Source organism: Capnocytophaga endodontalis (assembly GCF_002209445.1).
Classification (GTDB): Bacteria; Bacteroidota; Bacteroidia; order Flavobacteriales; family Flavobacteriaceae; genus Capnocytophaga; species Capnocytophaga periodontitidis.
In genome coordinates, this window is the sequence record NZ_CP022022.1 from 1,209,802 (window position 1) to 1,267,472 (window position 57,671).

At 39.2% G+C, this 57,671-nt stretch carries 51 protein-coding genes (2 of these 51 only partly in view); 33 read left to right on the forward strand and 18 right to left on the reverse strand.

Translation table 11 applies throughout. The features are described from left to right. Nucleotides 1-309, reverse strand: partial view of an RHS repeat-associated core domain-containing protein gene (locus CBG49_RS05700; RefSeq protein WP_088593732.1) — the 5' end (the start) only. It extends 4,710 nt beyond the left edge of the window; the window shows 309 of its 5,019 coding nt (coding positions 1-309); the start codon lies at nt 307-309; its stop codon lies off the left edge, out of view. A gap of 58 nt (nt 310-367) precedes the next feature. Here CBG49_RS05700 and CBG49_RS16275 point away from each other — a divergent pair, with 58 nt between their 5' ends. After that, nucleotides 368-490: a hypothetical protein gene (locus CBG49_RS16275; protein WP_257789602.1), complete on the forward strand. Its 123-nt coding sequence runs from the start codon at nt 368-370 to the stop codon at nt 488-490. A 78-nt stretch (nt 491-568) separates the two neighbouring features. Here CBG49_RS16275 and CBG49_RS05705 read toward each other — a convergent pair whose 3' ends face one another. From CBG49_RS05705 to CBG49_RS05730, 8 genes are all read right to left on the reverse strand, one after another. Then, nucleotides 569-1,666 (reverse strand): SpvB/TcaC N-terminal domain-containing protein, encoded by a 1,098-nt coding sequence (locus CBG49_RS05705; protein WP_088593733.1) that lies wholly within the window; start codon nt 1,664-1,666, stop codon nt 569-571. A gap of 16 nt (nt 1,667-1,682) precedes the next feature. Further along, nucleotides 1,683-2,129, reverse strand: a complete 447-nt coding sequence (locus CBG49_RS05710) for a T9SS type A sorting domain-containing protein (RefSeq protein WP_088593734.1) — start codon at nt 2,127-2,129, stop codon at nt 1,683-1,685. Between the two features lie 500 nt (nt 2,130-2,629). Beyond that, entirely contained in the window at nt 2,630-3,388 is a 759-nt protein-coding gene (locus CBG49_RS05715; protein ID WP_088593735.1) for an nSTAND3 domain-containing NTPase, read from the reverse strand. Beyond that, a complete protein-coding gene (locus CBG49_RS05720; RefSeq protein WP_088593736.1) occupies nt 3,381-3,743 on the reverse strand; it encodes a hypothetical protein in 363 nt (120 codons plus the stop codon). The genes CBG49_RS05715 and CBG49_RS05720 overlap by 8 nt, the downstream gene beginning before the upstream one ends. Nucleotides 3,744-3,827: 84 nt before the next feature. Continuing rightward, entirely contained in the window at nt 3,828-3,950 is a 123-nt protein-coding gene (locus CBG49_RS16280) for a hypothetical protein (RefSeq protein ID WP_256387537.1), read from the reverse strand. Nucleotides 3,951-4,018: 68 nt separating this feature from the next. Beyond that, a complete protein-coding gene (locus CBG49_RS16285; RefSeq protein WP_256387538.1) occupies nt 4,019-4,144 on the reverse strand; it encodes a hypothetical protein in 126 nt (41 codons plus the stop codon). Between the two features lie 96 nt (nt 4,145-4,240). After that, nucleotides 4,241-4,882, reverse strand: a complete 642-nt coding sequence (gene pdxH, locus CBG49_RS05725; protein WP_088593737.1) for a pyridoxamine 5'-phosphate oxidase — start codon at nt 4,880-4,882, stop codon at nt 4,241-4,243. Between the two features lie 653 nt (nt 4,883-5,535). Further along, complete coding sequence (locus CBG49_RS05730; protein ID WP_088593738.1) at nt 5,536-7,674, reverse strand: peptidylprolyl isomerase; 2,139 nt, start codon at nt 7,672-7,674, stop codon at nt 5,536-5,538. Between the two features lie 307 nt (nt 7,675-7,981). Between CBG49_RS05730 and CBG49_RS05735 the strand changes: the two genes are divergently transcribed. From CBG49_RS05735 to rpoB, 9 genes are all read left to right on the forward strand, one after another. Continuing rightward, the gene (locus CBG49_RS05735) at nt 7,982-9,370 is read left to right on the forward strand and encodes a leucine-rich repeat domain-containing protein (protein ID WP_088593739.1); all 1,389 of its coding nucleotides are present in this window, start codon (nt 7,982-7,984) and stop codon (nt 9,368-9,370) included. A 106-nt stretch (nt 9,371-9,476) separates the two neighbouring features. Further along, complete coding sequence (secE, locus tag CBG49_RS05740; RefSeq protein ID WP_088593740.1) at nt 9,477-9,662, forward strand: preprotein translocase subunit SecE; 186 nt, start codon at nt 9,477-9,479, stop codon at nt 9,660-9,662. Nucleotides 9,663-9,673: 11 nt separating this feature from the next. Next, a complete protein-coding gene (nusG, locus tag CBG49_RS05745; protein WP_002679816.1) occupies nt 9,674-10,225 on the forward strand; it encodes a transcription termination/antitermination protein NusG in 552 nt (183 codons plus the stop codon). 48 nt (nt 10,226-10,273) lie between these two features. Continuing rightward, nucleotides 10,274-10,711: a 50S ribosomal protein L11 gene (rplK, locus tag CBG49_RS05750; protein WP_002679988.1), complete on the forward strand. Its 438-nt coding sequence runs from the start codon at nt 10,274-10,276 to the stop codon at nt 10,709-10,711. A gap of 12 nt (nt 10,712-10,723) precedes the next feature. Next, nucleotides 10,724-11,413 carry a 50S ribosomal protein L1 gene (rplA, locus tag CBG49_RS05755; RefSeq protein ID WP_088593741.1) on the forward strand — a complete coding sequence of 230 codons (690 nt, stop codon included), beginning with the start codon at nt 10,724-10,726 and terminating at the stop codon, nt 11,411-11,413. Nucleotides 11,414-11,435: 22 nt separating this feature from the next. After that, nucleotides 11,436-11,951 (forward strand): 50S ribosomal protein L10, encoded by a 516-nt coding sequence (gene rplJ, locus CBG49_RS05760; protein ID WP_009411589.1) that lies wholly within the window; start codon nt 11,436-11,438, stop codon nt 11,949-11,951. Between the two features lie 53 nt (nt 11,952-12,004). Further along, the gene (rplL, locus tag CBG49_RS05765) at nt 12,005-12,385 is read left to right on the forward strand and encodes a 50S ribosomal protein L7/L12 (protein WP_002680017.1); all 381 of its coding nucleotides are present in this window, start codon (nt 12,005-12,007) and stop codon (nt 12,383-12,385) included. A gap of 141 nt (nt 12,386-12,526) precedes the next feature. Next, nucleotides 12,527-12,988, forward strand: coding sequence for a hypothetical protein (locus CBG49_RS05770; RefSeq protein ID WP_088593742.1), 462 nt, complete (start codon nt 12,527-12,529; stop codon nt 12,986-12,988). 58 nt (nt 12,989-13,046) lie between these two features. Then, a complete protein-coding gene (gene rpoB, locus CBG49_RS05775) occupies nt 13,047-16,856 on the forward strand; it encodes a DNA-directed RNA polymerase subunit beta (RefSeq protein WP_088593743.1) in 3,810 nt (1,269 codons plus the stop codon). A 236-nt stretch (nt 16,857-17,092) separates the two neighbouring features. Here the strand turns inward: rpoB and CBG49_RS05780 are convergent, their stop codons facing one another. From CBG49_RS05780 to CBG49_RS05795, 4 genes are read right to left on the reverse strand one after another with little or no spacing between them, the layout of a single operon-like run. After that, a complete protein-coding gene (locus tag CBG49_RS05780; RefSeq protein WP_088593744.1) occupies nt 17,093-17,725 on the reverse strand; it encodes a hypothetical protein in 633 nt (210 codons plus the stop codon). A gap of 6 nt (nt 17,726-17,731) precedes the next feature. Beyond that, nucleotides 17,732-18,703, reverse strand: coding sequence for an RHS repeat domain-containing protein (locus CBG49_RS05785; protein ID WP_162613457.1), 972 nt, complete (start codon nt 18,701-18,703; stop codon nt 17,732-17,734). A gap of 19 nt (nt 18,704-18,722) precedes the next feature. Continuing rightward, nucleotides 18,723-19,727, reverse strand: a complete 1,005-nt coding sequence (locus CBG49_RS05790; RefSeq protein WP_088593746.1) for a hypothetical protein — start codon at nt 19,725-19,727, stop codon at nt 18,723-18,725. A 46-nt stretch (nt 19,728-19,773) separates the two neighbouring features. Further along, entirely contained in the window at nt 19,774-20,082 is a 309-nt protein-coding gene (locus CBG49_RS05795; RefSeq protein WP_009411593.1) for a hypothetical protein, read from the reverse strand. Nucleotides 20,083-20,665: 583 nt separating this feature from the next. Here CBG49_RS05795 and CBG49_RS05800 point away from each other — a divergent pair. After that, the gene (locus CBG49_RS05800) at nt 20,666-21,118 is read left to right on the forward strand and encodes a DUF2004 domain-containing protein (RefSeq protein ID WP_088593747.1); all 453 of its coding nucleotides are present in this window, start codon (nt 20,666-20,668) and stop codon (nt 21,116-21,118) included. A gap of 79 nt (nt 21,119-21,197) precedes the next feature. On the opposite strand, the gene CBG49_RS05805 is transcribed toward CBG49_RS05800, so the two are convergent. Further along, a complete protein-coding gene (locus tag CBG49_RS05805) occupies nt 21,198-22,619 on the reverse strand; it encodes an MFS transporter (protein ID WP_088593748.1) in 1,422 nt (473 codons plus the stop codon). 285 nt (nt 22,620-22,904) lie between these two features. On the opposite strand from CBG49_RS05805, the gene CBG49_RS05810 reads away from it, so the two are divergent. The 6 genes from CBG49_RS05810 (at nt 22,905) to CBG49_RS05835 (ending at nt 32,348) form a co-directional block, all read left to right on the forward strand. Beyond that, nucleotides 22,905-25,457 (forward strand): TonB-dependent receptor plug domain-containing protein, encoded by a 2,553-nt coding sequence (locus tag CBG49_RS05810; protein ID WP_418219533.1) that lies wholly within the window; start codon nt 22,905-22,907, stop codon nt 25,455-25,457. Nucleotides 25,458-25,510: 53 nt separating this feature from the next. Continuing rightward, nucleotides 25,511-26,713 carry a DUF4876 domain-containing protein gene (locus CBG49_RS05815; RefSeq protein WP_088593750.1) on the forward strand — a complete coding sequence of 401 codons (1,203 nt, stop codon included), beginning with the start codon at nt 25,511-25,513 and terminating at the stop codon, nt 26,711-26,713. Nucleotides 26,714-27,013: 300 nt separating this feature from the next. After that, nucleotides 27,014-27,916: a transposase gene (locus tag CBG49_RS05820; protein ID WP_088592837.1), complete on the forward strand. Its 903-nt coding sequence runs from the start codon at nt 27,014-27,016 to the stop codon at nt 27,914-27,916. A gap of 93 nt (nt 27,917-28,009) precedes the next feature. Continuing rightward, nucleotides 28,010-29,209, forward strand: a complete 1,200-nt coding sequence (locus CBG49_RS05825) for a DUF4876 domain-containing protein (protein ID WP_088593751.1) — start codon at nt 28,010-28,012, stop codon at nt 29,207-29,209. A gap of 229 nt (nt 29,210-29,438) precedes the next feature. Then, complete coding sequence (locus tag CBG49_RS05830; protein ID WP_088593752.1) at nt 29,439-30,644, forward strand: DUF4876 domain-containing protein; 1,206 nt, start codon at nt 29,439-29,441, stop codon at nt 30,642-30,644. A gap of 201 nt (nt 30,645-30,845) precedes the next feature. Further along, nucleotides 30,846-32,348 carry a DUF6850 family outer membrane beta-barrel protein gene (locus tag CBG49_RS05835; RefSeq protein WP_227002977.1) on the forward strand — a complete coding sequence of 501 codons (1,503 nt, stop codon included), beginning with the start codon at nt 30,846-30,848 and terminating at the stop codon, nt 32,346-32,348. A gap of 11 nt (nt 32,349-32,359) precedes the next feature. Here the strand turns inward: CBG49_RS05835 and dinB are convergent, their stop codons facing one another. Continuing rightward, nucleotides 32,360-33,430: a DNA polymerase IV gene (gene dinB, locus CBG49_RS05840; RefSeq protein WP_236854638.1), complete on the reverse strand. Its 1,071-nt coding sequence runs from the start codon at nt 33,428-33,430 to the stop codon at nt 32,360-32,362. Between the two features lie 43 nt (nt 33,431-33,473). Further along, entirely contained in the window at nt 33,474-34,568 is a 1,095-nt protein-coding gene (gene dprA, locus CBG49_RS05845; protein ID WP_088593754.1) for a DNA-processing protein DprA, read from the reverse strand. 214 nt (nt 34,569-34,782) lie between these two features. On the opposite strand from dprA, the gene CBG49_RS05850 reads away from it, so the two are divergent. The 15 genes from CBG49_RS05850 (at nt 34,783) to CBG49_RS05925 (ending at nt 53,316) form a co-directional block, all read left to right on the forward strand. Further along, nucleotides 34,783-35,445 carry a DUF2461 domain-containing protein gene (locus CBG49_RS05850; protein ID WP_088595272.1) on the forward strand — a complete coding sequence of 221 codons (663 nt, stop codon included), beginning with the start codon at nt 34,783-34,785 and terminating at the stop codon, nt 35,443-35,445. Between the two features lie 43 nt (nt 35,446-35,488). Continuing rightward, entirely contained in the window at nt 35,489-35,857 is a 369-nt protein-coding gene (locus CBG49_RS05855) for a ribosomal maturation YjgA family protein (protein WP_088593755.1), read from the forward strand. 63 nt (nt 35,858-35,920) lie between these two features. After that, on the forward strand, nt 35,921-36,688 hold the full coding sequence (locus CBG49_RS05860) for a hypothetical protein (RefSeq protein ID WP_088593756.1): 768 nt from the start codon (nt 35,921-35,923) through the stop codon (nt 36,686-36,688). Nucleotides 36,689-36,755: 67 nt separating this feature from the next. Beyond that, a complete protein-coding gene (locus CBG49_RS05865; RefSeq protein ID WP_088593757.1) occupies nt 36,756-37,520 on the forward strand; it encodes a hypothetical protein in 765 nt (254 codons plus the stop codon). Nucleotides 37,521-37,543: 23 nt separating this feature from the next. Beyond that, on the forward strand, nt 37,544-38,332 hold the full coding sequence (locus tag CBG49_RS05870; RefSeq protein ID WP_088593758.1) for a TatD family hydrolase: 789 nt from the start codon (nt 37,544-37,546) through the stop codon (nt 38,330-38,332). A gap of 13 nt (nt 38,333-38,345) precedes the next feature. Next, nucleotides 38,346-39,227, forward strand: coding sequence for a hypothetical protein (locus CBG49_RS05875; protein WP_088593759.1), 882 nt, complete (start codon nt 38,346-38,348; stop codon nt 39,225-39,227). Further along, complete coding sequence (locus CBG49_RS05880) at nt 39,200-40,306, forward strand: beta-ketoacyl synthase N-terminal-like domain-containing protein (protein WP_088593760.1); 1,107 nt, start codon at nt 39,200-39,202, stop codon at nt 40,304-40,306. Before CBG49_RS05875 ends, CBG49_RS05880 begins: the two co-directional genes overlap by 28 nt. 373 nt (nt 40,307-40,679) lie before the next feature. Continuing rightward, nucleotides 40,680-40,916: an acyl carrier protein gene (locus CBG49_RS05890; protein ID WP_002680600.1), complete on the forward strand. Its 237-nt coding sequence runs from the start codon at nt 40,680-40,682 to the stop codon at nt 40,914-40,916. A gap of 96 nt (nt 40,917-41,012) precedes the next feature. Beyond that, nucleotides 41,013-42,260, forward strand: coding sequence for a beta-ketoacyl-ACP synthase II (gene fabF / locus CBG49_RS05895; protein WP_088593762.1), 1,248 nt, complete (start codon nt 41,013-41,015; stop codon nt 42,258-42,260). Between the two features lie 7 nt (nt 42,261-42,267). Next, the gene (gene rnc / locus CBG49_RS05900) at nt 42,268-43,026 is read left to right on the forward strand and encodes a ribonuclease III (protein ID WP_009412423.1); all 759 of its coding nucleotides are present in this window, start codon (nt 42,268-42,270) and stop codon (nt 43,024-43,026) included. Further along, nucleotides 43,023-43,514 carry a metallophosphoesterase family protein gene (locus CBG49_RS05905; RefSeq protein ID WP_088593763.1) on the forward strand — a complete coding sequence of 164 codons (492 nt, stop codon included), beginning with the start codon at nt 43,023-43,025 and terminating at the stop codon, nt 43,512-43,514. Before rnc ends, CBG49_RS05905 begins: the two co-directional genes overlap by 4 nt. 50 nt (nt 43,515-43,564) lie before the next feature. Further along, on the forward strand, nt 43,565-45,289 hold the full coding sequence (locus CBG49_RS05910; RefSeq protein WP_088593764.1) for a hypothetical protein: 1,725 nt from the start codon (nt 43,565-43,567) through the stop codon (nt 45,287-45,289). 75 nt (nt 45,290-45,364) lie between these two features. Beyond that, nucleotides 45,365-47,830, forward strand: coding sequence for a DUF6493 family protein (locus CBG49_RS05915; RefSeq protein ID WP_088593765.1), 2,466 nt, complete (start codon nt 45,365-45,367; stop codon nt 47,828-47,830). A gap of 13 nt (nt 47,831-47,843) precedes the next feature. Further along, nucleotides 47,844-50,537 (forward strand): DUF6493 family protein, encoded by a 2,694-nt coding sequence (locus CBG49_RS05920; RefSeq protein WP_088593766.1) that lies wholly within the window; start codon nt 47,844-47,846, stop codon nt 50,535-50,537. Between the two features lie 106 nt (nt 50,538-50,643). Further along, entirely contained in the window at nt 50,644-53,316 is a 2,673-nt protein-coding gene (locus CBG49_RS05925) for a DUF6493 family protein (protein ID WP_088593767.1), read from the forward strand. A gap of 293 nt (nt 53,317-53,609) precedes the next feature. Here CBG49_RS05925 and CBG49_RS05930 read toward each other — a convergent pair whose 3' ends face one another. Further along, nucleotides 53,610-55,793, reverse strand: a complete 2,184-nt coding sequence (locus CBG49_RS05930; RefSeq protein WP_227002978.1) for a hypothetical protein — start codon at nt 55,791-55,793, stop codon at nt 53,610-53,612. Between the two features lie 180 nt (nt 55,794-55,973). Between CBG49_RS05930 and CBG49_RS05935 the strand changes: the two genes are divergently transcribed. Next, entirely contained in the window at nt 55,974-57,323 is a 1,350-nt protein-coding gene (locus CBG49_RS05935) for an SWIM zinc finger family protein (protein ID WP_088593768.1), read from the forward strand. Between the two features lie 8 nt (nt 57,324-57,331). On the opposite strand, the gene CBG49_RS05940 is transcribed toward CBG49_RS05935, so the two are convergent. Next, a protein-coding gene (locus CBG49_RS05940; RefSeq protein WP_088593769.1) for a hypothetical protein crosses the window boundary here: on the reverse strand, nt 57,332-57,671 show its 3' portion. The gene runs 116 nt beyond the window's last position; 340 of the gene's 456 nt are visible here — the last part of the coding sequence; its start codon lies off the right edge, out of view; it ends in the stop codon at nt 57,332-57,334.

Sequence of the window (57,671 nt, forward strand, 5' to 3'; positions counted from 1 at the left end):
GTCAATCCAATTTACAGTACTATTATTTATTATAGTATGTTTACAATCACAATATCTTTTTTCACGTCTACGCCCAATGGGGATACAATTTTCAACATTGTAAGGGAGTTCTATAGATATAACATCAGTGAGCCCATTACCATCAAAATCCCCAGAAAGTATTTTTATATTAGTGTTTGCTTTCTGAGGAGGTGGTAAGATGGGTCTTTCTCCTGAGTACATCAATTGATTCATACAATAGTTATAATCAGCCTCTATGTAAGCAGGTAATTTCCACTCCTTGCTATAATGTACTGCTGGATATCCCATATACTCATCTGTATATACGTCAAAACGAATTTTATCTGTAGTAAAATGAGTTGTTACTATGCCACTATTTACTAATAATTCTCCTGATCGCGATAGAACTTTAGCTGGAAAAATTTCTTTGAAAGGCTCATTGGTAATAAATGAAACACCTAATGAGTTCTGTTCTCCTCTGAAGTTATAAACAACAGATATGTCTTTATAAGCCTTTGAACCAGTGGTAGGATAAATAATAAAATCTAACCTTCCATCTCCATTATAATCAAGAGGTACTATGTACTATTGCAGAGTTGGTAAGGCTTACATTTATAAAACCCGTACTTGCTTTTGCTGTTGACTTACTCAGCTTATCAGAAAAATTAAGGTACTGCAACCCTATCGGAGCACGTTTTTCCCCCTCTACACTCTCTTGAACACTTACCAACCTATCATACCCTAAACTATTGGCATTATAACTCAAGTCGTATTTTCGGTATTCTTTTCCATTAGTGCTAACACTTATCGCTGATAGCTTGTATAGACTATTAAACTCTATTCCACCAATATAAAAGGTTTCAGAGCGCGAACGGTTGTTGTACTCAAAATGCACTGTACAATTGCCCATTGCCTCGCCTTTTGCCCCATAAGTGATGTTTTCAACCAATGGGATATGGTGCCCGTCTGAAGTCTTATACGTATATTGTATGCTTACCCCTTGAGCATTTTCCCACGAAGATATGCTGTACTCATAAGCTCGCCTACCGTTATTTTTGCCGTAATACGCCTTACTCCCATCAGGATATAGCACTTCAAAATAACTCGGTCCAAAGATATTGTTTCCAAAAGCACCTCTTGCAATGACCTTTACATTCGAAAAATTCTCTGTCTCATACACTGCCCCATCGGCTCCGTGAGTGCCTTCCTTTAGCAGGAGACGCTGTCCATCGAGGGCAAACTGATCCGTTTCAGTGAGATTTACCCCTGTGAGTTGTCCGTTGTGATAAAGTGTTGAGCCTATACGGGTAATTTTTGAAATTCCTGTGATATTCCAGCCATAGCCAGCAATGCCATTACCTGCCTGACTGTTATAGGTAAGCGCAAGATTAGGCTGCACGCCATTGATGCCCGCAGGCACTGCAATAGGGATAGTGTACACGGCTGCCCCTGTGGCACTCACGTCTAAATTGCTTGGGGTAATACCTAAATCACTTTCCGATGCTCCACGAGCGGTTGCTACACCAATAGTAGGCAACTCAGTAAGGGTAGAAGGTGTAGGCTCATCGCGATGAAAAGAAGTCTTTTTGATGAGCTTATAAGGCAGCTCCTGTGCTGTAACAGTTAGGCTGCTTAAGCTGAGTAATATGTAGAGTATGTGTTTCATAGTAATAGTTTTTGTATTATCTTTTTACCACTTTAAATACCTTCCGGCTGCCATCAGCAAATTCCAATACTAAGAGATAAAATCCCGTGGGGTAGTCGGCTATATTCACTTTGTGCTGAGTTGCTTGCAATGTGCTCCGCTTGTAGAGGATCTTCCCATCAACGGAAGTGATAAAAAGCTCAGTCATTGGTTTTTGCTCCTTATGCTGCCAATAGACGGTCAGCTCATCAATAACAGGGTTAGGAGCTACATCTAAGGTTATCTTCTCGACATTGTGCTCTTCACGCCGTTTTTCATCTAAAGTATCCTTGAAGATTTCCTCATCACTGAGTTGTTCTTCTCCACTACCACAGGTAGTAATAAGTCGTTGATTTCCTGCCTTGTCGTAGTGGAAACAAAGCTCTTGCTGACTATATCCCCAAGAAGGAATTACCAAAAGTAAGATTATATTTAACGTTTTCATAGCAATAGGACGTGTTATTTCATCGCAAAGTAACGAAAAATAACGAAATCAACCAAATTATTTTGAAGAAAAATGAGAAATATTTTTGAAAGCGCAAGTAAGATAAGGAGTTTTGGAAGGAATATAAAAGAGTATATAGTAGGCTTACTATACTTAATTCATCTGTATGCACTCAAGATTTTTAGAAACTTCTATATATTATGCTAGCAACGGAAAAATAAAAGTTTTGGTCAATAGAGAAAATATTTATACCTTTGCATCGTGAGTTAAAAACACAATAAAAACAAAGCAAAGAAGTGAATTAAGTTCCGTAACTAAATCGTTACCTATCAGAGTTTTATAAAATAAAATTGATTGTGAGTGAGGAAGTTAGAAAAATATTCGTATCTTTGCACCTAGAAGTTACTGAGAAAATAGGTATAATCAAATGAAATAAGAGCTATTACTAAATCATTACCTAATCTTCTTGTAATTCCTGTATCTTCTTTATTTAAAATAGATTATATAAGTAGTTTCAATTTTAATTCAAAGCCAACATTTCCATTGTCGTTATTAGTAGGGCGAAGTCCTTCTACAAAATCGGTATAATCGTAAGAAGGATGAAATTGTACAAAGCCAAACTGAGGGCTTTTTGCTAAGGCTTCATCGTCTTCCCCTATCATTTGTTTAGCTATTTCTTTAGCTAAAAAAGTTTTACCAGTACCAGGGGCGCCTGTAAGAATGATGTTTTTAGAGCTTTTTAGTTTTTGAACATACTGAAAGACTTTTCCTTTTCCTTTTTCTTCCATAATTAACTCATTAAATTTATCAAAAAAATGTTTCAACTTGTCATTGGGTTCTTGATCATCGAAGAGTCCTAACTTTTGTACACTAAGAGTCAAAACTTCTTCTGCATTTGTAATAGGATATGAGTTTTTTACAATTCTTAGATATTCAATACTATTAGCATCCTTTTGCCAAACAGCAATTACATTTATTGAAGTGTGTATCCAATTTAGGTAACTACCTCTATTGGTATAAGAAGATGCTAATATATTTATAGTAATTCTACCATTTTGATAGTTTTCCCAATTCTTGACTTGGTTTTGTATTCTTTCTTCTTTACGACCAAAACCACTCCATTTAAAGCTACCTCTATCTTCAAATAGTTTGATGTATTTGTCATAACCTCTATTCTCCTTGTTTTTGGTAACGCAATACTCTAAGTGCGCTACAAAATACTCTAATAATTGCTTGAAATTTTTGTAATCGTTATTCATATTTGAGTTGTTTAATTTTTTCTAAGTTGTTTTTTCTTCTAAATGAAAAGTCTTTGCTGACGGCATCTACATATTTAATGATGTGGGCGGTTTTCTGTAGGGTTGCGGGCTCGTTGTTAGACTGCAGGAGCAACTCCGAAATAATTTCTAATGTATTCACATCGTTTTCATATTCCAAAAATATAGCCTCCACAGGCGTATTCATAAAATAAGTAAGGGTATGCCGAGTGTATTTCTCAGCATACCCTTCTAAATGTTTTAACTTTTCTTCTTTAAAAGGCTTCTTAGCTAGCAAAGCAGTAAGTTCCTCAAAAAAAAGATCTATTTGTTTCTTCAAATAGTCTTTCTCTATCATATTTTAATGTGTAATATAATAAATAGTTCTTCCTACAGTCCCCTATAATTTATAAATAAACCTGCAAGTATACTACAACACCTTTTAGTTGCCATACAGCCCTTCCAAAAAGCCTTCTTTCAATGATGACCAGTTGTTATACAAATACACCACTGCCATCATAATAAAAAAAGTACCTGTAATCCATTTTCCTGTTTTTGTCTTCATATCTTTTTAATTATTTATTATCAAAAATAGAACTTTCACTATCCTTGGTATAAAATTTTAGTTACATTTTAGCGTTGTTTTCCCAGCTGATAACCTTCCCAAAACGAACTTACAAGGCTATCCCAATCTTGTCGTAACAAAGCCACCATAAGGGCAGAAACCACCACAATCAAAATCTTAGTACGTGTTTTCATATTTTAACAAATTATATTAATACCACAAAGGTACATATAATTAGCAAATAAACAAATAAATCGTAAAAACTTTGCAAAATATATTACATCTCTTCATCACGGTGCTAAGCGTTCTAGTTTCCAGTCGTAGTCTTTGGTGAGGGTGTAGCGCAGGCGGTCGTGGAGACGGTTGGGGCGTCCTTGCCAAAACTCGATGCTCTGAGGACGGACTAAAAAACCTCCCCAATAGGCTGGTCGGGGTACTTCTTTGCCTTCATACTCTTTTTCTAATTGATGTAAACGCTCTTCGAGGTATTCTCTTGAGGGGATGACTTCACTCTGCGGCGAAACTATGGCTCCTAACCTACTGCCAAGAGGACGGGATTCGAAATAGCCATCGGAGGTGTTTTCGGCGACTTTTTCGGCTATTCCCTTGATGATGATTTGTCGTTCGAGAGAGGGCCAGAAAAAGGATAAACACAAATGTGGATTGGCGAGAATGGCTTTGCCTTTTTCGCTTTCGTAATTAGTGTAGAAAATAAAACCTTCGTAAGTGTATTGTTTGAGGAGTACAACGCGGGTTTTTGGGAATCCGTCGAATCCTATGGTGCTGACTGACATTGCGTTGGATTCGTCTACGCTGTCGCTCTCATCGGCTTCGTAAAACCAAGTTTGGAAGAGTTGCATAGGGTTTTCCGGAGCATCGCTTTCTAAAAGCACGCGTTTGTCGTAAGTTTTTCGGTAGTTGCTTAAATCCATTTGTTTAGGTAACAGGTAATAGGTAAAGCCAGCGAGGGCTGACAGCTGAGTATGTGAGTAACGAGTTAGTGGTGCAAAGATAGAAAATAATTAGCAAACTTAAAAATTAGAATGGACACAATTTACAAGCTTGCTCTATCTAAAAGAAAAAGAATTCTTTCAATTGACAATTGTGATGATTTTTAAAGTTTTTGGAGGGTCTCAGAGGATCTAGGAGAAACTCAAAGAAGGGGGACTTTAAAAGTTTTTCTTGAGGGGGGCGTTTGCAAAACGCCCCTACACAACATACTCTAAAAGTGATTGAATTTCAGGTTTGTATACTTTTTTATAGTTAAACAGAAATAAATTGCGAATAAATGAGTTTATTTTTTTGGAGGTTGTCCGAAAAGTTTATTTTTAGGAGGGCGTTTACAAAACGCCCCTACACAAAATACCGCAAAAGCGATTGATTATCAGAATAATCAACTTTGCCAAAGGTGCGAGCCGCACAAGCAGGGAACTTTAGCAGAGTGTAGCGACGCATAGTTAAAAGTGAATATTTATTTGGGGCAAAGGTAGGGATAAAATGTTAATTGGCAAAATAAAAGGAGTTAAAGAATGTTGGGATTCTTTAACTCCTATTTTTATATTTTCTGATTTTTGTTTCCTATTTATTAATAGAATGAACTTAGGTTTTCTTTGATGGTGGCGCTGTTTTCCAATGATTTGAGGATGCTTTGTGCGGCACGCTCGGTACGGAGATTTTCAACGGTTTCTGCTTGGGTTCTGTAATCGGTGATTGCAGGGGCTATAGTCGCTGAAGTGAGTTGGATTACATATACCGCATTTTCACCATCAATAGGCTTAGAAATTTGACCTTGTTTGAGTCCGAAGGCAGCACCTACTACTTTAGGTTCGCGACCTTCTATAGTACCATTAAAACCATCACTTATAATAGTTGGGTTTTTCATCACGAGACCTGTAGCGCTTTTTACTTCAGTTTTGTTAGCTGAAGCGATGGCTTGGAGGCTGTTGCCTTTGGCTTTTTCTTTTAAAATAGCGGCTTTCTTTTCGCGGATGAGGATAGGTTTTATGATAGGAGCGGCATCTTGTACAGAGCTGAGTCCTTCTTCACCTTGTTTTACTAATTGAGCGACGATGTTGTTGCTTCCGGCATTGAATCGCTTGATGTCACCTACTTTGGTGTCCTTATTGAACAACCATTGTACGATGGCGCGGTTGCTACCTAATCCGATGATTTGGTCGTCGTTTTTATGGAGGTTATCGGCGCGGAGTACTGAAAGGTTGGATTTTTTGGCGATGCTTGCAAATTCTTTTGGATTTTGAGAAGCCTTCATTTCGAAGTTAGAAACTTTAGAGAAAATCTCGCTTACAGTGGCTTCAGATGGTTCTACCGCACGGCTGATAGTGGCGATGTTTACGGCTTCGGCTTTGCCTGTAACTTTTACAACGTGGAACCCAAAGTCGGTTTCAACAAGACCTATGTTGCCAACGGGGTTAGCGAAAGCGAATTCTTCGAAAGGTTTTACCATTGCGCCTTTTCCAAAGAATCCGAGGTCTCCACCGCTGTAGGCAGCGCCAGGTTCTTCAGAGTTTTCGCGAGCGAGTTCGGCAAAATCAGTTCCTGCTGTTTTGGCTTTTGCCAAGAGTTCTTCGGCTTTTGCCTTAGCTTCTTCCTTAGTACGAGTGGTATTAGGAGTAGCGGCTTGGCTTCCTTGGTAGGCGATGAGGATGTGGCTTGCTTTTACGGCTCCGGCGGGCTCTTTGGCAACCATACGGCTGAGTTTGATGTTGCCGTCTTCTTCGTAAGGACCAAATACTTTACCTACAGGAAGAGCGTAAAGGGTATCGGCGTAAGCAGAGCGGATATTGTCTTTATTTACGAAAGTGCTATCGTAAGGGACATTAGAGTTGCGATCGACGAACTCTTTGATATTCTTAGTTTTAGCGAATCCAGGGAGGGTGTCGTTGCTATTGGTTTTGCTGTTGTACACGACTTCGGGTTGCAGGAGTTTGAGCAAGCTTTGTTTTTCAGCTTCCATATCTTTAGCTGAAGGTTTTTCGGCAGCGACGATGTACTGGATGTTGCGGTAAGCTTCTTGTTTGAATTGTTTTTCGTGTTTTTTGATGTAATCTTGAATCTCGCCGTCGGTAACGGTAATATTTTTATCGTCGATGCTGCTGTATTGGAGGGCAACATAGTTGATATCGGCGAGGTCTTTTTCTTGGTGGTATTCCATTTCGGCTTCGGTATTGGTAACGCCGAGTCCAGCGCGGATGAGGCTGAAATACATTTGTTGTTTAGCGCCCTCTACGATAGCGTCTTCTTGGATTTTCCACTGAGCATAGGCTTCGGGGTTGGTGCTTTTGAGGGTAGCTAAGTAGGAAGTGAATTTATGGGGGTCGAACACGCCGAGTTCATTCACGAATTGAGGGTTTTGCGCTAGAGGGGTTTTAGCGAGGATAGCCAAGATTTGGTCTTTTTCGACACTAAGGCCGAGTTTTTCGATTTGTTGGTTGAGGAGGATTTCTTGGACTTTTTGTTCCCACACGTATTTAGCGGCTTCGATGCTGCTTACTTGTCCGTTAGCTTGACGAGTAGCGTTTTCGACTTGAGCGCGGAAGGCATCAATAGAGACATCTTCGCCGTTTACGGTACCTATTTCGTTAGGCATGTGGTTGCTAAAGCGCCCTTTACCGATGAAATCGGAGATGATGAAAGCGAAGAGGGCGAGCCCTATAATCGCGATAAGGAATACGGTTTTACTTCTAATCTTTTCGAGTACTGCCATTGTTTATATTCGTTTATAAAAGTATAAAATTGTTTGGTGTTATTAATCAAACGGCAAAAGTAATACTTTTTGTGGAAATGCAAAAATATTTTTAAGATTTTTTTATAAGATAAGAGGTAAGAGGTAAAAGGTAAGAAATTGTTGTTGAGTGGGGTAGGGGTGATTTTATGTTTTTTTGATGTAGTTTTTTGTAAGTAGGGAGGGGGTTCGTTGTGTCTTCGTTACGTGTTCGTTGTGTGTTCGAATGAGGTGCTTTTTTTGCTATTTGGCAATTATTTTGTACTTTTGCCCTTTGATATATAAAGATATGAAGACTACGACTCTTTATAAATACTTGTTTATAGTATTGTTTTTCAGCGTACGATTAGTGTTGGCTCAGCAAGGTGTTGAAGCGCTTTTCATCAAGGAAGGGGTTTTACTCAAGTGTGAGAATACTAAGATACCTTCAGAAGGCTATATAGCGTTGCCTCACACGGTGAAAGCAATTGCAGCTGAGGCATTTAAAGGTTGTACGCGCTTGCAAAGGATTAGTGTCTCGGGTGGGGTAACCACTATTGGGGATCGCGCTTTTGCGGGTTGTAATCATCTTACTAAAGTGGAGATGCTGCCTAACTCGGTGACGGCTATTGGGGTGCAGGCGTTTGCTTTTTGCGTTAAGCTGAAGGATATTAACTTACCTAATACGGTAGCGACGATAGGGGAGGAGGCTTTTAGAGGTTGTTTTGCTCTGGAACGCATTGAAATACCCGAGTCTATGAGTCTTATTGGCAGCAGTGCTTTTATGGATTGTTCGGGGCTCAAGCAGGTGAGTTTTTTGGGTAACACTTTTAGTGTGATTCCGTCGCAGTTGTTTTACCAGTGTAAGGCGCTTGTGCAGGTGACTTTGCCGCCGAGTTTAAGGCATATTAAGAGCAGTGCTTTTGCGTATTGTGAGTCGCTTCCTGAATTGGTGTTGCCTGAAGGATTAGAGAGTATAGGCGACGATGCTTTTGAGTATTGCAAATCGCTTAAGGGAATAAGTATTCCTGATAGTGTGTTTTTTATTGGAGCAAGTGCTTTTCATAGTTGTAGTGCTTTGGCAACGCTGAAATTGCCTTATGGTTTGCGTCATATATTAAACGATACTTTTTTAGATTGTACGAGTTTGAGTTCGGTGGTAATTCCGGATACGGTGGAGAAAATCAATATGCAGGCGTTCAGGAATTGTAGTTCGCTGATTGCTGTACAAATGCCTTTGGCTCTCACTGATATTTTCTATGGAGCTTTCTATGGGTGTAAGAATTTACAGTATATTGATTTACCTGAAAATGTTAAATATATAGGTGTGTTTGCTTTTGCTGAATGTGTTAGCTTGCAAACAATAGAGTTGCCTCGTGCAGTGGTAGATGTTGCTGCTAAGGTTTTTTATAATTGTGCCAATCTTACTGAAGTAAACTTGTCTAAATTTACAACTTCTATAGGGGTACAATCGTTTTATGGGTGTGTAAACTTGAAAGAGTTAAAATTGCCTAATACAGTAGAAAAGATAGATTTGGCAGCCTTTGAAAATAGTGGTCTTGCTGAATTGCATTGCCGAGCACTCACTCCACCTGTAGTGAATCGCAGTTTCGGATATAAGGGGAAAGTGGTAGTGCCATATCGTTCATTAGAGCTCTATAGACAAGCAGAAGTATGGAAAGATTGTATTTTGGAATAAAAAATATTCTAAAAAGTTTGGTAGATTAAAAAAATCACCGTACTTTTGCCACCCAAAAGCGCACATAATTGGGCGTAATATTATTCATTAATAATACTAATAAGTTATGATTCAATACGTTAAAGAGTCTTATGAAGAGCTAACAAACCATGTTACGTGGCCTAATATTTCAGATGCACAGAAGGAAATGTTGGTAGTAGTGGTATTTTCTATTCTATTTTCTTTAGTAATTTGGGGAATGGATTCTTCATTTGAATACCTCATAGGTAAGTATTTTGAATTTATGAAATAAAAACAGCAAGAATGTCTGGATTAATAGAAAAAAAATGGTATGTAATTAAAACCGTTACCGGTCAGGAGAACAAAATAAAGAACTACATAGAGAACGAGACCTCACGATTGGGGTATGCTGACTATGTAGAGGAAGTGTTAGTGCCTACTGAAAAGGTGGTTCAAGTGCGTAATGGCAAAAAAATCACCAAGGATAGAGTGCATATGCCTGGCTATGTAATGGTGAAAGTTCACTTAGCAGGTGAGGTAGTGCATATCATTAAGTCTATACCAGGGGTAGTAGGTTTCTTGAGTGAAACCAAAGGAGGTGACCCGCTGCCATTGCGCAAAGCTGATGTAAACCGTATGCTTGGTCAGGTAGATGAATTAGCTGAAACAGTAGAAACAGTAGCTATTCCGTTTGAAGTAGGCGAGATGGTAAAACTTATTGATGGTCCTTTCAATGGTTTTAATGGTACTATAGAACGTGTGAACGAAGAGAAACGCAAACTTGAAGTGATGGTAAAAATCTTTGGGCGTAAAACACCTTTAGAACTCAGCTACACCCAAGTAGAAAAATTGTAACAAAGTCCTCGTAAAAGAGGCATTTAAATAAATTATTAATTATAAACAATGGCAAAAGAAATTAGTAAAGTAGTTAAACTACAAGCTCGGGGAGGTCAAGCGAATCCTTCGCCACCAATTGGACCCGCATTAGGTGCTGCCGGTGTTAATATTATGGAGTTCTGCAAGCAGTTCAATGCTCGAACACAGGACAAACAAGGAAAAGTAATTCCTGTAGTTATCACCGTTTACAAAGACAAGTCTTTCGACTTTGTTATCAAAACTGCACCTGCTGCTGTTCAGCTGTTGGAAGCCGCTAAGGTTAAAGGAGGTTCCGGAGAGCCAAACCGTAAGAAAGTAGCAAGTATCACTTGGGAACAAGTGAAAGCAATTGCAGAAGACAAAATGCCTGATTTGAATGCATTTACAATCGAGTCTGCAATGAGTATGGTTGCTGGTACGGCACGTTCAATGGGTATATCAGTAACAGGAGAAAAACCTTTTTAATCGCAAAGCAATATGGCAAAATTAACAAAGAAACACAAAGAAGCTCTTGCTAAAGTTGATAGAAATAAGCTCTATTCACTCAAAGAGGCTTCAGCATTATTGAAAGAAATCACTTACACTAAATTTGATGCTTCTGTAGATATTGCAGTGCGTTTAGGCGTAGACCCACGTAAAGCAAACCAAATGGTACGCGGTGTAGTTACACTTCCTCACGGAACTGGTAAAGATGTTCGTGTACTTGCCTTAGTAACTCCAGAGAAAGAAGCTGAAGCTAAAGCAGCTGGAGCCGACTATGTAGGGCTTGATGAGTATCTACAAAAAATCAAAGACGGCTGGACTGATGTAGACGTAATCGTTACTATGCCTGCTGTAATGGGTAAATTAGGTCCTTTAGGGCGTGTATTGGGGCCTCGAGGCTTAATGCCAAACCCTAAAACCGGTACTGTTACTATGGAAATTGGTAAAGCTGTACAAGAAGTGAAATCTGGTAAAATCGATTTCCGTGTAGATAAAACTGGTATCGTACACGCTTCTATCGGTAAAGTATCATTTACTGCTGATAAGATTGTAGACAACGCCAACGAGTTGATTCAAACATTAATAAAAATGAAACCTACCGCTGCTAAAGGTACGTATATGAAATCAATTTATCTTTCATCTACTATGAGCCCAAGTGTAGCTGTAGATCCTAAAACAGTTTAATTTGTAGTTAAAAACCGAAATTATGACAAGAGAAGAAAAATCATTAGTAATAGATAATTTAACTGCACAGTTAGCTGATAATAATGTTATTTATGTAACAGATTTAACTGGTTTGAACGCTCAAGATACAACGGCATTACGTCGTGCTTGTTTCAAAGCGAATATCAAATTAGCAGTTGTGAAAAATACCTTGCTTGCTAAAGCAATGGAAGCTTCAGAAAAAGAATTTGGTGAATTGCCAAATATCCTTAAAGGAAACACTTCATTGATGTATGCTGAGGTAGGAAATGTACCTGCAAAACTCATCAAAGAATTCCGCAAAAAATCAGAAAAACCTATTCTAAAGGGAGCTTATGTAGATGCGGCTGTATTTATTGGCGACAATCAATTAGATGCCTTAGCAGCTCTTAAATCTAAGAATGAAGTTATTGGTGAAATCATTGGCTTGCTCCAATCACCTGCCAAAAACGTTGTTTCAGCTCTCAAATCAGGTGGCGGCAAATTGGCTGGTATCATCAAAACTTTATCTGAAAAGTAAAACAGAACACACAGAATTTATTTTTAAACAATTAAACAAAAACGATAGAAAAAATGGCAGATTTAAAAAATTTCGCAGAACAATTAGTAAACTTAACCGTTAAAGAAGTAAACGAGCTTGCTCAAATTTTGAAAGAAGAGTATGGCATTGAGCCAGCTGCAGCAGCAGTAGCAGTAGCAGCAGGTCCAGCTGCAGGTGGTGCTGGTGAAGCAGCCGCTGAAAAAACAGAATTTGATGTATTCTTGAAATCAGCAGGTGCTAACAAATTAGCGGTTGTTAAATTAGTAAAAGACTTGACTGGTCTTGGACTTAAAGAAGCTAAAGAAGTAGTAGACGGCGCTCCTTCAAAAGTAAAAGAAGGTGTTTCTAAAGAAGAAGCTGAAGGGCTTAAAAAATCTTTAGAAGAAGCTGGTGCTGAAGTAGAATTGAAATAATTTTACTTATAAACCCTATAAGGTTTAGGTCTTTTTCAATGGCAAAAAGACCTAAACCATTTTGTAATTTAAGGCAACAATACAACAACAATATTATGGTAGAGAATAGATACTCTTGCCAAATATAAACATAAAAACAAAATGAGCAAACATCTTGAACGTTTAAATAACATCTATTGGAGTTTCTCTAAAAAATATTACAATACTGTAGAAGAGTTTAAAAAGGATATCGAAGAGTATAATATTAGCTGTGAAAACGAAAAAGAATGGCGATTAGACGAGCTAGTAATTGATGAGCCTAAGATTGAAATGCAATATATGGCTTGGGTACACCCAGAAGATATACTGCCTAACGAGGAACTGATGGAAGATGATGATATTTTTGAAGAAGAACCAGATGATGATGAGTATGGTTATCAGGTAGAATTAGCAGCAACTTTGCTTCCTGATAATGGCAAGAGCTTTTTGGGGTATGAACTCTTAATGAAAGTACATAACCAACAGGCAAATAAAGAATTAGGAGACCACGTATTTTATGAAGGTACAGAGATAGAAAGAGGAGAAAATGGAATAGCTATATTGCCTATCTACTGTGGCAGCTAACAACTAATGATAACAACTTACTACTAACACACTAAACAATAATATTAAAGTAAAGAAAATGCTTACGAATCAAACCGCAAGAGTCAATTTTGCTTCTGTGAAACACGTTCCTGAATATCCTGACTTTTTGGATATTCAAATCAAATCGTTTCAAGAGTTCTTTCAGATGGAAACCAAGTCGGAAGACCGAGTTCACGAGGGATTGTACCATACCTTTAAGGAAAACTTCCCTATATCCGATACTCGTAACCAATTCGTATTGGAGTTTCTCGACTATTTCGTAGACCCTCCTCGCTACTCTATACAAGAGTGTATTGAGCGTGGTCTTACCTATAGTGTGCCTCTGAAAGCCCGATTGAAGCTCTATTGCACCGACCCTGAGCACGAAGATTTTGAAACTATCGTACAAGATGTATATTTGGGAACTGTGCCTTATATGACTTCCAGCGGAACTTTCGTTATCAATGGTGCTGAACGCGTGGTAGTTTCTCAATTACACCGTTCTCCTGGGGTATTCTTCGGTCAGTCGTTTCACGCTAATGGTACTAAACTCTATTCTGCACGTATCATTCCTTTCAAAGGTTCGTGGATTGAATTTGCTACCGACATCAACAATGTGATGTACGCTTATATCGACCGTAAAAAGAAATTGCCTGTAACTACACTTTTCCGTGCGATTGGTTTTGAACGCGATAAAGATATATTAGAAATATTCGACCTTGCCGAAGAAATCAAAGTTTCTAAAACAGGGCTTAAAAAATACATCGGTCGTCGTTTGGCTGCTCGTGTACTTAACACTTGGCACGAGGACTTCGTAGATGAAGATACAGGAGAAGTAGTATCTATTGAGCGTAATGAGATTATCCTCGATCGCGATACTGTGCTCGATGAGGATAACATTCAAGAAATCTTAGATGCTGATGTAAAAACTATTCTTCTTCACAAAGAAGACAGTCAGGCTACAGATTATACTATTATCCACAATACTTTACAAAAAGACCCTACCAACTCTGAAAAAGAAGCGGTAGAACACATTTACCGACAATTGCGTAACGCCGAACCACCCGATGAGGAAACTGCTCGCGGTATTATTGATAAGTTGTTCTTTTCAGATCAACGTTATAACTTGGGAGATGTAGGGCGTTACCGTATCAATAAAAAATTAGGGTTAGATACCCCTATGGAAAAGCAAGTGCTTACCAAAGAGGATATCATCACCATTGTAAAATATTTGATTGAGCTCATCAACTCTAAAGCAGAGGTCGATGATATCGACCACTTGTCTAACCGTCGTGTGCGCACGGTAGGAGAGCAGTTGGCAGCTCAGTTTGGTGTAGGTCTTTCTCGTATGTCACGCACTATCCGCGAACGTATGAACGTACGTGATAACGAGGTATTTACACCTATTGATTTGATTAACGCTAAGACTCTTTCGTCTGTAATCAACTCGTTCTTTGGCACAAACCAATTATCTCAGTTTATGGATCAAACGAACCCATTAGCCGAGATTACTCACAAACGCCGTTTATCAGCTTTAGGACCTGGAGGTTTATCACGTGAACGTGCAGGTTTTGAGGTTCGTGACGTACACTATACTCACTACGGACGCTTGTGCCCAATTGAAACCCCTGAGGGACCAAACATCGGTTTGATTTCATCATTAGCGGTATTTTCTAAAGTAAACGGTATGGGCTTTATTGAGACCCCTTACCACAAAGTTACTAATGGAAAGGTAGATCTCAAAGATATGACTTACCTTACTGCCGAAGATGAAGAAGGACTCAAAATTGGTATGGCAAATATTGCATTAGACGATAAAGCTAATATCATTGAGGAAAAAGTGGTTGTAAAAGAAGATGGTGACTTCCCTGTAATCGAACCTAACGAAGTACAATATATAGACGTGGCGCCTAACCAAATCGCTTCTATTTCAGCTTCTCTTATTCCTTTCTTGGAACACGACGACGCGAACCGTGCGTTGATGGGCTCAAATATGATGCGTCAAGCAGTGCCTTTGTTAAAACCAGAAGCTCCTATTGTAGGTACAGGTTTGGAACGCCGTATAGCATCGGATGCTCGTGTGCTTATGAATGCTGAACGCGATGGGGTAGTAGATTATGTAGATGCTGAAAAAATCATCATTACTTACGATCGTACCGATGAGGAAAAACTCGTGAGCTTCGACCCTGATGAAACAGTATACAACCTTATCAAATTCCAAAAAACTAACCAAGGTACTTGTATCAACCTTAAGCCAATTGTAGAAAAAGGCGAACGTGTGAAAAAAGGACAAGTGCTTTGTGAAGGTTATGCTACTGAAAACGGAGAGTTAGCTCTTGGTCGCAATATGAAAGTAGCGTTTATGCCTTGGAAAGGGTATAACTTCGAGGATGCGATTGTAATCTCAGAACGTGCTGTACGCGATGATATTTTTACCTCTATCCATATTGATGAATATGCGCTTGAAGTGCGTGACACTAAGTTAGGTGCTGAAGAACTTACCAATGATATTCCTAACGTATCGGAAGATGCTACTAAGGATTTGGATGAAAACGGTATGATTCGCATTGGTGCTGAAGTACGCCCTGGAGATATTCTTATAGGTAAAATTACTCCAAAAGGAGAATCTGATCCTACTCCTGAAGAGAAACTCCTCCGTGCTATCTTTGGTGATAAAGCAGGTGATGTGAAAGATGCATCTCTAAAGGCCTCTCCATCACTTTACGGGGTAGTAATCGACAAGAAATTGTTCTCTCGCGCAGTAAAAGATAAACGCAAACGCAGTAAAGATAAAGAAGATGTAGCGCAATTAGAAGCTGACTACAATGCTAAATTCGAAGTACTTCGTACTAAATTATTAGAAAAATTATTTAGTTTAGTAGCTGAAAAAACTTCAGAAGGAGTAGTAAACGACCTTGGAGAAGAAATTGTACCTAAAGGTAAGAAATACACCAAAAAAGTACTTGAAGGTATTGAAGATTATGCTCATCTTACTTCTGCAGGATGGACTAATGATAAACATATCAACGGACTTATAGATGACCTCTTGCACAACTACCGCATTCGCGAAAACGACCTACAAGGAGGATTGCGTCGCGATAAATTTACCATTGCTGTGGGTGACGAATTGCCTGCAGGTATCCTAAAATTAGCTAAAATTTACGTGGCTAAGAAACGTAAGTTAAAAGTAGGGGATAAGATGGCGGGTCGTCACGGTAACAAAGGTATCGTAGCGCGTATCGTTCGCGATGAGGATATGCCATTCCTTGAAGACGGAACTCCAGTAGATATCGTGTTGAACCCACTTGGGGTACCTTCACGTATGAACATTGGTCAGATATATGAAACTGTATTGGGTTGGGCAGGACAAAAACTCGGTAAGAAGTTTGCAACTCCTATCTTCGATGGAGCGTCACTTGAGCAAATCAATGAGCTTACTGATGAAGCAGGTGTACCGCGTTTTGGTCATACTTACCTATACGATGGTGGTACCGGTGAACGTTTCGACCAAAAAGCCACTGTAGGGGTGATTTATATGATCAAACTCGGACATATGATTGACGATAAGATGCACGCACGTTCTATCGGTCCGTACTCACTCATCACACAACAGCCATTGGGAGGTAAAGCCCAATTTGGTGGTCAGCGTTTTGGAGAGATGGAGGTATGGGCATTAGAGGCTTATGGAGCATCTAGTACCTTACGCGAAATCTTAACTGTAAAATCCGATGACGTAGTAGGTCGTGCCAAAACTTATGAAGCGATTGTAAAAGGTGAGACAATGCCAGAACCAGGCTTGCCAGAATCTTTCAACGTATTGATGCACGAACTTAAAGGTCTTGGATTGGATATCCGACTTGAAGAATAATTGTTAATTACGAATGACGAATTACAAATAATAAGTGATTCGTCATTCATTAGAAATAAAATTCCAAACTATTGAATATTCAGTAGTTTGGAATTTTTGTTTTTATAGGAGTTAGAGAAAAGATGTATTTGTATACTTTCATAATAACGTAAGTTTAACACAAGAAATATATTGAACTAATGTTATAAAAACTTCAGTATAACACAAAGTGCTCTACTGAAGTATAATAAATAGTTTTACAAATTGAAAGCTTCTTTCAGTTCATTGTAGACTGTTTGGTATTGAAAATTTTGTGCTGAAGGGTGTGGAATATACATAGCCGCTATCTCTTTATTTCCTACTTTGTAATAATAGAAGCCTTTACCTTTATTGATGAATGTATTTTCTTTAGATTGGTATTCTCCTGTATAAGGCATTTTTACCCAAAGTCTATGACTCCATACTACAATAATATCAGGTCGGCAGACTTCTAACACCTCCCAAAAAGCCTTTTCTGATTTAGTAAATTGTTCAGTAGTAGGAGACTGACGAGGAGCTGCCATTGGCTCTTGTACATAGTTATAGAAAGCTACTCGCTCCCAAAAATCCACTATTTCATTAGTAGAGAGGTCGCCATTATGAAAAACTTTTGCAAATTTAGTAAAGGTATTCATCCAGTTGCTGTGTCCTCTTTTACCTTTCTGATAGTTTATAAACTCTTGTACTATATAGTTAGTGAAAGTAGGATCATCAAGAGAGGCATTCCCATTTTCATCGGCACTATAATGACTTTCACCTAACACTAATACTTTCTTGCCTTGATATCCTTGTTGGTATTTTTCACCAATGTAAGGGGTGAACAATACATTTTTAAATTGGTTTGTTTGCATATTTTGTTAATAATATTCTATGGTTCTTTCGGTGAGAATTTTATTTTGACGCTTTTCTACCCAATTACCTTTTTCGTCGTATTTATAAGTAATTTTATTTCCCTCATTAGAAACTTCTTCTATAAGATTGTTCTTATGGTCATACTTGTAAAAAGTTTTGTTACCATCTGAAGTTGTTTGTTCTACAAGATTATTACTCTCATTGTACTTGTAGGTAGTTTCTATTCTTTCTAATACAGAATTTGTATGGTAGATTTGAATTTTCTTAATTAGATTATTATTGCTATCATAGCTATAAAAATAATCTGTATTATCCCATCTTTTTTCCTCTACTATTCTACCTTGTGAATCATACTTTTTCATTTCACCATCAGAAGAGCTTTCCTCTGTTAGATTCCCATTTTCATATTTGTAATTATAAGTACGAATTTTGTCTATAGGTATTTTTTCTATCTCAAAGTCACCACCTTCAGAATAGTAAAAACCTTTTAAAGTTTCTTTGATAAGTTTATCTTTATCATCATACTCAAATATTTCAGTAGAAAGGACGCCACCTGAAGAGTCGTATGTTACAATTTCAATTACTAAACCCTTATCATTGTATTTAGTAATTCTTTTTCCTTCATTTATACAAAAATATCCTTTACAATAACTTTCCCTACTCTTAATAGTGTTATTCTGATAGGTATAAACATTTATATTTTTGAGGAAAACTTCTCCTTCTGAGTTATATTGTTCATTTTCTACTATATTCCCTTTCTCGTCAAAGGAAATCTTATATGGACGTTCTTCTTCTGTAATGAAAAGTGTTTTATTTTGGTTGTCATCAATCTCATACATAGTTTCCTTTAAAGTTTTTACTTTTCCTTTCAAAACCTCAGTATTGAACGTTGTAGTATCGATGGAGGTATTACTATTTTGAGAATTGCAAGAGAGTACTAAGAATAACACAATAAGTATAAAAATATATCTCTTCATTTTGATATGTATTTTAAAATTAAACTTCCTTTTGTGGGTTACACTCTTCGATGAGTTCATCAATGGTCTTACTTATTCCATCTAAAGGTTCTTGGTAGAATGCAACAATTTCATTAACGAGTTTTTCTACACTTTCAGAGCTAAGTTCTTCGCCTTTGCGCAATAGGTTATAATTAAAAGTTTCACTTGACTTATAACCTTGTATCCAGTCTTTTGATTCGCCTTTTTGGGCATAGCGGTAAGGCGTGTATTGACGATTGCTAAAAAACTCTGACCAGAAAGTGAGGTATATTTGTCCGCTGTTATTGGTATCGCCTACTCTAAGCCACATACCTGTATCCTTTCCTCCTACTCGCCACCATAGTATATCGTCTTCTACAGTGAAATCGGTTAAGGTTTTATCTAACTTTTCTTGGAGTAAAGAGTTGATTTTATGTATATAGCCTTTTTTATTTAGATAAGGAAGGATGTGATTTTCAAGTTTGTTAAGCTCAGTAGCAACTTCGTGTTCAATAGCTCCGCCTAATCCTATTTCTTTAGACAAGGTGTTGATGATAGCATATAGATGAGCTTGTATTTCAGTTTTATTTTGGTTTACATTTTGTGTGTCTACAGCTATCGCATTGAGCGATTGCAAGATGCTTTTAGCACTTTGTGGTTTAGCATAAGGGATAATATCTTTAGCAACTAATTTGAGTAAATGATTAAGTTCTTCTAATGAGATATTTCTATCTTCCCACACTTTCCAAAGTTCTTCAATAAAGTTATTAAAGAGTTCTGATTTTTTCTCGAAAACCTTTACATTGCGTTCTTTGTCTTCCTCGCTGGCAGTTTGTCCTTGCAAAAGGAATACAGTAACGATAGCGGTAAATATAGCCCCTATGGCAGAGTTGTTGATTTCTTCTACTATTTTAGGGAGTTCGTTTTGGTAAATAGCATTAAAGATAAAAATACTAAGTGAAATAGCCAACAAAGTAGCTAAGCCGATGAGTAATTTGCTTTTGAAAAATTCTTTTTTCATCATTTATAAAGTTTTAGAAGTAGGGGCAAAAAAGTGCCCCTACTTATTCTTATAGCCATTTATGAGAAATCTCTTTAAGTTTTTCATCATAGACATATAGCATTTTGCCATTTGTGAATGTAATAGTTCTTCCTACTACATTTTTAAATTGACTAAGGTTGTTTTCATGTTTATGAGAAATTTCTTTAAGATTCTCATCATATACATAGTACATTTTATTGTTATAAAAAACAATAAGTTCTGAACTGAAACCTATCAGTTCTCCAACATTATTCTGATGTTTATGTGCAATCTCTTTTTGTTTTTCGTCATACACATAATACATTCTGTTTTTTAATTCTACATTTGATATTGGCATTGTTATAAAGTTTAAGGTTATTTTTCTACTCACTTATAGGCTTTTCGGTTACTCCTTTGTTATATACAGCCCCTCGGATAGCTGTTTTATTTTGGTTGCAAAATTACAGCAGGTATTGGTCAAAGTATGACCATTTAATATTTTTTTCAATATAAGAACATAAAAAAAACGCGGTGCATTCCTTGTTTACTCATCACAGAAGCCCGACCAAAGGCTGCACACCAAAGTAAAAAGGAATGCCCACGTAACCGCAGGCACTTCCACTTCACTTTCCTGGTGTTGAAAAATTGGTCGTATTTCTGTAAAGGAAAATGTAAAGCGAAACGCTAATATTGTTTATATCTTTAAATGGCTATTTAACCGCAGTTAAATAGTGTTTAAATTGTTCTCGGTTGTCTAATTTTGGTGCATAGTTACGGTGAATTTTTATACTATGCAAATTTTTTAACATTTATTTTTTAGATGTATTTTGTAAGATGCTAAAAATCAAATGAATTTGAATTGTTGTTAATATGTAAAACTGACTTTTGTATTTGTGAATATGTTGGTTTTTGCTATCTTTGTCGCCTAAATATTAAACATTATGGCTACCTACAAATTACCCTATTTCGGGAAGGTTACCCTTTCTGAAGATGATGATTACCAAGAAATAGAAGATGTGGATATCAACGGCTCCTCAGTGTCAATCACTATTGACTGTATGGGGGAAACACCCTCTAAAGCTCAGGGGACAGCTATTCAGCAATTGTTAGAACACTTGCCTGAACTCGACCAGCAGATACGCAAAGAATTTATAAAAGAGTATCGCTCTGGTGAGGAATCTATGGTGAAAGATTATGTGCAAATAGTAGAAGAAATGGCTGATGAGCAGGGGGAAGAATTGCTCACAGCACTTGAGCTTACCAATCTCAATATCTCCCTTTTTGCGACAGAGTTTGCGAGTTTCGACTATACTTTACCAGAAGTTACCGATGAAATTCTTGTAGTAATGGTAGATGAAGACAGAAAAATCATACGCTTTACGATTGAAACGTAAGTTATTAGCACGTGCGGCTCGCACCTTTAGCAAAGGTGCGAGCCGCACGTACAAAAAACTTTTGATAAAGTTTAAATTGTTAATTGCTTCTTGTTACCTGTTTATTGTAAATATACAATGATGCCGCTGCAAATACCCCCAAAGCACAAATCACATACCAGAGTTTTGCAGGTTCATAAGTATCCCATAACAATTGAGTGATTTGTGACTGACTGAGTCCTAATTTCTGACTTGCCAACTCAAAATATTGAGTTTTAGTGAGGTTCTCAGGCATCTCAATAGCACGTTTGGCTAATTCTTTTTTTAGTAAACCGTATTTATCAGACCATTCAGTATACAAATGTCCTGAAAAGAAGCCTGTGAGGTAATTTCCTGCAGCTACTGGCAAAAACACCGTACCTTGATAGAGCGCCTCTTTGCCTTTAGGTGTAATTTGAGCCACAAAAGCCGATAGGGTAGGGCTGGAAGCCATTTCACCTATCGAGAAAATCACGGTGCCTATAATGGTGAACCACGGATTGTTGAACATAAAAGTAAGCGTTACCCCTAAAGTAGCGATAACTGTCCCCCTAATCATAGCGCTCACGTGGCTCATTTTGGTTACAAAATACGATACAAGCACTTGAAAGAAGATAATCATAAACGAATCTATGTTGATAAACCACTCGGCTTTCACCTGTCCTTCAGAGGTGAGGATAGTGCCCAAAAAAGTTGATTTTTCATTAATCCACGCACTCAATGCCGATGAATCTACCCAATCTTCAATAAAGTTAGGCAGGGTGTAAAACAGCTGGTTGAACATCGTCCAAAAGCCTACCATCAAAAGCAATAGTACGGTAAGTCGGCGGTCTTTCAAAGCCTCAACGATATGCATCAGTGATTCTTTGATTTCGGTGAGCAAAGGCTTTCTAATTTTTTGAGCGAGTTTAGGTTCTTTATAGAGGAATAAAGCTACTAACACATTGATAGTCATTACTACAGCTCCTTGTATAAAGATAATGCGCCAACCGTATTCGGTGCGGAGGTAGGACGACATTGCAGGACCTAAAAAGCCCCCTATGTTCACCATCATATAGAAAATTCCAAACCCCATAGTGCTGGTGGTCTCATCGGTATTACGCGCTACAATACCATTGACTACAGGCTTAAAGAATCCTGCTCCAACAGCCGATAAGAGAAATATAGAGTACACCGCTGCATAATCGGTAACTTCTCCCATCAAAAAATAGCCTACCGCTGTAATAGCACACGAAATTACTAACGAAAGTTTATAGCCAATACGGTCGGCAATCACTCCAAAAATAGGAGGCAAAAGATAAAGAATAGCCGAAACGTTTGCCATTATACTCGCTTTTTGCAAGTGGTCAAACCCAAGTCCGCCCTTATCAGTAGAGGCAACTAAATAAAGCCCCAAAAGCGTAAAAATACCGTAATAAGCCCAGCGTTCCATCAGCTGAAGGAAGCTCGCTACCCAAAAAGTAGGAGAAAATTTATTTAACATAGTTCGTAAGTTATAAGTCGTCCGACGTTAGATTTTGAGTGCAAAGGTAGCTAATATCTCATCTTCAGAAAAATAAATACGCATTTTCTACAAAGGATAAATATTTTGTTGTAAATATAACAAAGTGTTTACTATTTTTCTTTTACCCTATTTAGAATTATTTCACACTTTTATTTAGAATTGTTTTATGCAATTCAAAAAAAGTATTACCTTTGTCCCCGATTTTAATGAGTGTGAAAAGTGAAAAGTGAAAGAATACATTGTCCTCTCTATTACTTTCCTAATATTTTTATTGGGATATTCTTTTTATTCTCTTTTTTCTACCCAACACTTTACGCTCAAACAGCTACCACCACGGTTACTGCTACTACTCAAGCTATTCAGTTAGAGGAAGTAGTGGTAACTGCTAAAGAACTTCCTGCACCTACTTCTACTTCGCTTATTGATCGCAAGGCTATGCGACACCTTCAGCCTTCTAGCTTTGCCGATTTAGTGAGTTTGCTCCCTGGTCGGCAAGTTACTACTCCCTCACTGAACTATGCCAATACGCTCACTCTCAGGCAGACAGGAACGCCTATGGACGGCTATAGTATTTCCTCTTTAGGCGTAGGCTTCAATATTGATGGTGTTCCCTTAGATGTAAATAACAATATGCAATCTACGGTAGGTACCGGAATGATTATCACCCCTCAATCGAATTACGCCGATAAGAAGCGCAACACTACCCGCTCGGGGGTGGATATGCGCACCATCGCTACCGATGATATTGAAACAGTGGAGATTATACGCGGAATCCCATCGGTGAAATTTGGTGATATCAGCAGTGGGGTAGTAACAATTCACCGCAAAAAAGGCTATACTCCCCTTAGGGCACGTGCCAAAGCCGATGGTTTTAGCAAACTTTTCTATATAGGTAAAGGTTTCAGTTTTTTTGAAAGTAGCCTCAAACTCAACTTTAGTTTGGATTATTTGAATGCCCAACCCGACCCGCGTAACAGCTTTGAAAACTACAAGCGTTATACTGCTTCAGCACGTGCTGAAAAACGCTTTGATACCGAAAATCCGCTTACGTGGAATTTTAGCATCGACTATACGGGTACTATCGATAAGGAAAAGCGCGACCCCGATGTGGGCTTCGATCGCTATGACGCTTATCAATCTACTTACAATAATATCCGCATTGCCAATGGGCTGAGTTGGGAGTTCCCTAAAACATTCTTCAAAGCATTGGCACTCAAAACTAGTTACTCACAGAGTTTCGACCGTATTGAGCAAGATAAATGGGTGCAAATCACCAATGCACGCCCCGTTTTCACAAACACAGAAGCTGGTGAATTTTATGGGGTATTCTCCGATCCTCACTATGTGTCGCACTTGCTCGTCGATGGCAAACCGCTACACCTCTATGCCGACCTCTCAACGACTTCTTACAAGCTATTTTCGGGTTATCGCAACGAATTGCTCATCGGACTTACTTACAACTACAACAAAAACAACGGTCTGGGGCAGGTATACGATTTAGCGCACCCTCCATCACCCGAAATGGACACCCGTCCACGTACTTTTAAGAGCATTCCTGCAATGCAAGATATGGCTTTTTACGTTGAAGAGCAGTTAGAAAAAACTTTTTGGCATACCCAATTTCTCGTGCGTGCTGGTTTGCGTGCCAACACCCTTTTGGGGCTCGACTCGCGCTACGCATTGCATAACAAGGTGTGTTTTGACCCTCGTGTGAATATGAAAGTTACTTTCCCAAAAATCGAGTTCGCTAACCAAAATGCTCTCAGTATCAGCATTACAGCAGGTTGGGGAAAACACAGCAAACTTCCCACTCAAGAAATGCTCTACCCTCAAGATAAATACGAAGATTTTGTACAGCTCAATTACTATCACAGTCAAAAAGCTTACCGCCAATTGCACTACAAAACTTACATTTTTCCGCAAGTGAACTACAGCATTATGCCTGCGGTGAATAACAAAACCGAAGTGCGCCTTGGGTTAGAATACAACCACCATTCGCTATTCATCACTTATTTTGATGAGCGTATGCAATCGGGTTTTCGAAAAATGAGCGATTATCATAAGGCATTCTATAAAAAATACGATGCTACAGGACTCAATCACAACACAATTACAGCTCCTCCTTTGGTGGAAAATCTGCCCTATACAGTGCAAAACGCTCTGATTCTCTCAGATATAGAGAGCAATGGATCAGCTATCGATAAACAAGGGGTTGAGTTTCAGTACAGCAGTAAGCGCCTCCAGTTGCTCAACACTCGTTTTACACTCAGTGGAGCGTGGTTTCACAGCTTGTATTACAACTCATTGCCCGTATATCGCCCTGCCGATAAAAATGTGATCAACAACCGCAAACATTACAATCTGGGGGTATACCCCGAAGTGGAGAAGTACGACCGCGAACAGCTGGAAACCAGTCTTATTGCCGATACTTACCTCCCCGAACTAAAACTTACTACCTCTGTGCGTTGCGACCTCACTTGGTATACTATTAGCACTAATCCGTCACTTAGTCGTGTACCCACTCACTACATCAGTGAGGATGGTGTACGTCACCCATATACAGCGGCAGAAGCTAATGACCCCGTACTGCAATGGCTCATACGCCCTACAACTGTAAGTCTCAGCGATAGAACCCCATTGTCGATGAACATACATCTAAAAATATCTAAAGATTTCTATAAGTACTTTACGCTCTCAATGTACGTAAACAATCTGTTTAACTTTTATGAAGATTACCGCGTGAACGGACAATATATCAACCGCCGCGGACTCATCAATCCCTATTTCGGAATGGAAATGAACGTTTCACTCAAATAACAATTAACAAATAACAAATAACTGCCCGTGCGGCTCACAACAAATTAATTAATATGAAACATTTAAAACAATTTTTAGCTGTAGCACTTGGTTTAGTGCTCTTAAACGCTTGTAAAAAAGACGACAACAATGGCATTCCTACAGGATCTCTTTCTGTAACCTTTCATTTACAAGCCCCCGACAAGGTAGCTATCACTCAATATGCTACCCTCACCCTTACTCTTACCGAGCTCAACAAGAATGAGAAGGTAGAAAAGGTATATCACAATGTATCAAGTAGTGATTTTAAGTTGGAATTATCTGCAGGTAGTTATGAAGTACGCGCTGTAGGTAGCGTAAATTACACCCAAAGTGGCACCGCCGCCACGGGTGAAGTAGCAGGATTTGTAAGTAAGATTGATATTCTTACAGCTACTACCTACACAGTACCCCTTAGCCTAAAACTCAGTCCTTCAGGAGATGGAGATTTTATCATTGAAGAAATTTTCTTTACAGGTACAGCCACTCCAGAAGGTAAACAGTATTTTGGTGATCAGTACATCAAATTGTATAACCCTACTAATAAAGTTCTTTATGCTGATGGTTTGGTTTTAGCAGATTCTGAGTTCCTAACAGTAACCAAAAGAGATTATACCCCCAATGTAATGGCAGAAGCCTTTACAGCAGGAAGTATGGTGCAGATTCCAGGTACAGGCACTCAATATCCTGTGCAACCAGGGAAGTCTATTGTAATTGCTGAACAAGGAATTAATCATAAAGAAAATAACCCTAATTCTATAGACCTTTCAAAAGCTGATTTTGAAAGCTTCTACCCTCCAAAAGTGAAAGACGTTGATGGGGTAGGAGTAACTAACAATATCAACTTATATGGTGTTTTTATAATTAATAATAGAGGCAATAGAAGTTATGTGATAGCACGTTTCCCTGAAGGTACTGCTACTTCTACACTTCAGTATAACTATGAATACAAAATAGGAACAAAATTAATGCAGAGACAGGCTTTGAAAATCCCTAATAATTGGATAGTAGATGCCGTAAATTTAAGTACTCAATCAGGTTTCGAGTGGATAGTTACAGCTCCCTCTTTAGATGCTGGTTATACTTATGTAGCTAAAGGAGAAGGAGATGTTTCTCGTTATGGCAAATCCGTACGTCGTAAAGTCCTCTCTCAAAATAACGGTAAAACCGTTTTTAAAGACACCAATAACTCTACCGACGATTTCGAGATACTCAATACACCCACACTTAAAAAGTAATAACTAACAGCTAACAAGTAATAGGTGCATTGCAAACTTTGTCAAAGTCCTTGGACTTTGACAAAGTATATAAATGATAATCAATTACTTTTATAGTATGTTATGTAGGAAAGCCAGCGATAGCTGGGTATGTGCTGCAAACGCCCTTATAGTATAAAAACTTTTTGCAAACGCCCTCACAATATAAAAACTTTTCGGATAACCTCTTTATAATGCGAATCAAGAGTTGAAAAAGTAGAAAAAATAAAAGTAGTCTGATAAATCACTATCTTTGTGGTGTCAAAAAAAAATCAGATATAAATGATAAATCAGACTACGGCGACAAAATTAGTAAAAATATATTTAACAATATGTCAAAAATACGATAATTATTTACAATATTTTTGTCAGCGATTTAGCAATAACAACAAACCTGTATTTACAGATCAAGAAGTTATTACAATTTATCTATTTTGCACTGGTGTTGAACACAAGTACAAAATAAAAGAAATGTATAATTTCATCAAAGATTACTGGCTTGATTGGTTCCCTAAAATACCTTCTTATCAAGCCTTTAATAATCGTTTAAACAGACTTAGCGAAGTCTTTAAGCATATATCTATTGAACAAATTTTAATAGGAATGTCAGAGCAAAGAGAAATGTCTATCAATATTTTAGACTCTTGTCCTATTGTTACTTGTAAAGGAAATGGCAAAGGAAAAGTAGCTCGTGATTTTACTGATAAAAGCTATTGTTCCTCGAAAAAAATGTGGTATTATGGTGTGAAACTACACGCCTTAGGTGCTTATCAAAAAGGTACTCTTCCTTATTTGAAAGATTATATTGTTACCAAAGCTAGTGAAAATGATTTAAGTGTTTTCAAAGAAAATTGGCAAGAGCTAACAGATACTTGTTTTATTGCTGACAAGATTTATCAAAGTGCTGCTGTTAATGAAGTTTTGAAATCAAATAATAGTGAAATGATAACACCTATAAAAATGAAAAAGAACAAGTCAGAAGTATTAAAACAGAGAGATTTTGCTTTTGAATCTTTGTATAATAAGGCTGTTTCATCTATAAGACAACCTATTGAATCGTTCTTTAATTGGTTGAATGAAAAGACTCAAATACAATATGCTGGAAAAGTGCGCTCTAGCAAAGGACTTTTTGTCCATATCTTTGGAAAAATAGCTACTGCATTACTCTTTGAAAATTTATTTTAAACCTTGATTAGCATTTATAATTAACAAATTAATAAATTGCCCGTGCGGCTCGCACCAAACTGCCCGTGCGGCTTGCACCAAATTGGTATTAATATGAAACATTTAAAACAATTTTTAGCTGTAGCACTTGCTTTAGTGCTCCTAAATGCTTGTAAGAAAGATGACAACAACGGTATCGCTACCGAACCTTTGAACATAACCCTTCATTTACAAGCTCCTGATAAAGTAAACATTACTCACTATGGTACCCTCACCCTTACCCTTACCGAGCTCAACAAGAATGAGAAGGTAGAAAAAGTATATCACAACACTACTACCAACGATTTCCAACTGAGTATTCCTGCGGGTAGCTATGAGGTACGTGCCACAGGTACTGTGAGTTACACCCAAAGTAGCACTACCTATGCAGGTGAAGTTGTAGGTTTTATGAATAAACTCGATATCCTTACAGCTACTACTTATACGCTACCCCTTAGTCTGAAAATTACCTCCTCAGAAGATGGTGATTTCATTATCGAAGAAATCTACTTTACAGGTTCCTTAACCCCACAAGGCAAACAGTATGAAGGCGACCAGTATATCAAACTTTATAACCCTACAAATAAAGTGCTCTATGCCGATGGTTTATTAATAGCTGACTCTAAGTTCCTTACAACAAGTAGACAAAAAGTTGAGCCTGATATTATAGATGAAGCTTTCTCTGTAGAAGGAATCGTGCAAATACCTGGTAATGGAACTCAGTATCCTGTTGCCCCTGGTAAGTGGATAGTTATAGCCGATCAAGCTATCAATCACAAAGAGAACAACACTAATTCTCTCGATTTATCAAAAGCCGATTTTGAAATTTACTATGAACAGATAAAAGATGAGGACAACCCTAAGGTAACCAATGTACTCAACACCCATAGTTATGTAGCTTTTCACAATCGTGGATACAAGAGCTATGTAATAGCCCGATTGCCTAAAGGAATTACAATAGCATCCTATTTAACTGACTACAAGTATACTTATAAAATAATATTTCGAGAAGGTGAAACTTATAAAATTCCTAATTCGTGGATACTCGATGCTGTGAATGTAAGTGTAAAAGGAAAATTCCAATGGCTTCTAACCGCTCCTTCTTTAGATAGTGGATGGACGTATTGTGGCAAAAAAGACAATGATCCCGCACGTTATGGCAAATCCGTACGCCGTAAAGTCCTCTCTGAAAACAACGGTAAACCTATCTTTAAAGACACCAATAACTCTACTGAAGATTTTGATCCCGATGTAACACCATCACTTAAAAAGTGAAAAGTGAAAAGTATCACAACACTTTGGCAAAGTTTCACACTTTGCCAGAGTTGATTGTAATTGATTGTCCTGATAATCAATTACTTTTATAGTATGTTATGTAGGAAAGCCAGCGATAGCTGGGTATGTGCTGCAAACGCCCTTACAATATAAAAACTTTTCGGATAACCTCTTTATAATTAACAAATTAACAAACTGCCCGTGCGGCTCGCACCAAATTAGCATTAATATGAAACATTTAAAACAATTTTTAGCTGTAGCACTTGCTTTAGTGCTCCTAAATGCTTGTAAGAAAGACGACAACAACGGTATCGCTACCGAACCTTTGAATATAACCCTTCATTTACAAGCCCCCGATAAAGTAAACATTACCCACTATGGTACCCTTACTCTTACCCTTACCGAGCTCAACAAGAATGAGAAGGTAGAAAAAGTATATCACAACACTACTACCAACGATTTCCAACTGAGTATTCCTGCGGGTAGCTATGAGGTACGTGCCACAGGTACTGTGAGTTACACCCAAAGTAGCACTACCTTTGCAGGCGAAGTAACTACCTTAATACCCAAACTCAACGTACTCACAGCCACTACCTACAGTCTGCCTATTACCTTAAAAACAATTGTAAGTGATGAGGATAAAGATTTGCTTATTGAAGAGATTTTTATCACGGGTACAACTACTCCACAAGGCAAACAATATTTAGATGATGGTTATTTCAAGATTTACAACCCTACTTCCAGAATTCTTTATGCTGATGGTTTGCTCTTGGTGCAATCGGCGTTCCAAACAAATGACAAGCAAACCTATACGCCAAATATAATGAACCAAGCTTTCACCGCTAATGCGGTATACCAAATCCCAGGGAATGGCAAGCAATACCCCGTAGGAGCAGGCGAAAGCATCATCATTGCCCTTACGGCTATCAATCACAAAGAACTCAATAGTAATTCAATAGATTTGAAAAATGCCAATTTCGAAATCAAAGATGAAGCAGACGATGAAGACCCCGATAACGCTGCAGTGCCTAATATGTTCGTGAAGTTTGAAGATGCAGTAATCAATCGTCAAGCAATCAACGCTTTTGCACTTGCCAGAATGCCCAAGGGGGTTACTGAATTGGAGAAGTATTCTTATACATACAAAGATGAATCAGGATTTGACTCAGGAGGTGATGCTGTAAAAATCCCGAATACGTGGGTTATCGATGCTGTAAATCTCGCACAAAAAGAAGACTTTCAATGGCTTGTAACCGATGTTTCTTTAGATAGTGGTTGGACTTACGCCTCCGAAAGTCAAGGAGATGTTTCTCGTTATAGCAAAGGAGTACGCCGCAAAGTAACGGGTCAGCAAAACGGACATCGTGTGTTAAAAGACACCAATAACTCCACCGAAGATTTTGATGCACGTGTAACCCCATCACTTAAAAAGTGAAAAGTGAAGAGTGTCGCTACACTTTGGCAAAGTTGATTATCTTGATGATCAATCACTTTTAGAGTATGTTGTGTAGGAAAGCCAGCGATAGCTGGGTATGTGCTGCAAACGCCCTTGTAGTATAAAAACTTTTCAGACAATCTTTTTATAAATTGACAAATTAACAAACTGCCCGTGCGGCTCGCACCGGCTCACACTAAATTGAAAAAACAACTAATTAACATATTATTTTTCGCTTTCCTCTGCCAAATAGGTTGGGGACAAACCTCTGTTGATACCCTTCTGCTAAAACTAAAAGAACAACAAAATACTTCCCGTTTTTACAAAGCTTATTTTCAGAATCCAGCTACGATGCCCAAGTGGGGAAAACATCGCTTTTCTACCGTACAAGCGACTTATGAGAGAAGTGATAAAGAGGCTTATGCTCAACAGTATCCTGAAGGGCATACGGCTTTTTCGGCAATGGCAACCTCTTTCTTTCCTTATGATAGCACACGCACGCTTTGGGGCAATGCATCCTATAAAAATCAAGAACTGCGAAAAGTGCGTTGGAATGAGTCGGTAGATGCCGATTTACTCTATCCATATTTCACTGCCGATGCAGTAGGGGGCGACTTGCATAGCGAGCAATACGCCTTTATGGGTGGTTTTGCCAAACAATGGCAACGACTGCATTGGGGCATCAGTTTGGATTACCAAGCCGAATTAGCAAGTCGCAATAAAGACCCGCGTCCTAAAAATATCACTTCAAATCTGCAATTGCGCTCAGGATTTATGTGGAGGGGAGGGGAGTGGCAAGCAGGAATATATGCCTCTTTCCAGAAATATACCCAGTCTAACGAACTGAAATTTTTCAACGAATTGGGAAGTCCTTCAGTCTATCACCTCAATGGTTTAGGCTATTACAATCACCTGCTGAAAGGCAACAAACTCAGGGCTTTTTATGAAGGTTATGGATATGGTAGCGGACTGAATATCAGCAGGAAAAACAACCTTTTCCTCTCTGCTAATTACCAGCAATTGGCAATCGAAAAATATATGACAGAAGATAATGGTGTGATAGCTGTAACACTTACCAATCGCACCCTCTATACCGAGCTGACAAAGCTGTTTCACAAAGATACTTACTATTATGGTTTCAAAGGATATTACTCTCTGCAAACCAAAAGTGGAGTAGAGCCTATTCTCTCGGGGCGTAATAGCAATTGGACGGAAGTAGTTGCTAAAAATGAGAATTATACCCTAAAAAAAGAACACTACCAATTGGCAATGCTTTTCTGTAACAATAGTGATTTGCAATATCACATAGCACCTTATGTAGGTTATGAAACTCACCGCGAGGACTATACCCTTGTAAGGAGTTTTCAGCGTTTTGATTATATGAATGTAGGGATAAAAATGAGTGTTGTAGCGCCTTTAGGGAAGAAGAGTATAGGTATAGCAGGTTTGCATTACCAGTATCGCAATACGTTAAAAGGCAATTATCTACTCCGCAACGATAGTGAAGTATCTCTCAGCGAAATGCTTTTGCACAATGCTCGTCTCCTCGCCTCCGATGAACAGGTTTTCCAATCACATTTGCAGTACCATCACCCACTATCGTCCTCACTCAGTTATTTCGTGGGACTCAACACCCAAATAGAAGTTTTTACCCTCCAAAAAACAAATACTTTTCATCAATTAAGTGTAGGTTTAACTTTCTAACCTCCTATCCTCTATTCCCTATACTCTGGAAATTCCAATTTCAACTGTATGTACATCGGTTGTTTTACAGTCTCTTTATCAGGTTCATTGTTGAGGTGAGAAACTGAAATGCCTAATAATCGTACCGATTCACTCAACCGTTCTTGGTAGAGCAATTCTTTGATGTGTAAAAGAATTTCCTCTTTGCTGCTAATAAAATCTTTAAGGGTCTTGCTGCGTGTCTGAATAGTGAAGTCGCTGTATTTTATCTTCAAGGTGATAGTTTTACCTGCAACTTGCTGTTTTTCAAGGCGGCGGACGACATCTTCGGCTATACGTTCAAGTTCGCGTTCCATATAGACCTCACTGGTGAGATTTTCGGCAAAAGTTTCTTCAGCACCCACCGATTTACGAATTCTAAAAGGCTGAACTTCGCTGCGGTGAATACCTCGTGAGAGCTCGTAGTAATAATGTCCGCTATTGCCGAAATTCCGTTCTAAGAACGCTAATGATTTCTCCCGCAAATCCTTCCCTTTAAAAATCCCTAACTGATACATCTTTTCGGCAGTTACTTTGCCTATGCCATAGAATTTGCGCACATCGAGTTTGTCTAAGAAATCTTGTACTTCAGCCTGAGTGATAGTAGTCTGTCCGTTAGGCTTGTGATAGTCGCTAGCAATTTTGGCAATAAACTTATTTATCGAAATGCCTGCTGAAGCCGTAAGTCCTGTTTCATTGAAAATGCGTTGTCTAATCTCTTGCGCAATGAGGGTAGCCGAAGGGTTACCTTTTTTGTTTACTGTAACATCTAAGTAAGCCTCATCGAGGGAGAGAGGTTCCACCAAATCGGTATATTCGTGGAAGATAGCGCGTATTTGCATTGATATTTGCTTATAGCGCTCAAAGCGAGGTTTTACAAAGATGAGATGCGGACACAATTTGCGCGCCTGTGCCCCACTGATAGCACTGCGCACACCAAACTTGCGCGCCTCGTAGCTGGCTGTAGCCACTACACCGCGCGCTTCGCCTCCGCCTACCGCAATCGCTTTTCCTCTCAATTCAGGAAAATCTAATTGCTCTACCGAGGCGTAGAAAGCATCCATATCAATATGTATAATCTTCCTATTAATTGTTACTTGTTACTTGTTACTTAATCTCAAACATTTTCCCTGGTAGCGGGTTTACTACTCCTTTCAGTTCCATTTGGAAAAGCAAATTAGAAAGTTGGTAGATAGGTATTTGGCAGCCCAGAGCGAGTTCATCTAAGGCTTGTTTGCCATTCTCTTTCAGGTAGTTTACAACCAATTCTTCGTCGGGACTGAGGTCTATAAAAAGTTCTTGTTGTACGGCTTTAGGGGCGGGAGTATCCCAATTCAGTAGGTAAATGAGGTCTTTAGCTGAGGTGAGTATATTAGCTTTGCGGTTGCGTATCAGCTCATTGCAGCCTATGCTATAAGTATCTGTCGTACGACCTGGTACGGCAAATACTTCGCGGTTGTATGAAAAAGCAATATCGGCAGTAACCAAACTTCCCCCTTTTTTACCCGATTCAATCACTACAGTAGCTTCCGTAAGCCCTGCAATAATGCGATTGCGACTGAGGAAATTCTTCCGGTCAAACGGACTCTCACTGCCGAAATCGGTGATAAAACCGCCGTTCTCTTCCATTGCCTCACAGTATTTCGCGTGAGCAGCAGGGTAGATAAGGTTAAGTCCGTGAGCCAGGCAAGCTACTGTTTGCAAGCGGTGTTTCATTGCAGCCTTGTGAGCCGTGATATCCACCCCATAAGCATAACCACTTACAATCACCACATCAAGCGGGGCGAGTTCTTCTATCAGTTGTTCGCAAAATGCCGTGCCGTAGGTCGTGATATTGCGGGTACCTACAATGCTCAGTAGTCGTTTGTTTTGCAGGTTTATGTGTCCTTTCTGGTAGAAGAGTATAGGGCTATCCACACACTGTTTCAATAGTTTAGGGTAGTGAGCATCAGTATAACTAACAATGCTGATGCCGTGTTTTTCAGTAAAGAGCAACTCAGTTTCAGCTTCTTGTAAATACTGAGAGTTGAGGATATTTTGGGTAATTTTAGAACCTATACCCATTACTTTTTCTAAGCTACTTCGGCGTTGTGCAAATATATTTTTAGCACTCCCAAAGTGCGCAATAAGTTTTTTGGCAGTTATATCACCTACAAGCGGAATTTTCTTTAAGGCAATGAGGTATAACAAATCGTCGTTCATAGTTTGGTTTTGTTTCACGTTGCAAAAATAGCGATAATTACTAAATTAGCAAATTTGCTAATTAGCAAATTATTACTACCTTTGCCTCATTATTCGTCATTTGTAACTCGTCTTTCGTCATTTGTTCCCGTTAAGACAAATAGCAATTGCTTTTGCGGCTTGCCCCCCTTCGGGGGTTCGGGGGCTATCTCGTCATTCGTCATTCGTATTTAAAATTATGTTTCAATTTCTCACTGACCTCGCTAAAAACAACAACAAAGAGTGGTTCGACGCTCATAAAGCAGCTTACGAAAGCGCTAAATTGCAAGCAACAGAGCTTTTCAATCGTATTTATGCTGAAATTGCAGCGCACGACACCGTTGCCCCTCTCAAAATATACCGTATCTACCGCGATTTGCGCTTTTCTAAGGATAAAACGCCTTACAAAACCCACTTCGGTTGCTACATACAGCGCAAACAACCTCACTATCGTGGGGGATATTACGTGCATATCAGTCCGCAAGAAACTTTTATAGGGGGAGGATTCTTCGACCCCAATAAAGATGATTTGTTGCGTATGCGTCAAGAAATCTCTCTCAACCCCGATGATTTCCTAAAAGTAATGACCGATAAAGGTATTGTAAAAGAGTTCGGCGGGAAACTATGGGGCGACGAACTCAAAACAGCTCCCAAAGGTTTTGAAAAAGACGACCCTATGCTTGATTATCTGCGGAAAAAACAGTTCCTACTCAAACACGACTACACTCAAAAAGAAGCTACCGCCGAAGGTTTCAATAAAAAAGTAGTACAAGGACTCTTAGCGATGCGCCCCTTTTTCGACTTTATGACCGAAGCCCTTACCACCAATCTTAACGGTGAACCCCTATTCCCCCGCTAGCGCGAGCTTGTAGCTCGTGCCCTCTAACCCCCAATACCTAACAATGACCCTAACATTCAATAAAAAATACTTTATATGGGCATTAGCCCTCTTTGGTGTAGAGTTCCTTATCGCTACGCTATTCAAGAATATCGGTTTTATACGCGGCTATCTCGGCGATGTATTAGTAGTGATATTGCTCTATTATATAGTCCTTTCATTTGTAAAAGTGAAACACAAAAGCAAACTCATCTGGGGCATATTTGCCTTTGCCGTTGTAGTAGAAATACTGCAATATTTTGGAGTAGCCTCTCATTTAGGCTTTGCTAAAGGAAGTATTGGCTATATCATTCTGGGCAATCACTTCTCGTGGACTGATATAATATGCTATGCCATAGGTTGCCTCATATTACAATTAACAAATAAAAAATAACAATTAACAAATAACCCCCGCTGGCGCGAGCTTGCAGCTCGTGCCCTCTAATCTCTAGCAACTATGAAACATTTTTTAATAACCTTGTTACTATGCGCGTCTTCATTGCACGCACAAAATCCCTTAAAAGGCGAATGGATAACCAGCTCTCTGTTACGTGATTTCAAAGAGGAATATCAAAACCTGCTTGTGCTTACACAAAGAGAAGATGAAAGAGGTGGTTATGCAACGGAATTTAAAAAGAACGACAAAAATCAATATATTTCGTATTACTTTGCCCCTTGTGGCAACGACTGTTTTCCCTCTATAATAGGAACATTTGAGCTTATTGCCCCCTCGTATGTGCGCCTGAATGCTCTAACTTTTGAACAAACTGGTGATTGTAAACACAAAAACGAAAAGTTGCATAATGATACCGCTGATTATTACATATACAAAGTCTCAAATAAGAAAATCTTCTTAGTGAAAAGCGCTTCAAGAAATGAAAAAGAAGATCAAGAAAAGGCTAAAAACTATCTGTTGGTAACCAATATAAGAAATGTATGGTATAACCAACAACCAAAAATAAAAATGGAAATAGAGGTTAAGGGTATGAAACCATTACCCGCACAAGTAGAGAAATACGCTACTGATATACTTCACTTGAAAAAATTCAAGATACTTATTTATAACCAATTAAGAGGGATAGCGGCTTGGGTATTTGCGGTAAAAGACCTCACCACAGGAACGATAACCTATGTAATACAAGAAAATTATTATGATGCAAAAGATAAAGAAATTGCTCGCTTTTTTGATTGTACTGAAGCTGAAATAAAGAAGTTCAGACAATAATAATAACCCTCCCGCTAGTGCGAGCTTGTAGCTCGTGCCTTCTAACCTCTAACCCTTATAAACAACTATGAAACATTTTTTAATAACCTTGTTACTATGCGCACCTTCATTGTATGCGCAAAATCTCTTAGAAGGCGAATGGATAACCAACTCTCTGTTGGGTAAATTCAAAGAAGAAGACAGTAACTTATTTGAACTTACCAAAGACGAAGGTGAAATAGCAGGTTTTGCAACGGTATTTGAAAAGAACGACAAAAATCAATATAAATCATTTTACTTTGCCCCTTGTGGCAACGACTGTTTCCCCTCTATAACAGGAACATTCGAGCTTATTGCCCCCTCGTATGTACGCCTGAATGCCCTAAAATTTGAACAAAGAGGTTTTTGTGAAAAGAAAAACGAAACATTGCATAACGATACCGCTGATTATTACATATACAAAGTCTCTGATAAGAAAATCTTCTTAGTGAGAAGCACTTCAAAAAATGAAAAAGAAGATCAAGAAAAGGCTAAAAACTATTTGTTAGTAACCGGTATAAAGCGCGATGTAGTGTATAAACATAAAACAAAAATGAAGGTAGAAACTAAATATATAGGAGCATTACCTGCGCAAGTAGAGAAATATACTACTGATATACTTCACTTGAAAAAATTCAAGATACTTGCTTATAACCAATTAGAAGGGATAACAGCTTGGGTATTTGCGGTAAAAGACCTCACCACAGGAACGATAACCTATGTAATACAAGAAAATTATTATGATGTAAATAGTAAAGAGGTCGCTCGCTTCTTTGACTATACCGAAGCCGAAATGAAAAAGTTCAGACAATAAAAATAACTATCCCCTAACAACTAATGATAGACATAGGCATAAATCTCACTAATAAGCAATTCGCAGGTGAGTACGATAAAATTATAGACCGCGCCATAAAGGCAGAAGTAGATACAATACTTCTTACGGGAACAAGCGTGCGTAGCAGTAATGAGGCTTTAGCATTAGCCAAAAAATACCCCAAAAGACTTTACGCTACCGCAGGTATTCACCCTCACGACGCCAAAACAATGAGCGCCGAGAGCATCAAAAACTTACAAGCGTTGCTCAACCAAAAGTATGTAGTAGCCGTAGGCGAATGTGGCTTAGACTTCGATCGCGATTTCTCACCCCGTCCCGTGCAAGAAGCGTGCTTTCACGCACAACTTTCTTTAGCTGAAGAAGTGCATAAACCCTTATTTCTGCACGAGCGCGCAGCCTTCGTGCGTTTTACTGCCATACTCGCCGAACACAACCGATTGCCCGAAGGGGTAGTACACTGCTTTACCGGTAGTTTAAAAGAAGCAAAAACTTACTTAGACGCTGGCTATTATATAGGTTTTACAGGGGCTGTGAGCGATAGCAAACGCTTTGCTCATTTAGAAGAAGTTGTCCGTTACGTGCCTTTAGACCGTATACTCATAGAAACCGATGCTCCTTTTATGTTGCCCAAGAACGTACCCCAAAGTCAGCTGTCTCAGTATCAATCGCGTCGCAATGAACCCGCCTTTTTGCCTTACGTGGCTCAAACCATAGCTCAGTTCAAAGAGATACCGTTCGAAACAGTGTCTTCAGCAACTACCCTCAACGCGCAAACTTTGTTCAAACTATAAAAACTAACAACGAATGACCATAGTATTCTTTGCTCACGGAGGTGAAGCTTTTTTAAACGAAGTAACCTTTGCGTTGCTTTCTTATTATCAGCATCACCACACTGACGAAAATAAGATTGTAATATATACTGATAATGTAGCTCATTTTCAGCAACTGCTCCCTCCCCAAATTACCTACATAAGTGTTACCCCTGCACAGATAAAACAATGGCGTGGCACTATCGACTTTGTTCACCGTGTAAAAATAGAAGTGCTACGCGATGCCTTTCAGCGCTTCCCTCAAGAAACATTCTTGTATTTAGATAGCGATGTCTATTTCAAAGAAAACATCTCTTTCTTAGAAACGAAAATCAATGAAGGTACACCTGTAATGAGTTTGAAAGAGGGAATTATCTTCAAAAGCAATCTTAGGCACTTCAAAACATTAGCTTCCTATCTAAAATCACATCAAAACACGATTGCAGTAGCGCCTCCTATCGTTGTAGCTCCTCAACAAGCGATGTACAACGCTGGGATTATAGGTCTCTCACCAAGTGATAACTTTGTAGTAGAAAGGGCTCTAACAGTTACCGATTTTCTTCATCCTTCTATTGATAACCACGTAACCGAACAGTTTGCTTTCACAGTGTTGCTCTCTCAAAAAGGAGCTATTTATGAGGCTGAACCTCACATTCATCACTATTGGTATTTCAAAGAATTTAGAGAGGTTATAACACAGTTTCTACAAGAGAACAAAGAAAAGAGCTTTGAAACGTTAGTAGCTCTTTCTGCAAACTATAATCCCGAATATATGGGCAGTGAAAAACTCGCTTATAAACAAATGAACTTCTGGCAAAAACTCATACAAAAAATTACTAAAGGTAGAAAATGGAAGATTATATACCCCTCAAAATAGCTATTACGGGAATGAGTACCCTCGCAGCTGAGGCTCTTACTCTTCATAACAACATACCCCAAGGAAAACTTTCTGAGGGCGACCAAGCGCTCATCTCAGCACTTCAAGCCTCCAATCCGGCTTACGAACCTTTAGATACTACTGTTCTTTATGCACTACGCACCGCTCGTGAAGCAGTAGCACAAGCTAATTGGCACGATTTGCGTTTTGGTATCAATATAGGCTCCTCACGCGGGGCTACTGCCTTGTTTGAAAAGCATTACTCTTATTTTCTTGCCGAAGGCACTTGCCAAACCTTAGCTTCTCCTACCACTACTTTGGGTAATATCAGCACGTGGGTAGCTCAAGATTTAGGCAATCAAGGCTTTGAACTCTCACACTCCATTACTTGCTCTACTGCCTTGCACGGTATCGCCAATGCCATTGCGTGGCTGGAAAGCGGTATGGAACAACGCTTTTTAGTAGGCGGTAGTGAAGCGCCCCTTACTCCTTTTACCATTGCCCAAGTAAAAGCCCTCAAAATCTATAGTAATCTGCCCTTGCCTTATCCTTGTCGCGCAATGGATATGACCAAAAAACAAAGCACAATGGTGCTGGGGGAGGGGGCAGGTTGTTTCTGTTTAGAAAAAGGGGAACGCACCAATGCCTTAGCTTATATTGTGGGGATAGGTTTTGCTACCGAAAAGCTCACCCATAGTGTATCCCTCTCCAAAAATGGCGATTGTCTGCAAGCCTCTATGCAACGGGCTTTGGCAAGTGCCGGAAATCCTAAAATAGATGCCATAATTACCCATTGCACGGGTACTATCAAAGGCGATCAAGCTGAACTCAATGCTATAGAAGCGGTTTTTGGCGACGAAAAACCGCTGCTCACCAATAATAAATGGCAACACGGACATACCTATGGTGCCAGTGGGGCGCTCAACCTCGCAATGGCTGTCAGAATGTTGCAAAACAACCGTTTTGAGCCAGTACCCTACCTGCCAGCACCCGAATGTATCCCTGATAAACTACAACATATCTTAATCAATGCGGTTGGCTTTGGCGGAAATGGAATAAGTGTAGTCGTGAGTCGTTAGAAAATTTTTCTATTGAACTTTCCTTATGACAGTTCAATATAACATCTCTACACTTTGGCAAAGTTGATTGCACTAATAATCAATCATTTTTGAATTATGTTATGTAGGAAAGCCAGCGATAGCTGGGTATGTGCTGCAAACGCCCCCGCAACAAACACCCATACAACTAAAAACAGTAAAATACCGCGTAATAGCTAAATTTTCCTCTACACCCCATCTTTTAACCTCTATTATATAATTAATTATAAATGAGTAGTTTAAAAATTTTAAATGCAAAAAAACTACAATATTTATCAGAAAAAGATTGTGTTTCAAAAAAAATGTTATACTTTTGCCGGCAGTAATTATTATTAAATTATAAAAAAAGAAAATTATGTCAGACATTGCATCAAGAGTTAAAGCCATTATCGTTGATAAATTAGGCGTAGACGAAAATGAAGTTACTGCAGAAGCAAGCTTCACTAACGACTTAGGAGCTGATTCATTAGACACTGTTGAATTGATTATGGAATTCGAAAAAGAATTTGATATTCAAATCCCAGATGACCAAGCTGAAAACATTGCAACTGTTGGTCAAGCAGTAAAATATATTGAAGACGCTAAACAATAATTGGCTCATAGGCAGTAGGCTATCAGCATATCACAGTTGGTAGCTTACTGCCTAATTGTTTTTTAAAACCTAAATGCTAAAAACTTAAAAAACTATATGGAGAAAAGACGTGTTGTAGTTACAGGTATAGGGGCTCTTACCCCTATTGGAAATACCGCCCCAGAGTTTTGGGAAGGTCTTGTCGCTGGTAAAAGCGGCGCTGCGCCTATTACCCATTTTGATGCTTCTAAGTTCAAAACTCAGTTTGCTTGTGAAGTTAAAAACTTTAATATCGAGGATTTTATGGACAAAAAAGAAGCCCGTAAACTCGATAAGTTTGCACAATATGCCTTAGTAGCTTCCGATGAAGCAATCAAAGGTGCCCACCTCGATGTTGATACACTCGATAAAGACCGCATTGGCGTGATTTGGGGCTCTGGCATAGGTGGTTTGGAAACCTTCCAAAACGAGGTAACCAACTTCAATCAAGGCGATGGAACTCCTCGCTTCAACCCTTTCTTTATCCCTAAAATGATAGCCGATATCGCCGCTGGCGTGATTTCTATACGCTACGGCTTTAGAGGTCCTAACTTTACTACTGTATCAGCTTGTGCTTCAGCTGCCAACGCTATGATCGACGCCCTTAACTACATCCGCTTAGGCTATGCTGATATGATGGTATCAGGAGGCTCCGAAGCAGCTGTAACTATTGCTGGTATTGGTGGTTTCAACGCTTTGCACGCACTTTCTACTTTCAACGAAAATCCTGCCAAAGCCTCTCGTCCATTCGATGCCAATCGCGATGGTTTTGTATTAGGCGAAGGAGCAGGTGCTGTAGTACTCGAAGAGTACAACCACGCAGTAGCTCGTGGTGCTACTATCTACTGCGAATTAGCAGGTGGAGGTCTCTCGGCCGATGCTTACCACATGACGGCTCCTCACCCAGAAGGATTAGGAGCTAAAAATGTGATGATCAATTGCTTGAAAGATGCAGGAGTATCAACAAACGAAGTCGATGCTATCAATATGCACGGTACTTCTACACCACTGGGTGATGTTGCAGAATCTAAAGCTGTACTCGAAGTTTTTGGCGAACACGCTTATGATATCAATATCAACTCTACCAAGTCGATGACAGGACACTTGCTCGGTGCTGCAGGGGCAATAGAGGCAGTGGCATCTATTCTCGCTATCAAATACGGCATTGTACCACCTACAATCAACTTTGAAACCCCCGATGAAAAAATAGATCAACGCTTGAATTTCACCTTCAACAAAGCACAACACCGCGATGTAAAAGTAGCGATGAGCAACACCTTTGGTTTTGGTGGTCATAATGCGTGTTTATTATTCAAAAAGATATAAACTATAAGTGTTCTACTTAAAGAAAATATTAGCTTTTCCCCGTCTTTTTTCAAAAAAGAAAGACGGGATTTTTTATAATAAAATAAAGAATCTCTTAGGCTTTGCCCCTAAAAACTTGTCCTATTACAGCGAGGCTTTTACACATCCTTCTTACCAATTCCAGAAGGCAACGCGCAAAAGTTATGAGCGATTGGAGTTTTTGGGCGATGCCATACTTGGCGCAGTAATAGCCGATTATATTTTCACCAATGCTCCTGAGCAAGATGAGGGGTACCTCACCAAAATGCGCTCTAAAATTGTAGAACGCCGCAATCTCAACCAGTTGGGTAAAGATATGGGACTCTTAGATTTTTTGCGCACCAAGCTCACCCCAAGGCAATTGGGTAACAATATCACAGGCAATCTCTTCGAGGCGCTCATAGGGGCTATTTATTTAGATAGAGGGTATAAAGCCTGTTTCCGTTTTATAGAACGCGAACTCATCTTGCCGCATATCAATATCAAAAACTTGGAAGGAAAAGTGATTAGTCACAAGAGTTTATTGATAGAATGGTGTCAAAAACACAAGTTAGACTTTGCTTTTGAAGCCGAAGAAGATATAGAAGACCGTTCTGAAATAAAATATTTTGTCGCCAAAGTACACGTACAAGGTTTTTCGGTAACGCGTGCCCGCTCTACTTCTAAGAAAAAAGCCGAAGAAATAGCCGCTAAGCGCGCTTGCTACAAAATTCAAGGCAAACAGCACCATAAATTGGACGTACAATGAAAATTCTCCTCCTATCCGACACCCATTCGTACATAGACGACCGCATCCTGCACTATGCTAATGAAGCCGATGAGATTTGGCATTGTGGTGATTTTGGTAATGTAGCAGTGATCGAAGCCCTTCAAGATGTAAAGCCCTTGCGGGGGGTCTATGGTAATATCGATGGTACCGATGTGCGTCAGTACTTCCCTAAAGTAAATAGATTTTTGTGTGAGGAAGTAGAAGTACTGATGATACATATAGGCGGTTATCCTAATAAATACACTCCCTTGGCCAAACAAGAAATTTTAGCTCACCCTCCCAAACTCTTCATTTCGGGGCATTCACATATTCTAAAAGTACAATACGACCCACAATTTCAATTGTTGCATCTCAACCCTGGAGCTGCAGGTATCTATGGCTGGCAAACGGTGCGCACTATGCTTCGTTTTGAAATTCAAGGTAAAGAAATTAAGAGCTTAGAAATCATTGAGTTAGTTAAGAGATAAAAGTTCTATTATTGTAAACTCTGCTAAATAAAAAAACAACAAATACAACTATGAAAAAACACTTAACTATAGCATTTTTATTAGCGTTTTTCTCTGTTTTTGCACAGAAAATTACTGTTACAGGTACCTTTAATAAGAATTATAGAACGATAAATCTATCGGAAAATATCAAAAAAGCACTTTTTGTATTAGAAAAAGCAAATATTTATTTACCAGAACGGGGATATTTCTTAGATTTATCACCTGAGGATGCTAAAAAACTAAAAACGGAAACGATTCTCCTTATTCCTTTTAATCAAGAAATAGGAGAGAAGTATGATACTCCTCTCACTTTTGAACTGCTCCCTATTCCTAATCTCCCTGAGGTGTATTACACCAAAAGCTATTGGAAACGCTCTCCTTCTATCATTTCACAAATCAAAAGAAAGAAACCTTTTTACTATGATGAATTTAACAATGGATATGATTTTCAAAATACAGCCTATTGGATAACTGCTATTAATAATCCTCAGAAAACAAAAGTAATTTATCTTTCATCAGGAGATGGTGAATGTGGTGTTAGTGAAGTAGGATTCCAAGAAAATATCGAAAATGTACCACTCTCAACATTAGCCAAAGAAAAATTAGAACATTTAGTATATTTAACCTATGATTTAGGAACTATCCCTAAAAAAGATACTCAAAAGGATTGGCAACGGTGGTTACAACAAATCTATAATTACAAATTTACCCCTATAAAAAATACCGCCCATATAGAACCTTTGAGTAACAATATAGGTTTTGAAGAGGTATATGCTACTTTAGATACTGTAACCCAACATATTTACCTCCTACATGAATACGATATAGATGCGTTAAAGCGTTTCGATACTACTACAGGACTCGTGCAACGTGGTAAAATTTGGAGTGAATCACAACCCAATGCTCGCGACTTTGTAACTGTCTATGCCGAGAGTGATACACTCTACACTCTCAATCGTCATTTGTGTTGGGCTAAATATGTGCCTACTCTTACTGCTAACAACTCACTTTTCTACCGTGAAATTGCTTCATTGGCTCTTCCTTTTGATAAAAATTATAATATTCAACAAAGCTATAGTCATTCACATTACACTTATTTGCTATTACAACAACAAAATACCTCTGTTTTCAAGTTGTTGTGTCTCCAAACCAAAACTGGTAAACTAATTGGTGAAACTTCTATAAACGCGCTCTTAAACAATCCTAAAAAATTAGAATACAGGCTAATATCGGATACCGATATGCAAAAAGGAGATACTTTTGCAGTGCTTTTTAAAACAGAACAAGGAGTGTATCACCTGAAGTTTAAACAAACAAAATGTACTGAAAATGTGTATTTAGGTAATGTTTTTAGGTGGGCAACCAACTATTTGCAATGGAACAATCAACAGTATCACGCCGGTAGAGAAGAGGGCAATTTTGTGCTATATAACATAGCCTCTCCTTCGCAAACTATAGTGTTATCCGACACTGATTACAACACCGATGAATGTTTGTTTACTACTAATAACCAGCATATTGCTGTTTTTTTTGAATTTGACGAAGGTTTTTACCAAGGAGTGAAAATGCAACTCTTCAGTAAACAAACCCTTAAACCTATTGATAAACCAAAAATACTATACCAATATTTTCCTGAAGAAGAAGTTACAAGTGCAAATAATATTCGCAATTTTAAAGCTTTTTGGAGTGCAGGCAAGTGGAATGTACTCTTTATGAAGGAAAAAGAGTTGTTTTTTTGTCGTGATAATCAGTAACTAAATTTAAATCTCCTCATTTTGAAAATAAAATAAAAAATTATATCTTTGTCCCTTAATTGATAAAATCATTTTATGGCAAAGAAAAATGCAAAAACCCTCAAATTTGAGGCATTAGACAAAGAACTACAAAACTTATTATACAGCCGTGACATTTCTGGGCTGATTTCAGTACTCAAAGAGGGGAAAAATCCACTACACTTAGAACAACTCACTCAGTTAGATGTGAAGAGCTGTAAAAATTTAGGTTTCCCTATACTGTGGTCGCTATATGAAAATGATTTTATCACATTTGAGGAGGATTTTTTAATAGAAAAATTCGGAGATGCCTTATACTTATTGAACAAACATAAAGAAATAGAGTCCTTTATTCTTAAAAGACCCCGTATTGCTAAAGAAATAGGTGAAAAACTGCCTTCTTATTTCCTTGAAAAAAGAGATATTTCTGTTACAGAATATGAAAAATTACTTGATTTTGGGGCAAAAGGATTTTTCAAAGGTACCCAAGTGCTACCTAACTTCTTGGAGGCATTGATCAGCCCGCTAAAAACCTATACAGCCAATACCTATTGCCGTCTTATAGAGAGCTGCAAACCCTCTGCGGAAGAACTCCTCCCTTCTCAGTACACCCTCTTTGCCCTGCTCAGTAGTGATAAGACCTCGGTAGTGAACTTTGCTATGAAGCTCATCAAACAAATAGCTGACGAAAAATCCTTTGACTTCCAATCTTTTGCCGATAACTTTGCCTTGTGTTTTGCTACCCCAAAAATCGCCAAATCCCAACTCATAGGTTTGGATATCTTAGGGAAGTACTACAAAAAGCAAGCCCCCTCCAATCTCGACTACCGTGAGCAATTAGCAGTGCTCTTTACGATACCTGACGTGAAGCTCCAAGAAAAAGTCGCTACTCTCCTCACCACCTATTTTAACCACGAAGGTCTCCCCAAAATCATCGCCCCTTACTGCGATTACCTAAAAGGCAAAGCCCAAGACCTCCTTGCAACCCTAAGTCTATCAGAAAATTCAGAAAATTCTGAGAACTCCGAAAACTCCGAAAACTCTGAGAACTCCCACTCCTCCCATAACTCCCACACATCCCAAACAGCCTCTACAACTCGCTCCCTAACCCCTATCACCTATCCCCTGAGACCTGAAGACCTCCTTTTTCTCCTCGGCGACTGCCTCCGCGAGCGTACGGCTGCTACTATCGACCTTTTCTTTGAAGGATTGGTACAACTACAAGACCAATTGCCAGAAAACTTCAAGGAGCAACTCACCCCTTATATCGCGCAGGTCAATGGGATATATTATACCAATGTACAGTTGGCTGCCTTACAGCTACTCCTTGCAGGCTGGGTGGAGGACAGACCTTTGGAGTCTCCTGAGGACTGGACGAAAATGAATACCAAAGTAAGACGCCTCAATACCGAAGAAGAAGAACCTTTAAAGCAAGCGTACGTGCTCCATAACGTTTGGTACCTGCGTGATGAGATTCCTTACCTGCTTTATAAGGTGAGGGCAACCCTTAGCAAACTCAAATCGGGTAGCAAATTGTCTTTTCTTTCCACCCCTACGCACGCGCCTTTCTATATAGATGCTGAGACCCTTGCCGACCGACTGCTCGCTTATCAAAAAGCAGACAAAGAAGTGGATTTGGACGACTTGGTAGTGGCTTGCAACCGATTGTTATTGAGTACCATTACCCCTGAAGCACAGGAGAAAGTACGCTTACTTTCAGGACAATACTCACCTGCCTTGGGCTACCTCTTCGGGCTTTCAGATGTGGTAACCCCTACAGAGGAGCTCCTGCCATTATGGACGCAAATCACCCGCCTAAAACACCCCAATAAAGTGTTTACTGAATTTGAAGCTACCGCTGCCAAAGACTATCTTTCGGCTGTAAAACCTTTCTTCCTAAGTTACGAAATTGACTCTGAACGCAAATGGTTTTATTTGGAAAAGAAATATATTAATAGTCCGTATAACGACTATCAGCGTAGGACTTTTGAAAAAGAAGAAGATCGTTTACCTTATAACTATTACAACGCTGGGGCTTTTCAGATATTTGATGTAGGCACCCTACGTTATACAATTTCCTTAAACCCTCAATATGTAGATGTGCTCTTAGGCAAATACACCCCACCTTGGGTAGGTGTAAGCGATGCTGAAACTTATCGCAACTTGCAGGTGCCTCTCCAACTACTCTTGGAATACGACCTGCCCGTACATCACGGCGGGTGGATTTTTATAGGAATGGCTTTGCTTCACGATAAAAAGGAAACCCGCGATCTCGCGACAGAGTATATCCTCCGCGCCATTAGCCGTGATGAAGACCTCAGTTATTTACAACACTTCCTCGCCGATATCCTCGCCCAGAAGCTCACCCCTATCAATCGGTTTGTAGAGTTTTTGGATATGCCCACCCGCGATAAGAAAGTGAAAGAGTTTCAGAAAGGTGTGGTAGAGGAATACTTGCGTTTAGTGGAAAATGTAGAGAAGAAACCTACCAACCACAAAAAATTAGTAGCTTTTATCAATTAGTCACTATTCACTTATGAAAGAAAACTTACTTTCCGCCATTAAGGCACACGATTTTAATGCGATACGTACTATTTGCTTTGGTCTTTCTGAAGAGGAACGCCTAAAGCTAAAGGTGTTTTTCCTTGATACGCCCATCACTCAAATGTATGATATACCCAAAAGTTGGGCTAAAAATGTACCTAACGATCGTATAGTAATGGCTTATGCCTTTATGTGTTTGAGTGATCAAAGAGAAGAGATACTCCATTTTGAGCGAAAAAATAATATCTGTCCTTGGTATGCAAAAGGGGTGTTTTACGATTTCCTTTCCACAGCTTTTTATCCAGAGCTTTTAGCGCTTATCCAAGCTCCTCAAGGGGCTTACTTGAAAGAAGAATTGCCCCAAATGTATCAAGAAAATGCAGAATACATCTCTTTTGAGATGCTTTGGTTGCTGTATAAAATGGATTTGATACCTTTTAATGAAAAATTGTTTGTTGAAAACTTTTATCACAAGAATGTTTCCTATCGTGAAGAACCTTTTTTCATCGATTTGTTGTTACAATACCCTGAAATAGCCACTCAAATCCTTGCAGCAGCCCCAAAATATATCTATACTTATCTATATGATACTGAATATATCTTGGCAATGTATCACATTTTGGCTAAGAATAACTATTTCACAAATCGCGATATTGTAAAGCAATACCTCGAGGCTTTGTTAAACCCTTGGAAGAAAAACATCCTCAATGCCTATTGCCGTTGGATAGAAGTGATCAACCCTACTGCCGATGAAGTAATTGAAAACCAATACACTTTCTTTTCCTTACTCACCTTGGGCAATACAGCCCTTATCAACTTTGCGATGAAGCAATTGCAAAAAGCTGCTAATGCTTCTACTTTTGATTTTCAGTCCTTTGTTGATAACTTTGCCCTGTGCTTCACTATCCAAAAAATCGCCAAATCCCAACTCATAGGGGTAGAAATCTTAGAAAAACACTACCAAAAGCAAGTCCCCACTAATCGGGATTACAGCGAGCAATTAGCGGTACTCTTCACTGTACCCGATGCCCAACTTCAAGAGAAAGTCGCCAGTCTTCTCACCACCTATTTTAACCACGAAGGTTTCCCCGAAGTCATCGCCCCTTACAGCGATTACCTAAAAGGCAAAGCCCAAGACCTCCTCCAATCCTTACCCTCGCCCAGCTCATCAGAAAATTCTGAAAATTCTGAGAACTCCGAAAACTCTGAGAACTCCCACTCCTCCCATAACTCCCACACATCCCAAACAGCCTCTACAACTCGCACCCTGACACCTGTCCCCTGTCCCCTGACACCTGAAGACCTCCTCTTCCTCCTCGGCGACTGCCTTCGTGAGCGTACTGCGGAGACTATTGACCTCTTTTTTGAGGGAATTGTGCAGCTGCAAGAGAGCCTTCCGGCTAATTACACTAAAGAGTTGGCTCCTTATCTTAAAAAACTGATGAAAAGTCATTATTTGGATAGTGTAACAACTATAATAAAGGGATTTTTGTACTGTTATTCGCATCAAAAACCTCTTGAAATACCTCCTTATCAATACACTTATGAGGAGAGTAATGCTTTGAGAGAAAAACTTGATGAAGCAGCTTTTGAGGAGTATCTTCTTTGGGATAGGTTGTATAAGCATAAGATTTTTATGCCATTCCTCTTTCACAAGGCACAACTCACCTTGAAATATCTTAATGAAAAAGAGGTGTTGCCATTCCTTTCTACCCCTACACACGAGCCTTTTTATATAGATACCGAAATATTTGTGGATAAACTACTGCAATATGAAGCTGTGAATAAGCAGCCAGACCTTCACGACCTGATTGTCGCCTGCAACCGACTGATTTTCACAGAAGTTTCGGCAGCAGCCAAAGAAAAAGCGAGACAACTCAAAGGAGATTATGCTAAAGCTATTCAGTATTATTTAGGTCTTACAGATGAAGTACAACCAACTGAAGAGCTTCTGCCTCTTTGGACGCAAATCTCTCGCATCAAGCACCCCGATAGAGAATTTCCAGAATTTGAAACTACTTCAGCTAAAGAGATTCCTAGTGTAGTAAAGCCTTATTACATAGGTTATGGATGGACAAAATGGAGAGGCAGAGATATATTTACCTTTCATAATTACGATATAGGCTATGATGAGAAAATCGAAAAAGGCTATTGGATAGAGCACTATCGGAACTCTTTTTCGCCCCTTTACTACAATGCTTGTGGTGGTAGTACCCCTCTATCAACAGAGGTGAATTACCTGTTGAGTTTGAACCCTCATTACCCTGATGCTATTCTCTGTGGTTATATAGCCAATAATGCTTGTGGAGCAGATGAAATACGCAATATGCAGCTACCATTAGAAGCTGTTTTGCGTTATGATTTGCGCGTGCGCCACAGCGGTTGGCTGTATATAGGTGCGTGTTTGTTATACGACAAACGTCCGTCGCGAGATTTGGCTTATGAATACATACTTCAAGCCCTTGCAAGAGGTGAGGATTTGCATTATGTAGGACACTATTTAAGTGATGCGTTGGCTATGCATTTTAGTCCTATCAATCGGTTTGTAGAGTTTTTAGACCGACCTACCCGAGACCCTAAAGTAAAGGCTTTCCAAAGGAAAGTTGTCGCCCTTTATTTAGAAGAAGCGAAGAAGCAGGACAAACTCCCTCGCAATCACAAAAAATTAGAAGAATTTAGTAATTAGTTATTAATATGAACCCCAGCTGGCGCGAGCTTGTAGCTCGCGCCTACTATAAATAGAGCTTGTAGCTCATCACTCAATTTGTCAGTTCAATAAATATTTTTTCCCTATGAAAGAAAACTTACTCTCTGCCCTCAAGGCACACGATTTTACCGCTATTCGCAATATTTGTTTCGCCCTTCCCGAGCAGGAAAAGGCACAAATCAAAAAACAAACCCAACACAAAGATTGGGAAAATATATTTGAGAAAAAGCATCTTAGCTACGAAATCGAGTATATTATCACCTATCTGATGATGTGTGTATGCCATAGTGTAGAAGAACTGCTAAGTGTAGAAAAACAGTTGGATTTCACTTCTGTAAGGAGTTTTCATACACGTATTAAGTATCCTCTTTTCTTTTTGAATTCCCAACATACCCAAGCCTTTATGGATTTTATCCATACCCCCAAAGGAGCGTATATGATAAAGGGTGCCCAACAGGTTTTTGAGCAATCCCCGCGTAGTTTTTCTATCGAAATACTCTTAGCCCTCTATACAGAGGGGGTTATCCCTTTCAATGAGGAGATTTTTGTCAAAAACTTATATGATATCGAGTACAGCCGTACACAAGAAGCCAAAGCGGCTGAGGTACTCCTCCAGTATCCTGAGCTGGCAACGCGCGTGATTCCCCATACGGCTAAGTATATAGATTATGTTATTAGTAGTAGTTTGGAATGGCAAAAAGTCTTTACCCTGCTTTGTAAAAAAAACTATTTCCCTGATAAGAGCTTCATAACCAGCTTTATAGAAGTACTACTCAACCCTTGGAAAAAGAATATGTTGGATATGTACTGCCGATGGATTGAGGGACTTGCCCCCACCGAGGAGGAGTTGCTCCCAAGCCAGCACACGCTCTTTGCCTTGCTAACCTTGGACAAATCGTCGCTTATCAACTTTGCGATGAAGTGTATTGCTCAAATAAGCACCCATCCTGCTTTTGATTTCCAAGCCTTTGCCGACAATTTTGCACTTTGCTTTACCGTCCAAAAAATCGCTAAATCGCAACTCATAGGGGTAGAAATCTTAGAAAAATACTATAAAAAACACCCCCCTATAAATATAGATTACCGCGAGCAATTGGCGGTACTCTTTACGATACCTGACGTGAAGCTCCAAGAGAAAGTAGCTACTCTCCTCACTACCTATTTTAACCACGAAGGTCTCCCCAAAATCATCGCCCCTTACTGCGATTACCTAAAAGGCAAAGCCCAAGACCTCCTTGCAACCCTAAGTCTATCAGAAAATTCTGAGAACTCCGAGAACTCCGAAAACTCCGAGAACTCCCACAGTTCCCGCACCCCCAAAACTGCCTGTGCGGCTCGCACCCTAACCCCTATCCTCTATCCCCTAACCCCTAGCGAAAGCCTCTTCCTCCTCGGCGACTGCCTACGCGAACCTGCGGCTCATACAATAGATGTCTTCTTGGAAGGGCTTATCACTTTGCAAGATAATTTCCCTGCCGATTGGACAAAGTCTCTTTCGCCTTATATCAAACAGCTCACCAAGCGAATAGATAAGGAGGAAATCCCTACCGATATAATCCTCTTGGGAGTCTTACGTGCGCTGATAGACCGGCGTCCTTTGGCTCTTGACCCTAAGTGTAGCTATACGTGGGAAGAACTAAACCAAAAGCGCAAAAAACTCTCCGAAAAAGAGTTTGAAGCCTATACGCAAGATTATTACTTAGGCAATGCCCGCCAAGTCCTGCCGTTTCTTTTCCGCAAGGGGCAAATGGTCATTGACTTCATCCTCCAGCACTGCTACCTGCCATTGCTCTCTACCCCTACGCACCTGCCTTTCTATATAGAAGCAGAGGTATTGGTGGATAAGCTCTTGCAATACGAAGTACAAGGCGTACAACCTGATATTGACGATCTCATTGTAGCTTGCAATCGTTTGCTTTTCACAGAAGTTTCGGCAGCAGCCAAAGAAAAAGCGAGACAACTCAAAGGAGATTATGCTAAAGCTATTCAGTATTATTTAGGTCTTACAGATGAAATACAACTAACTGAAGAACTTCTGCCGCTTTGGGCGCAAATCACCCGTATCAAACAACCCGATAGAGAGTTTCCAGAGTTTGCTGCCACTTCAGCTAAGGATATTCTGGGGGTAGTGAAGCCTTTCCTAATTGATTATGGTTGGCAGGAAGATAACGGTCATAAAGAATTTACTTTCGGACACCATATCGAGTGGGTAGGGGTAAGTTATACCGACCTAAAGAATACCTTCCCGTATCGCTATTACAATGCCAATGGTGGATGCTCACCCATCAGTACTATTTTTGAATATAAGCTAAGCCTCAACCCTCACTATCCCGATGCGATGTTGTGTGACTATATCAGCACTTGGGTTACGGGCAACGAAGTGCGTGAAATTCGCAATATGTCAGTGCCTTTGGAAGTGCTTTTGCGCTACGACATTAGGGTATGCCATAGCGGTTGGCTCTATATAGGTACGGCTTTGCTCTTTGAGAAACGCCCATCGCGAGATTTAGCGTATGAATATATCTGTCAGGCAATCACCCGCGGGGAAGACCTCAGTTACCTCAAAACCTATCTCGCTCAGGTGCTCGCTTGCGATTTTCTCCCGATCACTCGCTTTATAGAGTTCCTCGATCGTCCCGCTCACGACCCTAAAGTAAAAGCCTTTGGAAAAGAAGTAGTGAGATTGTATTCAGAAGAAGTGAAGAAGCAAGAAAAACTACCGAAGAATCATAAGAAGTTAGTAGAATTTAGCGATTAATCTACATAAACAAATACTAATTTAACGTAGAGACTGTCTAAAAAGTTTCAAAATCGCATTTGTGTCGCTACACTTTGCCAAAGATTCCTGTTCAAGCGGCTTGCACCTTTAGCAAAGTGTATTTTATTGATTATCAATTATTTTTAGGGTATATTATGTAGGAAAGCTAGCGATAGCTGGGTATGTGTTCAAACGCCTCCTAAAAGTAAATTTATTTATTTGCAATCTATTTTTGTTTGACTATGAAACAATTCTTTTTGTCGTGGCAAAAGTATAAAATTCATACCATACGACTATAGGGTGTCGTTTTTCATTTGCAACAAAGTCTTTTGTACAGCATCTATAATCTCTTTCTTATCCTTTTCTTGTGCGAATTGCACCGCTTTTTCTTCTACTTTTATAGCCTCGTCTTTCCGGTTGGTGGCATATAGCAAGCAGGCATAAGTATCAAGGTAATAAGGGTCATTCTCTCTGAAATCGCAGATAGCCTCCATCCAGCGTGTGGCTTTAGAGAGTAAGGCAGCATCATTGCGACGTGTTTCGAAGATATAATAAGCGATACTATTAGCCTGATTTGCCCATACATTGCCATAAGAATACCAATCGGAATAATACCCATTCTTAGGAAATACCTTGTTGATACCTTGCACGAAATTGCCTTTCCCCTGTGCGATAACTCCCTCTATATAAGGTACGTAATAATCGATAGCCGCTTGCTTATCTCGGTCTAATAAATAGTATATATAACCCAATGCCGAAGTCATCTTTTTAGCAACTGCCTCTTCGTAAATAGGTCTAATTTCTTCAAGAGGCAGTACTTTTTCTTTTTCTAAGTCATTAATAGCCTCTTGTACAGTAGAATCGTATAGCTCTATTTTGTTATTAGAGCTGATATTCACATCATTGTCAATAGCTTTGTTGTAGGCTTCAATGGCTTGGCTGAACTTCATCAGGTAGGTGATGGTTTGCAGCTTGTCTTTAGCAGCGACTTTTTTATCCTCTATCAGATAATTTCGGTAGTTATGAAGATTTCTGACGGTCATTCTGGCAAAAGATGGGTCTAAAACTGTATCGTTTTGATGACTTGCAGCCACTCTGCGCCATTGGTAAGTCAGTTGGGCGGGGGTGGTTTTCAGTTGATAAATAAGTTTTTTATTTTTGAAGTTGAGTGCGTGATACTCTTGCTCAAATTTTTTGCGGTTAGTAAGCAAATACAAGCTCAAATCATAGTTTTTGAGGTAAGTGTAAAAGAGCGCTTCTACTTCTTTTATAGGTGCCTGAGGGTTAGCGAATAGCTGGTCGATGTGGCGCGCTACTATGATGCTGTTGAAAAGAGTAGGTGCCGTATTTTTTCCGAAGAAATCATCGCGCTGGGCTTCAGCTATGGTACTTTCTTGATAGTAAAGCACGTGTCCCTCGTAATCTACAAAAATCACTTGGTTTTTATCAGTGGCAATACCGTGTTTTTTTAGCCACTGCTCATCGCTTTTAGTAGTGATATAAAACTGATAAGTAAAAGGTAGTTTATCGCCTTTTTCTATCTTGTAAGATAGTTTTAGCAGCTCAAACTCTTTGTCAGCTTTGGGGTTCTGCGGTTGGTGAAGGATAGCGAGCAACTGCTGAGTGGGTTTTACGCGTTGTATCGCTTTTTCAATATTCTTGCTATCGCTCACCACTAAGGTGGCGTTTATCTTTGCTTCCTCTTCTTCCTCTTTATAATCTTCGAGTATATCGTCATAATCATCGATTACACAACTCAGTACCCTATTTGTTTTAAGTCCTTTAAAAGCCAGATGTTCCCAGTTTTTTACACGTGTTATCTCGTTGGGGTAGAGGGGGGTAGGGATGAGCTTCTGGTATATATCAGGTCTTCTATTGTTTGTTTTCATAAGTGATAGCTCGCCCGTTGAAGCCTCATATACTCCTATAAATTCATTGCTTAAAGCACCGCTCTCTCCCAAGAAAACAACTTCTAAGGCATTAGTGTTCTTGCCTATATAAAAAGTGTTGATAGTTACCTCGCCGTTATTTTCGCGGTATTCGGCAGCAAAGCTGTTTACCAAATAGAGCTTTTCGGTACGCGGAATTTCGATATGAAGGGTATCATTAGCGAGTTGCTCTTTCGCCTCCTTATGCAGATGTAGATAAGTGACGCCCCCTTGTTCGTTTTCGTAGCCTACATAGATAAACAAGGTAGAATAATCCCAAGTCATTCCTTTAGAGTGTATGAATGAGAGTTGCAGCTGCTGGGAGTTGCCCTGCTGTTTGTGTAGCATAAAAGAGCGGTCAGCGTTTAGTATCACGAGGTTGCCATCGCGTCTGTAGCTACCCGAGTATCTTATCACATCGAAAGTATTATCAGCATTGAGCCGGATACTTTCTCTTTCTCTATCGTTTTTATAAATCCCGACAAGGCTATCTACTTGGGCGTAGAGTCCACTGGCAAAAAGACTAAAAAGTAGGAGGAGGTTTTTCATAAAACAATTCTTTTTTGTTATACTAAGAGTTCAAAATTTATACCATTATTATTTTTTTTAACTATAGCTGACCTACCTCCATAATTATCTCATTGGCAAATTTGCTAATTCACTAATTTGTTAATTAACAAATTATCCCTATCTTTGCCCCTCACACAAATCAACAAATCGACAAATCAAATGAACGACTTTGAATATGCTTATCCGTTTGCCTCTGTGATAGAAGAGGCGAGCGCTCACGAGAAGAATTTTATCTTTTCGCACTGTTCAGAACTCAAAGAAGACAATGCAGAGCCTTGTTTCTTCTGGGGGAGTATCACTCAACCTTTTGTGGTGGCTAAGTGTCTTGCTACACTAGCGAAGACCGTAGCCTCTCAGTTTGCTATCGCCCCAGGAGTGCTTGCAAAATTGCGTGACCCCATTATCTCGGTGGGGAATGGTGAATTGCTTTTTGAGGGCTTCTCCTCTTGCAATAGCGTCTATGCCCGTGTAGGGTTGCGCAACGATGTGTTAGACGGTGATTTTCTCCAAAGTGGTTGCACCAATATCGATTTCAACGATGTAACCGTGCGTGCTTTCAATGCGGTAACCGCTTCCGAGAAAATGGTGCTTAGTGTAGGACAAAAGCAGACACACTTTATTACCGAGAAACACAAAACTGTAGAGAAAAAAGTAACCCTCCCCAACCGCTGGATCAAAGGCTTGGGTAATGTACAAGTATATCTTTCGGAGATGGATTTGGCATACCGCCTCAATAAAGCTGAAGCCATACAGCTCTTCCGTTCTTTGCCTAAACAAGCCGTGAAAAATGATTATTATTTGGTAAAACGCGGTGTTGGTTACACTTTTGCGCCTACCCCTACAGCGGGAGCTATCAAAATAGGAGGAGTACACCGTCTCAACCTCTTACAAAGTTTACTTCTGCTTGCCGATAGTCTTTATGTATATCGCAGTAGCAGTGAGCAATCAGTTGCTTTTGTGTTGCATTTCAAAGGAGTAGAGATGCTTTTCTTACTTTCGGATAATGTATATCGAGGTTTTTCAGGCGAAGGAAAATACTTGGAGAATATGATTGAAGAAGTACCTATGGAATGGCTTGTGGGGATTAACAATTTCTTCAAAACTAACGAAGTGTTCTCACCAGCAATGGTAGCTATTGAAAACGATGTGAATATGGGTACAATGGCGACCCTACAAGCATCACTTTCGAGTATCGGACTCTTGGGCTACAACCTCACCTATGGCAATTATTTCTACCGCCGTTTGCCTTTCAAACCCCAGCGTTTGATAAGTCTGAACCCGCGTTTGCAAAATGCCAAAAAACTCACTGAAAATAATGAAGTACAAATCGTAGAACAACGCGGTGATTATGTGAAAGCCAATGTAAAAGGAACAGGAGGGGTTACCCATACCGTTATTCTCGACGGCGAGAAAGCACAATGCACTTGCAATTGGTACACCAATCACCAAACAAACAGAGGGTTATGCAAACACATTTTAGCTACCAAGATGATAAGTCAGAACAATTAAGAGTTTTGTTAAAGATCAAGGTTAAAAAGATTCAAAGTAAGAGTAAAAGTCAATCCTTCAAAGGAGGCTTTTTCTCTTAAAGGTATAGAATAGCCTATATGAGCATTGTGTATATTAAAAAAAGAAAGTCCTATTCTGGGTTGTATAGCTTGAGTATTAATGGAGATTCCTGCTCCAAATATAAATATACTAGTTTCAAACCCTATTTCAGGGATTATCAGTACTTTATTAGAAGTGCTATCAAAATTTGACCCTATATGAGCACCTGCGTAAAAAGTTGAAGCTGTAGGAATGGCTAAAAAATAACCATTTCCTTCGTCAAAAGAATTGAGTGAAGCTCCTATAAAA

What these genes read in the sequence shown, in the direction of transcription:
- CBG49_RS16275 (WP_257789602.1), top strand. Translation starts at nt 368, where the DNA reads ATGCCACTATTTACTAATAATTCTCCTGATCGCGATAGAACTTTAGCT.
- CBG49_RS05705 (WP_088593733.1), bottom strand. Translation starts at nt 1,666, where the DNA reads ATGAAACACATACTCTACATATTACTCAGCTTAAGCAGCCTAACTGTT.
- CBG49_RS05710 (WP_088593734.1), bottom strand. Translation starts at nt 2,129, where the DNA reads ATGAAAACGTTAAATATAATCTTACTTTTGGTAATTCCTTCTTGGGGA.
- CBG49_RS05715 (WP_088593735.1), bottom strand. Translation starts at nt 3,388, where the DNA reads ATGAATAACGATTACAAAAATTTCAAGCAATTATTAGAGTATTTTGTA.
- CBG49_RS05720 (WP_088593736.1), bottom strand. Translation starts at nt 3,743, where the DNA reads ATGATAGAGAAAGACTATTTGAAGAAACAAATAGATCTTTTTTTTGAG.
- CBG49_RS16280 (WP_256387537.1), bottom strand. Translation starts at nt 3,950, where the DNA reads ATGAAGACAAAAACAGGAAAATGGATTACAGGTACTTTTTTTATTATG.
- CBG49_RS16285 (WP_256387538.1), bottom strand. Translation starts at nt 4,144, where the DNA reads ATGAAAACACGTACTAAGATTTTGATTGTGGTGGTTTCTGCCCTTATG.
- pdxH (WP_088593737.1), bottom strand. Translation starts at nt 4,882, where the DNA reads ATGGATTTAAGCAACTACCGAAAAACTTACGACAAACGCGTGCTTTTA.
- CBG49_RS05730 (WP_088593738.1), bottom strand. Translation starts at nt 7,674, where the DNA reads ATGGCAGTACTCGAAAAGATTAGAAGTAAAACCGTATTCCTTATCGCG.
- CBG49_RS05735 (WP_088593739.1), top strand. Translation starts at nt 7,982, where the DNA reads ATGAAGACTACGACTCTTTATAAATACTTGTTTATAGTATTGTTTTTC.
- secE (WP_088593740.1), top strand. Translation starts at nt 9,477, where the DNA reads ATGATTCAATACGTTAAAGAGTCTTATGAAGAGCTAACAAACCATGTT.
- nusG (WP_002679816.1), top strand. Translation starts at nt 9,674, where the DNA reads ATGTCTGGATTAATAGAAAAAAAATGGTATGTAATTAAAACCGTTACC.
- rplK (WP_002679988.1), top strand. Translation starts at nt 10,274, where the DNA reads ATGGCAAAAGAAATTAGTAAAGTAGTTAAACTACAAGCTCGGGGAGGT.
- rplA (WP_088593741.1), top strand. Translation starts at nt 10,724, where the DNA reads ATGGCAAAATTAACAAAGAAACACAAAGAAGCTCTTGCTAAAGTTGAT.
- rplJ (WP_009411589.1), top strand. Translation starts at nt 11,436, where the DNA reads ATGACAAGAGAAGAAAAATCATTAGTAATAGATAATTTAACTGCACAG.
- rplL (WP_002680017.1), top strand. Translation starts at nt 12,005, where the DNA reads ATGGCAGATTTAAAAAATTTCGCAGAACAATTAGTAAACTTAACCGTT.
- CBG49_RS05770 (WP_088593742.1), top strand. Translation starts at nt 12,527, where the DNA reads ATGAGCAAACATCTTGAACGTTTAAATAACATCTATTGGAGTTTCTCT.
- rpoB (WP_088593743.1), top strand. Translation starts at nt 13,047, where the DNA reads ATGCTTACGAATCAAACCGCAAGAGTCAATTTTGCTTCTGTGAAACAC.
- CBG49_RS05780 (WP_088593744.1), bottom strand. Translation starts at nt 17,725, where the DNA reads ATGCAAACAAACCAATTTAAAAATGTATTGTTCACCCCTTACATTGGT.
- CBG49_RS05785 (WP_162613457.1), bottom strand. Translation starts at nt 18,703, where the DNA reads ATGAAGAGATATATTTTTATACTTATTGTGTTATTCTTAGTACTCTCT.
- CBG49_RS05790 (WP_088593746.1), bottom strand. Translation starts at nt 19,727, where the DNA reads ATGATGAAAAAAGAATTTTTCAAAAGCAAATTACTCATCGGCTTAGCT.
- CBG49_RS05795 (WP_009411593.1), bottom strand. Translation starts at nt 20,082, where the DNA reads ATGCCAATATCAAATGTAGAATTAAAAAACAGAATGTATTATGTGTAT.
- CBG49_RS05800 (WP_088593747.1), top strand. Translation starts at nt 20,666, where the DNA reads ATGGCTACCTACAAATTACCCTATTTCGGGAAGGTTACCCTTTCTGAA.
- CBG49_RS05805 (WP_088593748.1), bottom strand. Translation starts at nt 22,619, where the DNA reads ATGTTAAATAAATTTTCTCCTACTTTTTGGGTAGCGAGCTTCCTTCAG.
- CBG49_RS05815 (WP_088593750.1), top strand. Translation starts at nt 25,511, where the DNA reads ATGAAACATTTAAAACAATTTTTAGCTGTAGCACTTGGTTTAGTGCTC.
- CBG49_RS05820 (WP_088592837.1), top strand. Translation starts at nt 27,014, where the DNA reads ATGATAAATCAGACTACGGCGACAAAATTAGTAAAAATATATTTAACA.
- CBG49_RS05825 (WP_088593751.1), top strand. Translation starts at nt 28,010, where the DNA reads ATGAAACATTTAAAACAATTTTTAGCTGTAGCACTTGCTTTAGTGCTC.
- CBG49_RS05830 (WP_088593752.1), top strand. Translation starts at nt 29,439, where the DNA reads ATGAAACATTTAAAACAATTTTTAGCTGTAGCACTTGCTTTAGTGCTC.
- dinB (WP_236854638.1), bottom strand. Translation starts at nt 33,430, where the DNA reads ATGGATGCTTTCTACGCCTCGGTAGAGCAATTAGATTTTCCTGAATTG.
- dprA (WP_088593754.1), bottom strand. Translation starts at nt 34,568, where the DNA reads ATGAACGACGATTTGTTATACCTCATTGCCTTAAAGAAAATTCCGCTT.
- CBG49_RS05855 (WP_088593755.1), top strand. Translation starts at nt 35,489, where the DNA reads ATGACCCTAACATTCAATAAAAAATACTTTATATGGGCATTAGCCCTC.
- CBG49_RS05860 (WP_088593756.1), top strand. Translation starts at nt 35,921, where the DNA reads ATGAAACATTTTTTAATAACCTTGTTACTATGCGCGTCTTCATTGCAC.
- CBG49_RS05865 (WP_088593757.1), top strand. Translation starts at nt 36,756, where the DNA reads ATGAAACATTTTTTAATAACCTTGTTACTATGCGCACCTTCATTGTAT.
- CBG49_RS05870 (WP_088593758.1), top strand. Translation starts at nt 37,544, where the DNA reads ATGATAGACATAGGCATAAATCTCACTAATAAGCAATTCGCAGGTGAG.
- CBG49_RS05875 (WP_088593759.1), top strand. Translation starts at nt 38,346, where the DNA reads ATGACCATAGTATTCTTTGCTCACGGAGGTGAAGCTTTTTTAAACGAA.
- CBG49_RS05880 (WP_088593760.1), top strand. Translation starts at nt 39,200, where the DNA reads ATGGAAGATTATATACCCCTCAAAATAGCTATTACGGGAATGAGTACC.
- CBG49_RS05890 (WP_002680600.1), top strand. Translation starts at nt 40,680, where the DNA reads ATGTCAGACATTGCATCAAGAGTTAAAGCCATTATCGTTGATAAATTA.
- fabF (WP_088593762.1), top strand. Translation starts at nt 41,013, where the DNA reads ATGGAGAAAAGACGTGTTGTAGTTACAGGTATAGGGGCTCTTACCCCT.
- CBG49_RS05905 (WP_088593763.1), top strand. Translation starts at nt 43,023, where the DNA reads ATGAAAATTCTCCTCCTATCCGACACCCATTCGTACATAGACGACCGC.
- CBG49_RS05910 (WP_088593764.1), top strand. Translation starts at nt 43,565, where the DNA reads ATGAAAAAACACTTAACTATAGCATTTTTATTAGCGTTTTTCTCTGTT.
- CBG49_RS05915 (WP_088593765.1), top strand. Translation starts at nt 45,365, where the DNA reads ATGGCAAAGAAAAATGCAAAAACCCTCAAATTTGAGGCATTAGACAAA.
- CBG49_RS05920 (WP_088593766.1), top strand. Translation starts at nt 47,844, where the DNA reads ATGAAAGAAAACTTACTTTCCGCCATTAAGGCACACGATTTTAATGCG.
- CBG49_RS05925 (WP_088593767.1), top strand. Translation starts at nt 50,644, where the DNA reads ATGAAAGAAAACTTACTCTCTGCCCTCAAGGCACACGATTTTACCGCT.
- CBG49_RS05930 (WP_227002978.1), bottom strand. Translation starts at nt 55,793, where the DNA reads ATGAAAAACCTCCTCCTACTTTTTAGTCTTTTTGCCAGTGGACTCTAC.
- CBG49_RS05935 (WP_088593768.1), top strand. Translation starts at nt 55,974, where the DNA reads ATGAACGACTTTGAATATGCTTATCCGTTTGCCTCTGTGATAGAAGAG.